A 43322-nucleotide genomic window follows, 5' to 3' on the forward strand; every position below is an offset into this window, starting at 1 on the left:
CCCGCCCCCCGGCGCGTGCACCAGCACCAACCGCTGGAGCTCCCGGGCCGCCCGGGGCGGGGCCACGTCGCTGCGGTGCGCCAGCGCGATGGTGCGCCGCAGGCCGGGCCGGGCCAGCGGGGTCCTCCGCAGGTCGTGGCCGGCCCGGTGCGCGGCCATGCTCGGCACCACCGCGATGCCGAGCCCGGCCCGTACGAAGCCGAGCACGGCGTCCATCTCGCCGCCCTCCACCGTGAACGTGGGCTCGAACCCCTCCGCGCGGCAGGCGGCGAGCGTCAGCTCCCGCAGGTTGTAGCCGTGCCGGAACATCACCAGCGGGGCCCCTGCGAGATCGGCGATCCGCACCCGGCCTCCGTGCCCGGGGGCCGGCTCCGCGGCCGACGACACCACCACCAGGTCCTCGCGCAGCAGTTCCACCGTGGTCAGCGCCGGGGAGGCGGCCGGCAGCGGCAGCACCACCAGGGCCAGGTCGAGCGCGCCCCGCGCCAACTGCCGTACGAGATCGTGCGAACCGCCCTCCTCCAGCAGCAGCCGCACCCCCGGATGCAGGTCGTGGAAGGCGCGCAGCACATCGGGCAGCAGCCCCGTACAGAGGCTCGGCGTCGCCCCGAGCCTGACCCGGCCGCTGCGCAGCTGCACCAGCTCCTGCACCTCGTGGCGCGCGGTCTCCGCGTCCGCGAGGATCCGCCGGGCCAGCGGCAGCAGCGCCTCGCCCGCGTCGGTGAGGGCGATGTTGCCCCGGGCCCGGCTGAACAGCTCGGCGCCCAGCTCGCTCTCCAGCGCCCGGATCTGCTGGGAGAGCGAGGGCTGCGACACGTGCACGGCCTCGGCCGCCCGTGTGAAGTGCAGGGTCTCGGCCACGGCCACGAAGTAGGTGAGCTGCTGGAAGTGCATGGAACAAGGCTACGGTGGTCCGATAGGTAGAGCCTATGAAGTTCAGCCGTGTCATGTGTTGGACCGATCGGCCTTTCGCCCCTACCGTCGTGTCCATGGCATTGGCAACGCGGACGGACCGACGGCCGTCGATGACGCGTACGCTCTGGGACTCGACCGTCGGCAAGAAGACGATCATGGCCGTGACCGGTCTGGTCATGCTCGGGTACCTCGTCGCCCACATGGCGGGCAACCTGAAGATCTTCTTCGGGCCCGGTGAGTTCGACGGCTACGCCCACTGGCTGCGCACCATGGGCGAACCGATCCTGCACTACGAGTGGGCGCTGTGGATCGTCCGCGTGGTGCTGCTCGCCGCCGTCGTGCTGCACGGCGTCTCCGCGTACCAGCTGAGCCGGCGCGACATCAGAGCGCGCCCGGCCAAGTACGTCCACAAGAGGCCCCGCGCCGGCTACGCCACCCGGACCATGCGCTGGGGCGGCGTCATCCTCGCGCTCTTCATCGTCTGGCACATCCTCGACCTGACGACCGGGACCGTCCACACCAGCTTCGAGGCCGGCCACCCGTACCAGAACGTCATCGACACCTTCTCGACCTGGTACGGCAACGTCATCTACATCGTCGCGATGCTCGCCCTCGGCCTGCACGTCCAGCACGGCTTCTGGAGCGCCGCGCAGACGCTCGGCGTCGGCAACGCGACCCGCGACCGCATCCTGAAGACCCTCGCCAACGTTCTCGCAGCGGTGCTGACGGTGGGCTTCATCTCCGTACCCGTCGCCGTCATGACCGGAGTGGTGAGCTGACATGCCCGACTACACGCACTACGCCACGGGCGAGCCCGTCGCCGACACCAAGGCCCCCGAGGGCCCCGTCGCCGAACGCTGGGACACCCGCCGCTTCCAGGCCAGGCTCGTGAACCCCGCCAACCGGCGCAAGCACACCGTCATCGTCGTCGGCACCGGACTGGCCGGCGGCTCGGCCGGCGCCACCCTCGCCGAACAGGGCTACCACGTCGTCCAGTTCTGCTTCCAGGACTCGCCCCGGCGCGCCCACTCGGTCGCCGCCCAGGGCGGCATCAACGCCGCCAAGAACTACCGCAACGACGGCGACTCGATCCACCGGCTCTTCTACGACACCGTCAAGGGCGGCGACTTCCGCGCCCGGGAGTCCAACGTCCACCGGCTCGCCCAGATCTCCGTCGAGATCATCGACCAGTGCGTCGCCCAGGGCGTCCCCTTCGCCCGCGAGTACGGCGGCCTGCTCGACAACCGCTCCTTCGGCGGCGTCCAGGTCTCCCGTACGTTCTACGCGCGCGGCCAGACCGGGCAGCAGCTCCTCCTCGGCGCCTACCAGGCGCTCTCCCGGCAGATCGCCACGGGCAACGTCGAACTCCACGCCCGTACCGAGATGCTGGACCTGATCGTGGTCGACGGCAAGGCGCGCGGGATCGTCGCCCGCGACCTGGTCACCGGGAAGATCGACACCTACTTCGCCGACGCGGTCGTCCTGGCCACCGGCGGCTACGGCAACGTCTTCTACCTGTCGACCAACGCCATGAACTCCAACGCCACCGCGATCTGGCGGGCCCACCGGCGCGGCGCCTACTTCGCCAACCCCTGCTTCACCCAGATCCACCCCACCTGCATCCCGCGCACCGGCGAGCACCAGTCCAAGCTCACCCTGATGAGCGAGTCGCTGCGCAACGACGGCCGCATCTGGGTCCCCAAGGCCAAGGGCGACGACCGCCCGGCCGACCGGATCCCCGAGGACGAGCGCGACTACTACCTGGAGCGCATCTACCCCTCCTTCGGCAACCTGGTGCCCCGCGACATCGCCTCCCGCGCCGCCAAGAACGTCTGCGACGAGGGGCGCGGCGTCGGCCCCGGCGGGCAGGGGGTCTACCTGGACTTCGCCGAGGCCATCGGGAGGATGGGCCGCAAGACGGTCGAGGCGAAGTACGGCAACCTCTTCGACATGTACCAGCGGATCACCGACGAGGACCCCTACACGGTCCCCATGCGGATCTACCCCGCCGTGCACTACACGATGGGCGGCCTCTGGGTCGACTACGACCTCCAGACCACCATCCCCGGCCTCTTCGCGATCGGCGAGGCGAACTTCTCCGACCACGGGGCCAACCGCCTCGGCGCCTCCGCGCTGATGCAGGGCCTCGCCGACGGCTACTTCGTCCTGCCCTCCACGATCAACGACTACCTCGCCCGCAACCCGCACACCGAGCGGGTCGACGACGGACACCCCGCCGTCGCCGAGGTGGTGGCGGAGACCGAGGACCGCATCAACCTGCTGCTCTCCGTCGACGGCGACCGCACCCCCGACTCCTTCCACCGCGAGATCGGTGAACTCATGTGGGAGCACTGCGGGATGGCCCGCACCGAGGACGGACTGCGCAAGGCGCTCGCCAAGATCCCCGAGATCCGCGAGGAGTTCTGGCGCCGCATCAAGGTCCCCGGCACCGGCGAACAGTTCAACCAGTCGCTGGAGAAGGCCAACCGCATCGTCGACTACCTGGAGCTCGCCGAGCTCATGTGCCTGGACGCCCTGCACCGCGCCGAGTCCTGCGGCGGCCACTTCCGCGCCGAGTCCCAGACCCCCGAGGGCGAGGCCGAGCGGCGCGACGAGGAGTTCTCGTACGCGGCCGCCTGGGAGTTCACCGCCACCGGCGGCGCCCCCGTCCTGCACAAGGAAGACCTCGTCTTCGAGTACGTCCACCCCACTCAGCGGAGCTACGCATGAAGCTCACCCTGCGCGTCTGGCGCCAGCGAGACGCCGAAGCGCCCGGAGCCATGGCCACCTACGAAGTCGACGGGATCTCCCAGGACATGTCGTTCCTGGAGATGCTCGACACCCTCAACGAGGAGCTCACCCTCGCCGGGGACGAGCCCGTCGCCTTCGACCACGACTGCCGCGAGGGCATCTGCGGCGCGTGCAGCCTCGTCATCAACGGCGACGCCCACGGCCCGGAGCGCACCACCACCTGCCAGCTCCACATGCGCTCCTTCGCCGACGGCGACACGATCGACATCGAGCCGTGGCGGGCCTCCGCCTTCCCGGTCATCAAGGACCTGGTCGTGGACCGCTCCTCCTTCGACCGCATCATCCAGTCCGGCGGCTACATCTCCGCCCCCACCGGCACCGCGCCCGACGCGCACGCCACCCCGGTGCCCAAGCCCAGCGCCGAACTGGCCTTCGAGAACGCCGAGTGCATCGGCTGCGGCGCCTGCGTGGCGGCCTGCCCCAACGGCTCCGCGATGCTCTTCACCGCCGCCAAGGTCGTCCACCTCAACGTCCTGCCGCAGGGCGCCCCGGAGCGGGAGACCCGGGTCCTGGACATGGTGGCCCAGATGGACGAGGAGGGCTTCGGCGGCTGCACCCTGGCCGGCGAGTGCGCGACCGCCTGCCCGAAGGGCATCCCCCTGCCCTCGATCGCGGCGATGAACAAGGAGTGGCTGCGCGCGACCCGCAAGGTCCACCGCTGACGCGGGAGCCGGCCCGCTGCGGCCCCGGAGGCGGAACCCGGGGCCGTACGCGGGCCGGCGGCGCGCAACCGTAGGGGATCAGCGCCGCAGCGCCTTCGCCAGATACGGCGCCGTACGGCTCTTGGCCGCCCGCGCCACCTCCTGCGGGGTGCCGCTCGCCACGATCCTGCCGCCTCGGTCGCCGCCCTCGGGCCCCAGGTCGATCACCTGGTCGGCCCCCGCCACCACGGCCATGTCGTGTTCCACGACCACCACCGTGTTGTGGGCGTCCACCAGAGCGTGCAACTGCCGCATCAGCACCTCCACATCGGCCGGATGCAGCCCCGTCGTCGGCTCGTCCAGCAGATACAGGGTGTGCCCGCGACGGGTGCGCTGGAGCTCGGAGGCGAGCTTGATGCGCTGCGCCTCGCCGCCGGACAGCTCCGTGGCCGGCTGCCCGAGCCGCAGATAGCCCAGCCCCACGTCCAGCAGGGTCCTCAGCGCGCGCTCGGCGGCCGGGGTCCCGGCGAAGAAGCCGGCCGCCGACTCCACCGTCAGATCCAGGACCTGGGAGACCGTCAGCCCGCGCAGCGTGACCTCCAGGGTCTCAGGGTTGTACCGCGCGCCGTGGCAGTCCGGGCAGGGCGCGTACGTACTGGGCAGGAAGAGCAGCTCCACCGAGACGAACCCCTCGCCCTGGCATCTCTCGCACCGCCCGCCGCTCACGTTGAACGAGAACCGCCCCGCCGTGTAGCCCCGCTCCCGCGCGGCCTCCGTCCCTGCGAAGAGCTTCCGTACGGTGTCGAAGAGCCCGGTGTACGTGGCCAGGTTGGACCGGGGCGTGCGCCCGATCGGCTTCTGGTCGACCTGGACGAGCCGGTCCACCGCGTCGAGCCCGCTCGCCGAAGCGCAGAACCGCTCGGCCACCCCGGCCTCCTCGCCCGTCCGCCGGTCCGCCAGCACCCCGGCGAGCACCTGCCCCACCAGGGTCGACTTGCCCGACCCCGACACGCCGGTCACCGCCGTGAACACCCCGAGCGGGAACGCCGCGTCGACGCCGCGCACATTGTGCCGCTCAACCCCGGCGAGCCGGATCCACCCGGACGGGGTGCGCGGCTCCCGTACCGGGGCCGGGCCCTCGTCTCCCGCCGGGAACAGGAACCGCCGCGTCGCCGACTCCGGCACATCGGCGAGCCCCTGGGGCGGGCCGCTGTGCAGCACCCGCCCGCCGTGCTCCCCGGCCAGTGGGCCCACGTCCACCAGCCAGTCCGCCCGCCGCACCACATCCATCTGGTGCTCCACCACGAAGACCGAGTTCCCGGCCTCCTTGAGCCGGCCGACCACCGCGAGCAGGGACTCCGTGTCGGCGGGGTGCAGCCCGGCCGACGGCTCGTCCAGGACGTAGACGACGCCGAACAGGCCGGAGCGCAACTGCGTGGCCAGCCGCAGCCGTTGCAGCTCACCCGAGGAGAGCGTCGGGGCCGTCCGGTCCAGGCTCAGATACCCGAGCCCCAGCTCGGTCACCGTCCCGATCCGGGCCAGCAGGTCACCGGTGAGCACCCGGGCCGTCTCCTCACCGCCCGCCCCGGCGCCCGCGAGCACCTCCGCCAGGGCGGAGAGCGGCAGCGCGGCCAACTCCGCGACGGTCCGCCCGGCGACGGTCACCGCCATCGCCTCCGGCCGCAGCCTGCTCCCGTCGCACACCGGACACGACACGCTCGTCAGGAAGCGCTCGGCCTTCGCCCGCAGCGTACGGCTCCTGGTCTCGGCGAAGGTGTGCAGCACATAGCGCCGGGCGCTCATGTACGTGCCCTGGTACGGGCGTTGGATGCGGCCCGCGTCCCGTACCGGATGCACCGTCACCACCGGCTGCTCGTCGGTGAACAGGATCCACTCCCGGTCCTTCGCCGCCAGCTCACGCCACGGCCGGTCGACGTCGTACCCCAGGGTGTCCAGCACGTCCCGCAGGTTCTTCCCCTGCCAGGCGCCCGGCCACGCGGCGACCGCGCCGTCCCGGATCGACAGCGAGGGGTCGGGGACGAGCAGCTCCTCGTCCGTCCGGTGGATGCGCCCCAGACCGTGGCACTCGGGGCAGGCCCCGGCCGCGGTGTTGGGGGAGAACGCGTCGGAGTCGAGCCGCTCGGCGCCCGCCGGATACTCCCCGGCCCGGGAGAACAGCATCCGCAGCGAGTTGGAGAGCGTGGTCACCGTCCCCACGGACGACCGGGCCCCGGGCGTGGAGCGTCGCTGCTCCAGGGAGACCGCGGGCGGCAACCCGGTGATCTCCCCGACGGCGGGGGCGCCCACCTGGTGGATGAGCCGGCGCGCGTAGGGGGCGACCGACTCGAAGTAGCGCCGCTGGGCCTCGGCGTAGATCGTCCCGAACGCCAGCGAGGACTTGCCCGACCCGGAGACCCCGGTGAAGACCGTGAGCGTGTCGCGCGGGATGTCGACGTTCACGTCCTGGAGGTTGTGCTCGCGCGCGCCGCGCACCCGGACGTACGGATCATGGGGGGAGGGCATGGGGCTCGGCTCCGTACGGGGGTGGGGTGGGACACCGGAAGGGACAAACGGTTCGATTCTAGGCGCGGGTGGTTGTCCGGGCCGGTCGGGGCGGGTCGCCGCCGGAGGGAACGGCGAAGAAGGCCGGCGCGGCGAGGGCCGCCGTGCCCGACGCCACCAGGAGCGCACCGGGTAGGGACCAGCCCGTCAGCGGTCCGGCCGCCGCCGCTCCCAGGGCGAACCCGGTGATCTTCGCGCTGGCGCCGGTGGTGAAGACCTGGCCGCGCAGACGGTCCGGCGCCTCCCGGTGGCGTACCGCGAACAGGGCGGTGAGTTGCGGCCCCTCACCGATGCCGACGACGACCACGGCGACGACGAGCGCCGCGGGCCGCCCCGTGGCGGCCAGGGCCAACGCGGCGGCCTGGACCAGCGGGGCGGCCCAGAGGACCGTGTCGGGGGCGAGCGCGCGCGGATACCGAGCCAGCACGGCGTTGGCCACCAGCGCGGACAGCGCCGCACACGAGAGCAGCGCAGCGCCGAAACCGGCTCCGCCGAGGACGCGTTGGCCCAGGAGCGGGAGGCAGGCGACCATCATCCCCTGAGCCGCACAGGACAGGACCGAGGTGAGGGTCGCCCGCGCCAGGGGCGGACTGCCGGCGATGGCCCGGACCCCGGCGGCTATCGCTCCGCGCAGCGGCACGGGCCGCGACGGCGCCGCCGGTCCGGCCGACGGAGGAAGGCGCCAGGCGGCGGGCGCGGCCGCCGTGATGAGCACCGCGGAGACCACCACGGCCGCCGGTGCCCCCAGCGCCTCGGCCACGCCGCCCGCGAGGGCCGGCCCCGCCAGGCCCGCCACGCCGAACGTCATCGCGTCCAGCGCGTTCGCCCTGGGCAGCCGGTCGCCCCGCACGACCCGGGGCAGCTGGGCCGTCCAGCCGCCCGACAGCGCGGGCCCCAGCAGCCCGGTGACCACCGCGACCAGGAGGGTGACGGCGATCGGCGCACGGCCGAGTCCCCCGAGGATCGTCGCCAGGCCCGTGGCGTACAGGACGAGCGCTCCGGCCAGCAGACGGCCCGGCCGGGCCGCCCGGTCGAGCAGCGCCCCCAGCACCGGGCCGCCGACCGCCGCGGAGACGGTGATGGCCGCGAGCAGCGAGGACGCCCCGGTGGCCGATCCGGTGAGGGCCAGCCCGGCCAGCAGGAGCGCCGGACCCGCCATGTCGTCCCCGGCGCGCGCTGCCAGCGCTCCGCCCAGGTAGGCGCGGAAGGAGGAGCGACGGTCTGCCATGGGCGGGAGGCTACGGAGGTAACGTAAAACTGCGCAATATGCGTTACATTGAGTCCGTGCCCTCCACCGCCGACGACTGGTCCACCCGGCACTCCGTGCTGACCACCGCCCGACGTGCCGCCGCCCTCGTCAACGCCCTCGCCGGTGAACGCCCCGACCCCGGTGACGTGGCCGAGGTGCTCCGCGCGTACGGGGAGGCCGGCACCGTCACCCTCACCCCGCAGGACATCGCGCGGATGCGTACGGCGGCCGCCCGGCTGCGCGAGGTCTTCGCCGCCCCCGACGCCGACGGGGCGGCCGCCGCGCTCAACCGGCTCCTGCGGGAGCACACCGGGCCGCTCCGGCTCACCTCCCACGGCGGCGACAGCCCCTGGCACCCCCACATCGACCGCGACGACGACGCTCCCTGGGGCGAGTGGCTCCTGGCCTCGTCCTGCATGGCGCTGGCCGTCCTCGTCTGGGACCGGCAACGCCCGCCCGGCAGGATCTGCGCCTCATCGAGCTGCCCCGACGTCTTCGTCGACCAGGGCAGCGGCCCGGACCGGCGCTACTGCTCACGCCGGTGCGCGACCCGCGAACGCGTCGCCGCCCACCGGCGTCAGCTCGCAAGGCGGGAGGACGGGCCCGGATGAGCCGTCCGCAGTGCCGTCACCCGGGGTGACGCGCCCCGCTCACCGGCCGCTCCGTACGATCCCGGCCAGCCGCCGCAGCGAGTCCACCAGGGCCTGGCGGTCGTACGTACTGGTCGTGACGAGCACCTCGTCCGCCCCGGTCTCCTTGATCGCCGTCTCCAGCTGCTCGGTGACCTGCTCCTCGGTGCCGTGGATGTGGCCGTCGAGCCCGCCCTCGTACAGCGCGCGCTCCTTCGCCGTCATCGTGCGGCTCTCGATCTCCTCGACGGGCGCCAGTGGGGGGAAGCTGCCGTGGGTGCGTGCGTACGCCATGGCCCAGGCCTCCGGGATCAGCAGGCGCCGGGCCTCCTCCTGCGTGGCGGCGACGGCGACCGTGCCGGAGACGATCACCTCGGGGCGCTCGGCGCGGGACGAGGGGCGAAAGTCCCTGCGGTACACCTCGATGGCGCGCAGCACCTTCTCCCGGCCGCGCAGGTCGCCGATGACCAGGGGGAGACCGGCGGCGGCCGCGACCGCCGCGCCCTCGCCGATCGCCAGGACGTAGGCGGGGATGCGCAGGCCCTCCGCCGGGCGGGCGTGCACCTGGGGGTGGGCCCGCTGGGTGCCGTCGATCCAGCCGAGCAGTTCGGCGAGGCGCCCGGGGAAGTCCTCCGCGTCTTCCTTGCCGTGGCCGAGCGCCCGGCGTACGCCGTCGGTGAACCCCACGGAACGGCCGAGCCCCATGTCGATCCGGCCGGGGAAGAGGGAGGCGAGCACCCCGAACTGCTCGGCCACGACGAGCGGCTGGTGGTTGGGGAGCATCACCCCGCCGGTGCCGACCCGGACGGCGGAGGTCGCGGCGGCGACGGCGGCGGCCAGGACCGTCGGCGCGGAGCCCGCGACGCCCGGCACGCTGTGGTGCTCGGAGACCCAGAAGCGGTGATAGCCGAGGGCCTCCACCTCCCGCGCCAGCGTCACGGTGTCACGCAGCGCCTGGGGGCCGTCGTGCCCCTCACGGGTGCGGGAGCGGTCCAGGAAGGAGAACCGGGTCGAGGCGATCACAGAGCTCACACCCTGTTCAACGTCCCCGCCCGGTCAGGATTCCCGCGGCTGGGCCGGTGTTTCGAGGCGCGGTCGGTGCCGAGTCCGCGGACGCGGTCGGCGCCGGAACTTCCTAAGCTGGCCGGGTGAACGACGACGCCCGGCCGCTGGCCGTATTCGATCTCGACGGGACCCTGGCCGACACCGCCCACCGGCAGCACTTCCTGGAGGGGGCCAAGCGCGACTGGTCCGGCTTCTTCGCGGCGGCCCCGGACGATCCCTCGCTGGCCGAGGGGGTGGCGCTCGTGCTCGGCAGCGCCCAGGAGTGCGAGGTGGTCTACCTGACCGGGCGGCCCGAGCGCTGCCGCCGGGACACCGTGGCGTGGCTGAGTCGTCAGGGGCTGCCCGAGGGGCAGCTGTTCATGCGGCGCAACGACGACCGGCGTCCGGCCCGCCAAACGAAGCTCGACATCCTCCGGCGGCTGGGCCGGTCGCGTGAGGTACGCATGCTCGTCGACGACGACGAGCTGGTCTGCGATGCGGCCGAGGTGGCCGGATTCCCCGTGGTGCGGGCCCGCTGGTTCGACCCGTCACAGGCGCTGAAGGATGCCCAGGAGCGTGACGGGCGTACGTGATCAGGCGTTTTCGTCGAGTCGGAAGCCGACCTTCAGTCCGACTTGATAGTGCGCGATTCGGCCATCTTCGATATGACCACGAACTTGGTTAATCTCGAACCAGTCGAGATTGTGCAACGTTTCCGCGGCTCTTGCGATGCCGTTCCGGATCGCCGCGTCTACGCCCTCCTCGGAGGTTCCTACGATTTCGGTGACCCGATAGGTGTGATTGGGCATGTTTTGTCTCCTCTCTGGTGACCACGGTGCCTCAATCTCCGGGGTTACGCGAGGGGGCGAGTGGGGCGAATCGGGGCGAGCACGCGCCTTGACCTACGCAATGGTCCATACCAAAATTCAGCCAAACACCCGTGCGAGCGTCGCCCGCAATCCCCCACACCGGGTCCTGATTTCGTCGTGCCGTTTCGCAGAAGGTGACCACGTGAAGAACCGCATACTCGTCGGAGCCGTCGCGCTCGTCTCGTCCGTCACGCTCAGTGGATGTGGCTACTTCTCCGGATCGGGTGGCGGCGACCGGACGGTGACGGTCTGGCTGATGAAGGACAGCGTCTCGCAGGGGTTCCTGGAGAAGTTCACCAGCTCGTACGAGAAGGAGAATCCCTCCGTCAAGCTGGAGTTCAAGATCCAGGAGTGGGGCGGCATCGGCCCCAAGGTCCTGGAAGCCCTGGAGAGCGATGACGCGCCGGATGTGATCGAGGTCGGAAACACGCAGGTCGCGCAGTACGCGGAGAGCGGCAACCTGCGCGACCTCACCCTCGAGTCGATGCGTGACCTGGGCAGCGAGGACTGGCTGCCCGGTCTCGCCCAGCCCGGCCAGATCAGCGGGGTGCAGTACGGCATCCCCTGGTACGCGGCCAACCGCGTGGTGATCTACAACAAGGAGATCTTCAAGGCCGCGGGTATCGACGAGGCTCCCAAGACGCGTGCCGAGTGGATCAAGGACACCGAGAAACTCAACACGCAGGACCAGCAGGGCATTTACCTGGCCGGTCAGAACTGGTACGTGCTGGCGGGATTCATCTGGGACGAGGGCGGCGAACTCGCCGAGGGCGGCGGCGGTGACTGGCGGGGCACGCTGGACACCCCCGAGGCGCTCGCCGGAATGAACTTCTACAAGGAACTCCAGGCGCTCGGTGACGGGCCCATGGACTCCGACGAGGAGAAGCCGCCGCAGAACGACGTATTCGCCGAGGGAGACGTCGCGCAGATCATCGCGCTTCCCGGAAGCGCCGCGCTGATCGAGCAGAAGAACCCCGAACTCAAGGGAAAGCTCGGCTACTTCCCCATTCCCGGCAAGACCGCCAAGGGCCCCGGCTCCGTCTTCACCGGCGGCTCCGACCTCATCGTCCCCAAGAAGGCCGACCAGCGCAGCGCCGGTATCGCCGTCGTCAAGGCGCTGGCGAGCGAGAAGTGGCAGACCGAACTCGCCCGCACCATGAGCTACGTCCCCAACAAGCCGAGCCTGGCCCATGTCGTCGAGGGCGAGGAGGGCACCGCCGCGATGGCCGAAGGCGCGACCCAGGGCCGCGCCACGCCCAACTCCTCGCAGTGGGCCAAGGTCGAGGCGGAGAACCCGATCAAGCCGTACATGACGGCGGTGCTCACGGGCGGTGACCCGGCCCGGGAGGCGAAGACGGCGTCGGAGCGCATCACGGCCATGCTCGCCGGCAGCTGACCCGGCCGCCGGACGGCCGGCGCGCCGGGCGGCGTCCCTGGGGATTCAGCCGTCGCACATCCCCGCGCTCCACAGCGGTCACGTCGAATCCAGCCGGTGACGGAAGAAGTAGGGGGCCGGGCCTTCGCACCCCGCGAAGATCCGGCAGCCGCCCCAGCCGATCCGTACCCGGAGACCGCCATGACCGTGCTGCCCGCCGCCCCGGCCGCCCCTTCGGCACCGGCCCCCGCCGCTACCCGCTCCCCAGAACCGGCCTACCGCGTCACCCTCGCCACCTGCCAGGAGGACGTACGCGCCGCCCAGCGCCTGCGCCACCAGGTGTTCGCCGGGGAGCTCGGGGCCAGGCTGGAAGGCCCCGAACCCGGCCTCGACAGCGACGCGTTCGACGCGTACTGCGACCACCTCCTGGTCCGCGAGACGGCCACGGACGAGGTGGTCGCCACCTACCGCCTGCTGCCGCCCGACCGCGCCTGGAGAGCCGGACGGCTCTACGCGGAGGGCGAGTTCGACCTCACCCGCCTCGCCCCCATCCGCGACGACCTCGTCGAGGTCGGCCGCTCCTGCGTCCACCCCGCCCACCGCGACGGCGCCGTCATCGCCCTCGTCTGGGCCGGACTCGCCCGCTACATGGTGCGCTCGGGCCACACCTGGCTCGCCGGCTGCTGCTCCCTGCCGCTGGCCGACGGCGGCACGCTCGCCGCCCGCAGCTGGAACACCGTACGCACCGCGCACCTGGCGCCCGAGGAGCACTGGGTCACCCCGCACCGCCTCTGGGACCCCTCCGCCCACCCCGACGCCGGCCCCGGCTCGAGGGCCGACCTGCCGCCCCTGCTCCGCGGCTATCTGCGGCTCGGCGCCTGGGTCTGCGGGGCCCCGGCGTACGACCCCGAGTTCAACGTCGCCGACCTGTACGTCCTGCTCTCGCTGCGTCGCACCGACCCCCGCTACCTGCGCCACTTCCTCTCGCTCGTACCGCCGGCATGAGCGCTTCACCCACCGCGTGCGTGAGCGCCTGGCTGCCCGTCGCCCCCTGCACCCCGCGGAGCTGCGCCCGGCACACCGGAACGGTCCGGGCGCCGCTGCCCGCCCTCCTGCGGCTGCTGGCCGGCTGCGTGTGGACCCTGCTGGGCGTGGCCTGCGCCCTGCCGGTCCGCCTGCTCCGGGCGGGCCCGCGCACGTGGCTGGTGCGGCGCTGGGCGCGCGGCGTACCGCGTGCCTTCGGCGTACGGGTGAGGGTCCGGGTGCATCCGTACGCCCCGGTCACCGGCGGCGAGCTCGTCGTCGCCAACCACATCTCCTGGCTCGACGTCCCGCTCGTCGCCGCCGCGCTGCCCGGCCGGATGCTGGCCAAGAGCGAGGTCGGGCGGTGGCCGCTGCTCGGACGGCTCGCCGGGCTCGGCGGCACGCTCTTCATCGACCGGGACCGGCTGCTCGCCCTGCCGGGTGCGGTGAGCACCGTCGCCGAGGCCCTGCGCTCGGGCTCCCGTGTCGTGGCGTTCCCCGAGGGCAGCACCTGGTGCGGGCGGGGGAGCGGCGGGGCGTTCCGGCCGGCCGTGTTCCAGGCGGCGATCGACGCGGAGGCCTCCGTGCGCCCCGTCCGCATCACCTACCGTCCCGCGGGCGCGGTCGCGTTCGTCGGGGACGACCCGCTGGCCGCGTCCCTGTGGCGGGTGGTGCGGGCGGCGGGGCTCACCGCCGAGGTCGACGTCCTCGCCCCGATCCCGGCGGGCGGCCACATGTCCTCCTCCGCGAGCGGTGAGCCCGGCCGCCGTGGTCTGGCCCGCGCGGCAGGAGCCGCCGTCGCCGGCACCGGCCGGACGACGACGGCTCCCCGGGCGCCGGCGGCCCGTGGGCCGGCGGACACCCCTCGGCCCACGGCGGCTCAGACCGCCGTGGCCAGTGACAGGGCGAACCTCCCCCGCGCGTCCGTCCACCACTGAGCGAGCCGGAGCCCGGCGGCGGCCAGCTCCTCGCGCACATCCTCCTGGCGGAACTTCGCCGACACCTCCGTACGCAGCTCCTCACCGGCCTCGAACGGCACCACCAGGTCCAGCTCCCGGATCTTCACGCTCAGCGCCCGGCGGGCGCGCAGCCGCATCTCGATCCACCGCTGCTCCGGGTTCCACACCGCGACGTGCTCGAAGTCCTCGAGCGGGAAGTCCGCGCCCAGCTCCCGGTTGACGACGTTCAGCACGTTCTTGTTGAAGGCGGCCGTCACGCCCGACGAGTCGTCGTACGCCGCGACCAGTGTCTCCTCGTCCTTCACCAGGTCCGTGCCGAGCAGCAGCGCGTCGCCCGGGGTGAGGAGCGAGCGCACCGAGTGCAGGAACCCGGCCCGCTCCTCGGGGAGCAGATTGCCGATCGTGCCGCCCAGGAAGGCCACCAGCCGGGGCCCCGGCGTGCCGGGCAGCGCGAGACCGCCGGTGAAGTCAGCGATCAGGGCGTGCACGGAGAGCCCGGGATGCTCGGCGAGCAGCGCCTCAGCGGCCCCCGTCAGCGCGCTCTCGCTGACGTCCACCGGTACGTAACTCTCCAGCCCGGTCAGGGCGTTCAGCAGGTGACGGGTCTTCTCCGAGGAGCCCGAGCCCAGTTCGATCACGGTCCGGGCCCCCGAGGCGGCGGCGATCTCTGCCGAGTGCTCCTCCAGGATCTCCCGCTCCGCGCGGGTCGGGTAGTACTCGGGCAGCCGGGTGATCTCCTCGAACAGCTCGCTGCCGCGCGCGTCGTAGAACCACTTGGGCGGCAGCGTCTTGGGGTGCCGGGTCAGACCGCTCAGGACGTCGGCGCGCAGCGCCGCCCCCGTCGCGTCCTCCGGCAGGGTGCGGGTCAGCAGGAATGGGCTCACGCGGCGGGCTCCTTGAGCGGTGTGGGGGTGACGTCTGCGGAGGTCGCGGCCAGCAGGGTGCGGTCGGGGACCTCGCGCCAGCGCGGATCGTCGTCGTACGGCTCCGAGGCCACCGCGGTCGAGCGGCCCGGATCATGGAGGTGCCAGAGGGAGTCGCCCCAGGCGGTGGCCACGATGGCGGCGCCGTCCGTGACCAGCAGATTGAGGCGGGAACCGGGGGCCGCCTCGGCGACCTCCCGGACGGTCTCCGCGACCGCCGTCGCCAGCTCGTCCCCCGCGGCGACGCGGTGGAGGATCAGCGCCCATACCAGCGCGGAGTCGTTACGGGCGGCCAGCGACAGCAGCTCCCGCGCGGGCAGGGCGGCGGCCGGGCCCGCGAGGGAGGCCGGCCAGCCCGGGACCGCGCCGTTGTGGCTGAACAGCAGCCGCCCGGCGGCGTACGGAGCGGCCGCGGCCTCCCCGTCCGCACCCGGCTCGGTGGCGTCCCGTACGGCGGCGAGCAGGGCCGTGGTCCGCACCACCCGGGCCAGATCGGTGAAGGTCTGGTCGTGCCAGATCGGGCCCTGGCGCCGGTAGCGGCCGGGGACCGGGTCGCCGTCCGCGTACCAGCCGACGCCGAAGCCGTCCGCGTTGACCGTGCCGTACCGCTGCCGGCGCGGCGCCCAGGACTGGCGCAGCAGGGCGTGTGGCGGGTCGGAGAGGACGGCGCCGAGGGCCACCGCATCGCCCACGTAGGCGATGTGACGGCACATCAGGCGTCCCTCGCGGTGCGGAACCCGGAGAAGATCTGCCGCCGCACCGGCAGGTCCCAGTTGCGGAACGTGCCCCGGCAGGCCACCTGGTCCACGGCGAACGAGCCGCCGCGCAGCACCTTGTGGCCCGGACCGAAGAACACCTCCGAGTACTCCCGGTAGGGGAAGGCCACGAACCCCGGGTAGGGCAGGAAGTCGCTCGACGTCCACTCCCACACATCGCCGATCAGCTGGCCCGCGCCGGACGGCGCCCGGCCCGCCGGATACGCGCCGGCCCGCGCCGGACGCAGATGGCGCTGGCCGAGGTTGGCCCGCTCGGGTGTCGGGTCCGCGTCGCCCCACGGGTAGCGCAGCGAACGCCCGGTGGCGGGATCGTGCCGGGCGGCCTTCTCCCACTCGCTCTCGGTGGGCAGCCGCCTGCCCGCCCAGCGCGCGTACGCGTCCGCCTCGTACCAGCTGACGTGCAGCACCGGCTCGTCGTCCGGCACCGGCTCGGTCACCCCGAACCGGCGGCGCAGCCACTGCCCGGCGTCCCGGTGCCAGAACAGCGGTGCGGACAGGTCGTGTTCGCGGACCATGGCCCAGCCCTCGGGGGCCCACCAGCGGGGGTCGGTGTACCCGCCGTCCTCGATGAACCGCCGGTAGGCGCCGCAGGTGACGGGGGCGGTGTCCAGGTGGAACGCGGCCACCTCCCGCCGGTGCGCGGGACGTTCGTTGTCCAGGGCCCACGGCTCGGCGGAGGTGCCCATGGTGAACGGGCCCGCCGCAACGAGGACTTCGTCGGGCAGCGCGTCGGCGTCGGTGGGTGCGGGCGGCGCGGGTGCGGTCAGTGCGACCGGGCCCGTGCGCAGCTGATGGGTGATCAGCATCGTCTCGTCGTGCTGCTGTTCGTGCTGGGCGATCATCCCGAAGGCGAACCCGGCCCGCTCCAGCGGACGCCCCCCTTCGTGCAGCGGAGCGCCCTCCAGAATGTCCAGCGCCCTGCCCCGCACGTCGGAGGCGTACGTCCGCGCCTCGGCCGGCGCCAGCAGCGGCAGCGAGGGCCGGGCGGAGCGGGGGTGCTCGAAGGCGTCGTACAGCCCGTCCATCTCGGGGCGCAGCGCCTGCCGGCCGCCCACGGCGCGGAGCAGCCACTGCTCCTCCTGGTTGCCGATGTGGGCCAGGTCCCAGACGAGCGGAGACATCAACGGGGAGTGCTGGGCGGTGAGTTCGCCGTCGTCCACACAGTCGGTCAGGGTGGCGGTGCGGGCGCGGGCGGTGAGCAGCGCGTCGAGCGCGCGCCGCCGGAGCGCCTCGGGGCCGTGGTCGCCGGGGCCCGGCGGGAAGCCGTCCGCGGCGGGGACGGAGGGGACACGGTCGTCGCTCATGCTGAGGTCACCCTTCCGGTGTGCGGCTCGGAGGCCGGCCCGGCCGCGGGGCCGTCCGCGGCGCCCGCCGGCAGGATCGCGTCATGCCGAGCGCCCGGTTCGAGCAGATCGTCGGCCGGACATCGGCCCTGGGCCACATAGCGGTCGTTGAAGGCCGCCACGGTGTCCCGTACCGCCTTACCGGCCCCCATCCGGTCCAGCGCCGTCAGCGCGGTGTCGAAGCACACGGTGGCCGCCGCCCGCAGCTCCGGATCGGCCAGGCCCTCGCGGGCGGCCGTCGTCCAGAGCGGGTTGCGCGGCGCGGCGGCGGATCCCGCCGACTCGGCAAGGGGCTTCACGGTGCGGTACACGGTCTCGGCGGCCTCCGGGTCGTCGAACAGGGCGGTGGCGACGGCGAGCGGCACCAGCCACCCGTCCGCGCCGCTCTGCGCGTCGATCATGCGCAGTTCGAGGTGCCCGCGCGGCCGGACCGGCGGGAAGAGGGTGGTGATGTGGTAGTCGAGATCGGCCCGGACCGGCGGCCGGGGCGCGCCGGTGCGGATCCACTCCCGGAAGGTGAGGCCCTCCGGCACGTCCCAGGGGCCCTCCGCGCAGCGGACGCACATCACGGTCGTGTCCAGTACGTGCGCGGCCCAGGCCTCACGCGGGGGCAGTCCGCCGCCCGGCGCCAGCGCCCGTACCGGGTCGAGATCGGTCCACAGGGCCTGCCGGGTCGACTTCCAGCCGGTCCGACGGCCCTGCTGGAACGGAGAGTTGGCGAAGGCGGCGACCAGGACGGCACCGAGCAGATGGGTGAGCTGCCAGCGCCGGCCGTAGCCCAGCGGCCCCGGCTCCTCCTCGCCCGCGTCCAGACAGACCTGGACGGAGGCGGAGGTGCACATCATCGCCCGTCCGGCCGGGCCCGTCCGGTCGAGCGCCGCCTCCATCGCGTCGTAACGCGGCTCGCGCAGCCTGCGGTGCGGTGTCTGCCACGGGTCCACGCCGAGGCCGACCGGTGCGAGCCCGGCCCGGCCGAGCGAACCGCGCACGGCGGCCAGATCCGCCGCGGTCGTCTCGACGCACTCCATCAGGGAGCCGGCCGGCTGGGAGCTGAGCTCCAGCTGCCCGCCCGGCTCGAATGTCAGCGCCGCGCTCAGGGGCAGCTCACGCAGGGCCGCTACCGCGCTGTCCAGCCGTTCCTGGGCCACCGGCACGGCGGGACGTTCCTGGTCATGGATGAGCCATTCGAGTTCGACCCCCACGGTGCGAGGGGGGCCCGTCTTGAAACAGATGCCGCGCAGTAAATCCTGTGCCGCACCCTCGTCGAGGGTGGCGCAGTCCGGGCGCGGTCCGGGGCCGCCAGGTGGGTCCGAGGACATGAGGCGCCTCCTTCTCAGTTGCGTACCTACCACCCAAACCCGTACCCCGGGATCGCACAAGAGTGCACCCGAGCCACCACGAATCGGTGGCCGCGCACCCTTCCCACGACCAGCATGCGCCGTGCGCGGCACACCGGCGAGCGGCGGTCAGCTCCAGCCGTACCGCTCCCGCAGCCGCCCGGTGACGGAATCGAACCGGTCCCGGTCCAGCGCGCACGCCTCGCGCCGCATCCCGTCCTCGTGGACCCGCAGCACCCGGTCCAGATCGGCCCAGGACTGCCGGCCGGAGCTGTCCCAGGGACCGGCCCCCAGCGCCACCCACTCGTGGTCCATGTCGTGCTGCTTGCTGGAGAGCTGGACGGCGAGCAGCGTGCCCGCGGCCTCGCGGGCGACGACGAGGACCGGCCGGTCCTTGCCGCGCCCGTCGTTCTCCTCGAACGGCACCCAGGTCCAGACGATCTCGCCCGGATCGGGGGCGCCGTCGCGGTCGGGCGCGTACGAGGTGCGGACCGGGCCCACCTCGCGCGGATCGGCCTGGACGGTGGCGGTCGGACCGCTGCTGCCGGGGGGCAGGGGCGGGCTGTCGGTGCGCTGTGCGCTGTGGTGGAACGTCATCGCAACACCGTAGAACCTGCGCGGCCCGGCCCCGGGAGCGGGTCCGCCGAACGAGGTCCGCGGCGGTGCGGTGCGCAGCGGTGCCCCCGGGGCGAGAACCGGCCCGGGGGATCTGGAAGACTGCCGCACGCCATGAGCCAGTTACCCAAGCCATCCGAAGTCTCCGTACCGACCAGCGCCGATGTCGCGCGCCTCGCCGGAGTGTCCCGGGCCACCGTGTCGTACGTCCTGAACAACAACGACACCGTCCGGATCAGCGAACCCACCCGGCACCGTGTCAGGGAGGCTGCCACGCAACTCGGTTACGTACCGCACGCGGCCGCCCGAAGCCTGCGTGCCGGACACAGCCGCCTGGTCCTGCTGCCCTCCGGCCATATACCGGCGGGCCCGCTCCACCAGCGCTTCTTCCAGGAGCTCCAGGCGGGGTTGCGCCGCCTGGACTACACCGTCGTCCAGTACGGCAGCGCCGGCCTCGACGACGACGAGGCGGTCAGGGCCTGGGCCGAACTGCGGCCCGTCGCCGTCGTCGTCCCGCCGGGCGTCACCCTCACCCCGCACGGCACGGACGTCCTCACCCGCTCCGGCGCGAAGGCGGTGATCACCCTGGGCCCGGAGCCGGTGGAGGGCGCCCACGGGCTGGTCATGGACCAACGCCGGGTCGGCGCCGGCGCGGTCGGACATCTGCTGGCGCGCGGCCGCCGCCGCATCGGCGTGGTGATGCCCCGGGAACCAGGCCTGACCCCGTTCTCCGAACCCCGCCTCGCCGGCGCCCGGCAGGCGGCGGAGCCGGCCGGAGCGTACGTCCGTCCCCTCCCGCTGTGCTACGAGGAGGAGTCGGCGGCACAGCTGGCGTACCGCTGGCCGGAGCTGGGGCTGGACGCCGTGTTCGCGTACAACGACGAGTACGCCATGCTGCTGATGCGGGCCCTCCAGGACGCGGGCGTCGAGATACCCGGCGACACGGCCGTCGTCGGAGCGGACGACCTGCTGCTCGGCAGGCTGCTGCGGCCCCGCCTCAGCACGGTCCGGATGGAGCTCGCGATGCCGGACCCGCTGGCCGAGACGATCGACCGCCTGGTCCACCACCCGGGCGCGGCCCCCGTCCACCACGACCTGCTGCGCACCAGCGCCGTGCACCGCGAGTCCAGCTGACCGCCCCCGGCGCGACGACATGCGCGCGGTGCGCCGGATGTCTAGCGTCGGGGCCATGAGCCATCCGCAGAACTACGAACTGCTCCTGATCCCCGACCACAGCAGGACGCGGACCGGAGCCCCCGGACGGCCGATCCGCTCGGCGGTCGTGGCCGCCACCGGCGAGACGGGGGCCTCGGGCTACCCCCGGTACACGGGCGAGGGCATGGAGGCGGACATCGACCCGGAGACCCGCACGGTGGAGGCGGTGCTGATCGACGGGGAGGAACTGGACCCGGGCATGTCGGTCCAGGTCGCCGGGGGGAATCGCCGCACCTCCTGACCGGGGCCGGGGCGGGTACGACGAGCCGGGGCGGTACGACGGGCCGGGCTGGGGCGGTACGACGGGCCGGGCCGGGGCGGTACGACGGGCCGGGCCGGGGTGCCGTCGGGCGTTGGCGGGGGCGCCGTCGGGCCGGGCGCGGAGGACCGGACGCGGGCCCGACCGGTCGCGGGCACGGCTGAAGGGCCCCGACCGCACGACACCGCTTCCACGGTGTCGGATCAGGGCCCCTCGGCTCGCGCGCCGTGTGCCGGAACGGCCGCTGCGGGCTACTGGGGCTCCGGCTGTCCCTGCCCGGCCTCCGCCGCCCGCTTCTGCTCCTCGACGGACTTGCGGACCTCGTCCATGTCGAGCTTCCGGGCCTGGCCGATGACGTCCTCCAGGGCCGCCTCGGGCAGGGCGCCGGGCTGCGAGAAGACCGCGACGTTGTCGCGGACGATCATCAGCGTCGGGATGGACCGGATCTCGAAGGCGGCCGCCAGCTCCTGCTGCGCCTCCGTGTCGACCTTCGCGAAGACCAGGTCGGGGTGGCGCTCGGACGCCGAGTCGTAGACCGGCGCGAACTGTCGGCAGGGGCCGCACCAGGAAGCCCAGAAGTCGATCAGCACGAAGCCGTTGTCGCTGACGACCTGATCGAAGTTTTCCTTGGTGAGCTCTACGGTGCTCATACGTCAGATACCTCTTCCTGTGCCCGTTCGGACCTGTCCGGCACAACGGTGACCGCGCTTGCGCTATTCCGCCTTCCCATGTGGCCGGTGCGCACACTCCCGACGACACTGTTTCCATGACTGATGCAGTGACTGAAGCGGTGAGCGGCCACCAGTACGACGTCGTGGTCATCGGTGCGGGCCCGGTGGGGGAGAACGTGGCCGACCGGGCCCGCGCGGCGGGGCTGAGCACGGCGGTGGTGGAGTCCGAGCTGATCGGCGGCGAGTGCTCGTACTGGGCCTGCATGCCGAGCAAGGCCCTGCTGCGCCCCGTGGCCGCCCGCGCCGACGCCCGCCGCGTCCCGGGCCTGAGCGCCGCCGTGCAGGGCCCTCTCGACGTGCCGGCCGTCCTGGCCCGGCGGGACGAGATGGCGAGCCACTGGAAGGACGACGGGCAGGTGGACTGGCTGGAGGGCATCGGAGCCGACATCCACCGCGGTACGGGACGCCTCACCGGCCCCCGCGAGGTCACCGTCACCGCCCCCGACTCCACCGAGCACCGGCTCACCGCCCGGCACGCCGTCGCCGTGTGCACCGGGACCAGGGCTGTCGTCCCCGACCTCCCCGGCATCGCCGAGGCCCGCCCCTGGACCAGCCGCGAGGCCACCAGCGTCAAGGAGGTGCCCGGCCGGCTCGTGGTCGTCGGCGGGGGAGTGGTCGGCGTGGAGATGGCGACGGCCTGGCAGGCGCTGGGCGCCGAGGTGACGATGCTGGTCCGCGGCAAGGGCCTGCTCCCGAAGATGGAGCCCTTCGCGGGCGAGCTGGTGGCCGAGGCGCTGGCCGGGGCGGGCGCCACCATCCGTACCGGGGTCTCCGCCACCGCCGTGCACCGGCCCGCACCCGAGGGCCCCGTCACCGTGGAGCTGGATGACGGCGGCCGGATCGAGGCCGACGAGATCCTCTTCGCCACGGGCCGGGCCCCGCGCACGGACGACCTGGGCCTGGAGACGGTAGGCCTGGAGCCCGGCTCCTGGCTCACGGTGGACGACAGCTGCCGCGTCGAGGGCACCGACTGGCTGTACGCGGTCGGGGACGTCAACCACCGCGCCCTCCTCACCCACCAGGGCAAGTACCAGGCCCGCGTCGCGGGCGACGTGATCGCCGCCCGCGCCCGGAAGAACCCGCCCCTCGAAACCGGCCCCTGGGGCGCCCACGCGGCCACCGCCGACCACGCGGCCGTCCCCCAGGTCGTCTTCACCGACCCCGAGGCCGCGTCCGTGGGCCTGACCCTGGCCGAGGCCGAGGACGCGGGCCACCGGGTCCGCGCCGTCGACTACGACCTCGCCTCGGTCGCCGGCGCCGCCCTGTACGCCGACGGCTACCAGGGCCGGGCCCGGATGATCGTCGACCTGGACCGCGAGATCCTGCTCGGCGTGACGTTCGTCGGCGCCGGAATCGGCGAACTCCTGCACTCAGCGACGGTCGCGGTCGTGGGCGAGGTCCCCATCGACCGGCTGTGGCACGCGGTTCCGGCGTACCCGACGATCAGCGAGGTGTGGCTGCGGCTGCTGGAGACATACAGGGGTTAGGCACCGCCGCTGAGGCCGCCTTCACCTTGTCTGCGTCACGTGAAGGCGGCGCCGGTCTCTGCCATGCGCTCGACCGCGTAGGCCGGGTCGATCAGGGCCTCGGGGGTGTGGATGCCCGGAGCGACGGCTTCGCCGCGCAGCCCGAGCAATCGCTCGACGCCCAGGGCGATGCCGGTCGCGGTCAAGGGGCGCTGCCCTGCCGGGTGGACCAGGTGGCGGCTCGTACTGATCGGTGCACCCCCTCGGCCTGCTCCTTCGAGGTCGATCCGGACCTCGAGGGAAGCGGGTTCGCCGCGGCGGCGGCCCGCGGACTCTCCGACGGCGAAGTCGAAGCGGATGTCAGGCGCGTCCGTCGCGAGGGCGAGGCTCGGTACGTCGAGGACGGCGATGCTCCGGCCGGGCAGATGGGTGCCGTCGGTACTGCGTATGTCGGCCTGTGCGTCGGGGCCGGTGACCCAGGTGAAGACGCCGTCCCGGCGTACGAGTCCCGCCGTGGTGGCAGTGGACCACCGCCGCAGATCCGCTGCTCCCGCGGGTCCGCCGGTGTCCAGTTCGTCCAGTGAGGCGCCGATCCGGATGGTGTCGACCCGGTCGAACCGCCGGGCCGAGTGCAGTGCCGCGAGGACGACGGTACCGGCGCAGTAGTGGCTCGCCACCAGGATCGGCGCGGCGTTCGCCCGCTGGGCACCCGCGACGACCTCCGGCGCGATGTCCACCAGGCCGCTGGAGATGCTGAGGTACGGCAGCCCCCGGTGCTGCGCGTAGCGCAGCCCGTGCAGGTGGTCGTCCCAGAGGGCGGCGACCACCATCGAGTAGCCGCGGTCGGCCGGGAGGCCGAGATCGCTGCGCCGCAGATCGATGGTCACGGCCGTCGCGGCGCCGAGTTCGTCGGCCACCCGCTGTGCGCGATCGATGTCACGGCCCGCGATCGTCAGCGGCAGTGCCGGATGCCATCGGCGCAGGAGGGTGGTGGCCCCCGTGCCCGCCTGGCCCGTACCGCCCAGGATCAGTACCGATTCAGCCTGTCCCACTGTGGGTTCCCCTCATGATCCATGAAGCTACATTTTGTAGCCTACGTTTTGTAGCTTAATGTGGGAGGGAGCGCAAGGGAGGGCCATGGCCACGACACCGACCCGCCTGTCCAAGCAGGCCAGGCGGGAGCAGCTGCTCGACACCGCCGTGGCGATCGTGCGCACGCGGGGCGCCGACGGCCTGACGCTGGTCACCCTCGCGGAGGAAGCCGGGGTGAGCAGACCGATCGCATACGATCACTTCGCCACGCGCCCCGGCCTGCTGCTCGCGCTCCACCGACGACTCGACGAACGCCACCGGGCCGCGATCACTCAGGCGTTGCGGGACGCCGCACCCGGCGTCGACGAGGTCGCCCGCGTCATCAGCACCGCCTACTTCGCCTGCGCCACCGACATGCCGGAGCTGAGCGCCGTCTCCGCCGCGCTGAAAGGGAACCCGGAGATGGAGGCGGTCCAGTACGAGTTGACCGACAGCTATGCGGAGCTGATGGCCACCGCGCTGCTGCCGTACTCCGGCCTCGCGCCCCAGGCCCTCCGGCTGCGGTGTGTCGGCATGCTGGGCGCGGCCGAGGCTATCGCCGCCGAGCTGAACCGGGAGCGGGCAACCGACGGCGAAGCGGTCACCACGTTGACCGCCCTGATCGTGGGCGGCCTCGACACCGGGACCGGCCGATACCGCCTCTGAACCCGACACCGGGGCCGGCCGTCACCGCGGCTGAACTCGTGGTGTCACCGGGTTGCCGCGGGCCGAGTCGGACGGAGTTCAGCCCGGCGTCCAGGCCGAGGGCGACGGTGAACGGGGCGGTCTCCCGGTTCCGAGAGTGTCGAGAGCCTGCCGCAGCACATGCGCGGAGGGTCTGAGATCGGGGTCGGTCCGCAGGCAGGCTCGGAGGATGCCGATGAACGCGGGCGTGAGCTGCCCCTCCGCCGACTCCAGTGCGTCGGCCAGGCGGCCGGCGTGGTTCTGGCCGACGGCGGCCTCCACCAGGACACACCCGAGGGCATAGATGTCGGCCTCCCGAGTCGGCGCCTGCGAACCGTCGTTCAACTCCGGGGCACGGAAGCGTGGATGCTGACGATGGATGGACCAGTGCCGGCTGACCACACCGTCCACCGACGCGGTCATCCACCCCGTGATCTGTGCGTCCCGCCCTGCGATCAGCACCCTGCCGGACGTCAGGGAGCCATGGACCAGGCCCAGCCTGTGGGCGCGGGCCAGGCCGCGCGCGAGCTGACGGGCGACGGTGAGCAGGCCCGCATGGTGCAGGAGCCCGTGCTGCTGGGTGAAGTCACGCAGATTGGGCGCGGGCTCCGCCGGCTCGTCCAGGGAACACAGGACGGCGTACCACGGTCGCTCGTGGTCGGTTTCCCAGGCCATCAGCTGTGGCGCGCAGGAGCCACCCATGCGCTGGAGCGCGAGGACCTCCGTCGCCACCAGATGGTGGGGGTCGAGTTCCCCGTCCAGTCTGCGAATGACCAGAAGACGTCCCTCCCCGTCGTGCGCGAGGAAGACGCCGCCGTTCGCGACCGGGTTGTACTCGGCGAACACCTCGTACGGCAGGGCCCACCGGCCCTCGAAGCGCTGATCGGAGACCGCCAGCCGACGCCAGTTCGTCGTGTCGAGGGCGAGCGCCGGACCGGGCGGCAGAGGCCGCAGTTCCTCGTGCGACGGCGGCGGAGGTGTCTCCCGCCCGGAGACGTCCGGCGGCGAGACACCCAGTCTGCGCATGAGGGTCTCGTCCACCCAGCCGAACGGCCGTCCTGACCCGGAGGCCACCCGGTCCACGCCATCGGGGTGCGGAAGCCAGGCCGGGAAGTCGGCCGGGGAGCCCCTGAGCTCGGAGAGCTGGGCCGTGACCGCCCTCGTGGTGCGGACCAGTTCGGCGGGCGGCACGGTGCCGAGCAGGATCCGCCGGGTCTCCTCCGCGAAGTCGAAGGTCCGTTGGTGTGGAGGCCGGTCCGTCCCGTCGGTGCCACGCATGAGCCCGCCGAGGAAGACCTCGGCCAGGTGGGAGGTGTCCACGGCCGGTGTCACCGCGTGCTGGACGAGCCGCATCACCGGTACCGGGAGCGGGGCCACGGAGGCCAGGTGCGCCGCCAGGCGATAGGCGTCCGTGGACGCGGAGTCCCGGAAGCGCATGACGGCCTCCTCCGCGCCGACGGCGTGGCCCGGGGGCGCGGCGGGGGACGGCACCGGAGCGGTGGCAGGCGGAGACGGCGGGGTGAGCAGAGGCAGCACCGTGGTGTCCCCGGGTGAGCCGATGAGCTGGGCCCAGGCGCCGACGGCGTCGCCGTCGGTGGCCAGCACCGGGACGGGTACCCCGTCGAAGGGCGCGAGTTCAGGGGGCAGGAGCGGGTCTTCGATGTGCCAGGTCCGGTTCGCCGCGCCTCTGCGCCGTGCCGTCACCCGCCACGACCGCGCGTCGATGCCCGTTCCGGCCCACAGCCGCCGGGGCAGGGCGTGAACCACCGCCGTCGGCCCGGCCGACGCGGCGCGCAGCAGCGCCTCGTGCATGGAGCCGTCCCGCCAGGCTCCGCCGACGCCGTCACTCACGACGAGCAGCAGCGTGTTGCCGGCGGGGTCGAGCACCGTGGACATGGGCAGCGTCGCCGCCGCGGCGCCGTAGGGGCGGCTGCGTAACCGGGGCCCGGCGGCGCCGCGGGTGTCCAGGCCGTGCACCCGTACGTGCCGGAAGGCGCCGCAGCGCTGCAACAGGCCCCGGAGCTCCCCGGCCAGCCCCTGCCACAGGAGCATGGAGACGCCGTCGTCGACGAGGACGGCCAGGTCGAGCCAGCGGGTCGTGGCCGGGCGGAGTACGGCATCGGGGAGCCCGGTCTCCGCCATGGACGTGACGGTCGCGTCGATGTCGAGTTCGGTGCGCAGGAAGTCGGGGCGCATGTGTTTCAGGGGGCGCAGGGCTCGCCCCAGGCGGAGTTCCGCGCTGCCGAGCGCCTTGATGCCAGGGGCTCGTACGGCCATCGCCGCCCGATCGGAGCGGGCGGGAGGCTGTGCGGCGGGTGAGGCGTGCAGGCCGGTCTCCTTCGCCGGCCGGGGGCCGGGGTCCGGCCCGGTGTCCGCCACGGTCGCGTCCCCCGCGTGCGGGCCGGGCCGCGGGGGAGCGGCCGGGGCGGGGTCGTCGGCGTCCGTGCGGGCGGGAGCCGTGGCCGACGGCTCGGCGAGGTCCGCGGCGCGCGCCAGCGCCGTGGCGGCGGCCGGCGGCAGCCGGGCGGCCAGCCACAGGACGTCGAGCAGCTCCTCGGCGTCGAGCGGCCTGTCGTTCCCGGACAGGGCCCCGCGGACCCGCCCGAACCCGGGCTCGCCGGTCACAAGGTTCGGCCGAGGCGGTGCAGTACGGCGTCCAGCAGCCCCTCGGCGTCCAGTCCGACGCCACCGCGACGCAGGAAGACGGCGTTGAGCAGCTGGTCCGTGGCCAGCTCACCGCGGGCCCTGCGCGCGAGGAAGGCGCGCATCAAGTCGTCGTACCCGTCCGTGACGCCCACCTCGCCGTCCAGGTCCAGATGGGCGGAGATGATGGCGCGCAGCCTGTCCTCGTCCGGTTCCGGGAGGTCCAGACGGACGCACCGGCGCAGGAAGGCGGGCGGGAAGTCGCGTTCGCCGTTGCTCGTGATGATGACGACGGGGAACTCCGTACAGCGGATCTGTCCCCGGACGACGTCCGTCCAGACGTCGGAGTCGGCGGTCATGACGCTCACGGACGACTGCTCCTGCGTGAGCCGTGCCAGCTCCGGGATCTCGAACTCGCCCTCCTCGAAGACGTTGAGCAGGTCGTTCGGCAGGTCGACGTCGCCCTTGTCGAGCTCGTCCACGAGGAGGACCCGGGGCGAGGCCGAGGGCACGAGCGCGGTGCCGAGAGGGCCGAGACGTACGTAGGAGCCGATGCCCGGCTCCTCCCGAGGCGAGTCGTCACGGCCGTCCGGGTCCCGCTGCATGTTCGTCTCGCGGAGGCGGCCGATCGCGTCGTAGCGGTAGAGCGCGTCCTGGAGGGTGGTGCGGCTGTTGACCGGCCAGTGCAGGACGCGGCCCAGGGACAGTTCATGGGCCAGGGCGTGCGCGAGGGAGGACTTGCCCGTCCCCGGGTGGCCGGTCACCAGCAGCGGCCTGCGCAGGAGCAGCGCGGCGTTGACGACGTCGGCCTCCTCCGGTCCGATGAGGTAGGGCCGGGTGCGCCGGGAGCGCGCTTCCTTGTCCCCGAAGCGCCGCCACGGCGGTGCCTGGGGGAAGGAGACGTCACGTGCCCGGCCGTCGCCCTTGAACAGCCGCCAGCCGGCGTCCTGCCGGCCGCCGGCCGGGTCGTGGTGCCCTTGAGGTGACTGGGCCGTCATCGTGTCTCTGCTTCCTGGTCGGGGACGTACGGGGAGGGAGCCGGCGCGCCGTCAGCGGTGGCGTGTCACAGCGGGTCCGCGAAGTGCAGGGGGCCGGGCAGCGACAGTTCGGCGTCGTGCCATACGAGGGCCGGTCTGGCTGCCGGAAGGTCCGCCCCTGTGCCGTAGACGGTGGTACGGAAGTTCTGGAGCCGCTCCGGGAGCTTGTCCAGCGGGCCGGTCGGATCGAGCTCCTCGAGCCGGGACGCGTCCTCGTGCGACACCGCCGCCCGGTCCCACAGGACGACGGGGACGCCCATCGCCAGGCACACCGGCAGCAGCCGGCTCCGCTGCTGCGGCGGGCCGTGCAGCACCACCCGGACGGTGTCGCGGTGCGCGCTGTTCAGGAGTTCGTAGAGGTGCTGGATATCGACGGAGGGATCGCCGACCACCAGTGAGTGAGGTGCGTCGGCGGCCCAGCGGCGCCGGACCTCGCCGTGGGTCCTGACGACGAGCTCGGGGCACCGGAGGGCGACCTGGTAGCGGCTGCCCAGCGCCATGCTGAGTCCGCTGACATCGGGCAGGACGTCCCGGAGCGCCGCGAGGTCGGGCAGGGCGTCCGCCAGTTCGCTGCCCGTCTCCCAGCCGTCCACGTCGATCTCGAGCTGGGCGGGGCCGACGACCACGTCGACCTGGGAGGGCGGCGGCTCGCCCGGTACGCGGCTGCCCTCCGCCGTCCGGCGTATCAGCCTGCCGATCTCCTCGGGCAGCAGGAAGTCCTTCGGGGTGGTGACGCCCACACGCGTGCCGTCCCTGTGCCAGAGCCAGATCTCGCAGCGGAAGCGGCCGGCCGGCTCGGTGCCCTCCGCGGTGAGGCGGGTGCCGATGCGGGTGACGGGGGACGGCTGGTGGGCGGCCCACGCCTCGGCGTCGGCCCGCCGCTCCGCCAGCGCCGACGGGCTGATTCCCAGCCGGCCGGCGACACGGTCGCACCAGGCGCGCAGATCCGTGCGGTTGGCGCTGTCCGCCGTGGCCGCGGCGGTGAACTCGGCCAGTCTGAGCAGCGCGGGAACCGGGATGGACTGCGTGGACGCGAGCCCCCCGTCGGGGTAGTCCTCCAGGCCCAGGACGACCGCGTCGACGTCCGCCACGGTCAGCCGGGAGGCGTGCGAGAGTACGGTCGGCAGGCTCATGAACCGAAGGGCCTCACGAGCGGCCCGCGCGATCAGACCGGGATCGGCGTCGACGCTTCTCCGCAGGGCCGCCACGAGCCGGCGGTGTTCGGCGAAGGAGAGCAGCCGGACGTGGTCCTCGATGCGGCCGAGTGCCAGCAGGTCGCTCAGGGCCCGGCGCTGGCGCGGGTCGTGCCGGACGGCCGGCGCCAGTGACTCGGACAGCGTGGCGAGCGCGCGGTCCTCCACGAGCAGGGCCGTGGCCAGCTCGTCGAGAGTGGGCGCCTGTGTTCCGCCCGCCGGCGCGTCACAGCCCAGGGCGTACAGGAGTTCGCGGCAGTGGTCGGTCCGCCTGGCCGGGTCGTCCAGCAGCGTGCGCAGCACGGGCACCATCGCCTGTACGGAGGTCTCGCAGGGGCCCGAGGTGTGGCCGCGCCGCACCACCTGGCACTCCGCGACGACGTCACCGGCTCCGGCCCGGGTCATCTCCTCCCGTACGGTCTGCCACGGCACGGCCCAGCCCCGGCGCACGGTGTCCTGGGCCCGGAGCGCCGGAGCGCCCGTCATCACCTGGGCCACGGCGAGCCCGGCGACGGTGAAGTCGGACCTGACCCACAGGGGGCCACCGCTGTACCCGGGGCCGATGGCCGCACCGGTCAGGGCTCCGTCCAGGTAGCGGCAGCCGGCGTCCTGGGGGCCGGCGACGGTGTCCGCGTAGGTGATCGCGGCTCCGCCACCGTGCCAGGCCCGCAGCTCCATGCCCTCCACCATGTCCCGCCAGACGACGGGCCTGGTCCAGTCGGGGGCCGGTTCGTCCAGCTCCAGCACAGCCAGGTCACCGCCCCACACCGGACTGCCGGACCGTTTCTGGGGCGGCAGCCACAGAGACAGCCGGGCGGTGACACCCGCGGCCGCGTCACCACCGCGGAAGGAGACGGCGAAGGCCAGATCGGTCCCCGGCTGCTCGGTGCTCAGCGGTTCGCGGCCCAGAGCGTCGTTGACGACGTGGGCGCAGGTGAGGATGCGAGCCGAGGAGAGGAGGACCGCGGCACCGGCGGCCTTGGAGTCACTCCCGCGCAGCAGCGCGGTGTGGGAGCCGGGCGCGGAGCGGCGGTTGAACCAGCCCATTCCTATGCCTCGCCGGGGCCCTTGTTCTGCCAGGTGGCACTCACGGTCATCGTCGCCTGGCCGTTCGCCCCCACGATCCCGAGCTTGAGGTCCTGGCCGATCTGGACACCGAACTCGACCGTCAGCTCCTGGGGCGGGTGCGCCGTGGAGGTGACGGCCGCGTGGACCTCCTCGAGGAGGGGGCCGAGAGGGCTGAGCGCGGACTTGAGGACGTCCTGCGCCACCTCGGCGGCGCGCCGGCCCCTGGCCACGGGTGTGGCGGTACCGAAGCCTTCGGGAAGGTCGGCGTCGTCGGTGGCGCCCACGGGGACGGGGAGCGGTGCTGGCTCCCCCACGGCAGCCAGCTCCACGCGTAACGCTGCTCCGCCGAGGTCGAGTTCAAGGTATTCCGGCATGCTCCGCATTGTGCACGATGCGACGAGCCCACCGAGGCGCATGTCACCGATCCGTTCGCCGCGAACCGGGACGACGGTCCACGACGGAGGCCTGCGTGGCCGGCTTCGGCCGGACACCGGCTCCTGACGAACCCCGCGTATCCACGGGATACCCGGGGCGACCCGCCGTCCTCGCCCACGTGCCCGGCGCACCCGCGTGCTGGAGACTGAGGGGGTCGGCAACTCAGGTCCCAGCGGTACGCGCGACAGAGGCAAGGAGCCGGAATGCGCCCGGAACAGGACGACGCGGGTCTCCCGCCTCACCACGGCGTCGACGGCCCGGAGGGCGACACGGAGGGCGACACGGAGGGTGACACGGACGGCGCGGACCATTTCGAGGTCGACGAGGAGGTCCAGCACGCCCTGGACCGGCTCACGCTGCTCATCAACGCGGCGGAGGCCCTGTCCAGCACGCTCGATGTGGACCAGGGGCTCCGCCGGCTCTGCCGCACGCTCATCCCCGGTCTGGCCGACTGGTGCGCGGTCGACCTGCTGGACGAGCAGGGGCGGCTGCACAGGCTCGTCGTCGAGCACCGGGACGCCGACTTGACCTCTCCGGGCCTGGACGAAGGGCTCCTTCCCCCGCCCGAAGGCTCGGCGGCCTCGGCCGCCCGTGCGCTGCTGGGTGTGGGACCCGTACTGCTCACGGACTTTCCCCCGTCGAAGGAGACGGACGACCCCTTGTGCGCCCGGGAGAAGGAGCTCTTCGAACGGCTCGCGGCCGACACGGCGGTGGTCGCCCCCCTGCGAGCCCGGCGCCAGGTGCTCGGCGTGCTGACGCTGGCCCGTACCCACGGCGCGGCCCGGCTGACCGAGGACACCCTCTCCCTCGTCGAGGACCTCGCTCACCGGGTGGCGCTGGCCGTCGACAACGCGCGCCTGCACGCCGAGGCGCAGCACACGGCCGAGCGGCTCCAGCGCTCCCTGCTGCCCGACCTGCCCACGGACGGGCCGCTGGAAGTGGTGGCCCGCTACCGGTCGGCGAGTGCCACGGCCCGGGTCGGTGGCGACTGGTACGACGCCTTCGTGCTGCCGGACGGCGCGATGACACTGATCATCGGCGATATCGCGGGCCATGACCTGCGGGCCGCGGTCATGATGAGCCAGACCCGCAACATGCTGCGCGGCATCGCCTGCGACCGCAAGGAACCGCCCGGCAAGATCCTCGCCCGGCTGGACGCGGCCCACCACATCCTCTACCCGGATCAGACGCTGACCTGCATTTACGCGCTGGTGGAACGGCTGGGCGCGGACGAGCCGTGGCTGTTCCACTACGCGGTCGCGGGCCATCCGGCCCCCCTGCTGGTGACGCACGACGGGGAGACCCGCTTCCTCAGCGGCGGCCGTAGCATCATGCTCGGAGTGGAACCCGAGGGCCACCGCCCCGCCGCGACCGACACTCTTCCGCCCGACTCGACCGTGCTGCTCTACACGGACGGCCTCGTCGAGCGCCGTGAGGAGGACCTGGACCGGGGCCTGGCGCGCCTGCGGCAGCACGCGGCGGCCCTGGCCCGCGAGCCGCTCACGACGTTCTGCGACGAGATCCTGGAAGGTATGGCCGGGGGCGGCGCGGACGACATCGCCCTGATCGCGGTCAGAACGGCGCCCCCGCACGCCGGTCCCGCCGTGGCCACCCCCTGAACCCGGGAGGCCGACACCGCCGGGCCGAAGAGGCCGGGCCTGCCCCGTACATGTCCAGCGGCTTCGGCCGGAACGGGGCTCCGTCTCGCCGTCGTCGTCAGGTGGGCGGCCGGTCGCCCGTCAGCGGGCCACCGGGCGGGTAGCCGCTCGCTCAGCGGGACGCTCCGTAGCCGGTGGCGAGTGCGGTGGCGCGGTCGCGCAGGGCGGTGCGCGGCCACTCCGGGGCCAGGGCCTCCGCGTCCGTGGCGAGCTTCCCCAGGGCCCATTCGGCGTGCCGCGCATCCTGGAAGGTCACCTGGATGGTCAACACCAGCCAGTAGCAGCCCTGTTGGAGCGCTGCCGGGCGACGGCCCGTGGGCGGCCGGAGTAGCGGTCGGAGTGGTGGCCGGTCAGGCGTCACGGGCCGGCCTCTCGATCGCCCCCTGCGCCCCCTGAGCCTCGTGCCCGTGCCCGTGCCCCCGGCCGGATCGACGACCCGGCCGGGGGCACCGGGAGCGGTGGATCAGCCCGCCGCCCGCAGTTCCAGCGTGCAGCACTTCACGCTGCCGCCCGCCTTGAGGAGTTCGGAGAGGTCCACGCCGACCGGGTTGAAGCCGCGGTCGCGGAGCTGGTCCGCGAGGCCGGTGGCGTTCTGGGGGAGGACCACGTTCAGCCCGTCCGACGTGGCGTTGAGGCCGAACACCTCTGCGTCCTGGGCCGAGGCGATCACGGCGTCCGGGAAGAGCCGTCGCAGGACGGCGAGGCTGCCGGGGGAGAAGGCCCCCGGGTAGTAGGCGACCGTCCTCTCGTCGAGCACGGTGAGGGCGGTGTCCAGGTGGTAGTAGTCGGGGTCCACCAGGGTCAGCCCGATCACCGGGCGGCCGAAGAACTCCTGGGCCTCGTCGTGGGAGCGGGGGTCGCTGCGGAACCCCGTCCCGGCGAGCAGGTGGTCGCCCACGAGCAGGTAGTCGCCCTCCCCTTCGTTGACGACACTCGCGGTACGCAGGTCCGGGAAGCCGTTGTCGCGTAGCCAGTCGTGGTAGGCCGGGCCCTCGGCGATGCGCTCGGCGTCGCGGAAGCGCGCCACGAGGGCGCGCCCGTCGACGACCGTGGCGCCGTTGGCGGCGAAGACCATGTCGGGCAGACCACGGACGGGCTCGATGGTGTCGACGGTGTGCCCGAGGCTCAGGTAGACCTCGCGCAGTCGCTCCCACTGGGCGATGGCCAGCGGAGTGTCGACGGGCTTCTTCGGGTCCATCCACGGGTTGATGGAGTAGACCACGTCGAAGTGGGTGGGCCGGCACATGAGGTAGTGCCGGGCACGTGCGGTACGCATGGGTGAGGGTCCCGATCGTCAGGGGCGGCCGGTGAGATAGCCGCCCATCGAGGTGAAGTGCTCGGTCGCGGGAAGTTCGCGGCCGTCCTCGGTCCGTACGCGAGTGATGGCCAGACCGTGGTTGCGGCCGGTCCGGGCGTCGGCTCCGGCGACGATCACGACGCCGTCGCCCTCGCGGTAGAAGATCCGGCCCGGGGTTCCGCCGTAGCGGCCGTCGGACACGACGGCGGAGACGACTTCGAGCCGCTGTCCCTTGTGGAAGGTGAAGGCGCTCGGGTACGGAGCGGACTGGGCGCGGACCAGACGCTCCAGGTCCTCGGCCGGCCAGCTCCAGTCGATACGGATGTCCTCCTCGGCCCGCTTGTGGAAGAAGCTGGCCCGGGACCGGTCCTGCGGGGTGAACTCGGTCTGCCCCGAGGCGATCAGGTCCAGCGCCTCGGTGGTGACCGGGGCGATGAGGTCGACCGTCCGGTGGAAGAGGTCGGTGGCCGTGTCCGCCGGTCCGACGGTGACCGACCGCTGGACGACGATGTCGCCCGCGTCCAGCTCCTCGTCCATCAGGTGGGCGGTGACGCCGACCTCCGGTTCGCCGTTGATGAGCGCCCAGATCAGCGGCGAGAAGCCCGCGTAGGCGGGCAGCAGGGAGTCGTGGATGTTCAGTGTGCCGTGGACCGGCAGGTCGTAGATCTCCGGCGGGATCCATGTCCGCCAGTTGTTGGCCACGATGATGTCCGGGGCCACCTCCTTGAGGCGGTCCAGGAGCGCGTCGTCCGGCCGGTTGCGGATGATCACGGGGATCCCGTGCTTCTCCGCCAGGTCGGCCACCGAGTCGCTCCAGATCTTCTCGTAGGCGTGCTCGCTTCGCGGGTGCGTCACGACCGTCACCACGTCGTGCTCGGAGTCCAGCAGCGCTTGCAGGGTGCGGTGCCCCCAGGTCTGGTAACCGAACATGACGACCCGCATGGAGGTGCCTCCTTGGAAGAACGATGGACCGGCGCTTAGTAAAGCAAGGCTTACCTAAGAGCACAACGTCCCATGATTCACAGCGAGGTTGACGGATCGGATCGGCCGGAATCGCGCCATGCCGTCGACAGGCGGGGGCGGGCGGGCTAGCTTGGCCCGGCCCGCTCTCCGGCCGTGCGCCGTGGGTCCGACCGCGACGGGGAGGGATCTCCCATGCTCTGTACGAGGCTGACGAACGCCCGCATCCTCACGATGGACCCGCACCACCCCGTCGCCCGTGACCTGGGCATCTGGCGGGGCCGGATCGTCGGCCTGGACGAGGCGGTGACCTCCCTGCCGGCCCGCGAGGTGGTCGACCTCGGGGGCGCCACCGTGCTGCCCGGCTTCATCGACAGCCATGTCCACCTCGCCTGGGCCGGGTTGAAGGCCCGTACGCCGAGCGTCGCCCCGTGCGAGCGGGCCGGGGACATCCTCGCCGCGGTGGACGAGGCCGCCCGGCGCCCGGCACCCCTCGGTGCCTGGCTGGATATCGCCGGGTACGACCAGCGGGCGCTGGGCCGCCATCTGACCGCCGCCGAACTGGACCGGGTCAGCCACGGCCGCAAGGTCTTCCTGATGCACGACTCCGGACACGCCTGCGTCGTCAACACCGCCGTCCTGGAGCTGCTGCCGGCCGATGTGGAGCACGAGGAGGGCTTCCTGGCCGAGAGCGCCATGACCGCGGCCCGCCGGCTGCGTCTGCCGTACTCCCAGGAGGAGCTCGCCGACGCCATCGAGCATGCCGCCCGCGCCTGCCTCGCCGAGGGGATCACCGCCTGCGCCGAGGCCGGCGTCGGCGGCGGGCTGCTGGGCCACAGCCCCGTCGAACTCGGCGCCTACCAACTCCTCCGCGACCAGGGGCGGCTGCCCGTGCGCGTTCAGCTCATGGCGTCCGGCGACACCCTGCGTACCCGGGCCGCCCACCCCGACGACGGCTTCACCCAGGCCCTCGACCTCGGGCTGCGCACCGGGTTCGGCGACGACTGGCTCTCCCTGGGCGCCCTGAAGATCTACACCGACGGCGGCATGATGGCCCGCACGGCCGCGCTCACCTCCCCGTACGAAGGGACCGACGACACGGGCCGGCTCCAGGACGACCCCGGCCGGCTCACCCGCCTCATCGTCGACGGCCACCTCGCCGGCTGGCAGCTCGCCGTCCACGCGATCGGCGACCGCGCCGCCGACCTCGCCCTGGACGCCCTGGAGCAGGCCCAGAAGCTGAAGCCCCGGCCGGACGCGCGCCACCGCATCGAGCACGCCGGTCTCATCCGCCCCGACCAGCTGCCCCGCTTCGCCGAGCTCGGTGTGAGCGCGGTGGTCCAGCCCGCCTTCCTGCGCCACTTCGGTGACGACTACGCGACGGTGATGGGGGAGCGGCGGGCCGGCTGGATGTACCGCGGCCGGGGGTTCCTGGACCACGGCGTCACCCTCGTCGGCTCCTCCGACCGGCCCGTCGCCGACGGCTCCCCGCTGCGGGCGATCCAGTTCATGGTCGAACGGGCCTCCGCGTCGGGCCGGATCATCGGCGGGGACGAGGCGATCGACGTCGGGGCGGCCGTACGGGCGTACACGGTCGCCGGCGCCCACGCCTGCCGCTGGGAGGAGACGGCGGGCACCCTCTCCCCGGGCAAGCGCGCCGACTTGGTGGTCCTCGGCGACGACCCGCACCGGGTCGACACCGCGCGGATCGGTGACATCGAGATCGTGGCGACGTTCGTGGACGGCCGGGACACCCGGGAGGCCCCGCACGCCTGAGGGCCCGTCACGCCGGATGCCTGTCACGCCCGATGTCCTGCATGCCGGACGTCTCTCATGCCCGAGGCGCCCGGACGGGGGTTTCGCCCGCCGCCGTCCTGGCCAGGAGATCAGGGAATCACCTCCTTTTTCGTGTTATTCAGGGTGAATAGGGACATTGGCCCCGTAGGTTGGGGAGAACCGCCACTCGACTGGCGTCCCATGACACCCCGACACCGCAACCGGACGAGCGCCGGGCCGCCGTGTTCCACCGGTCGCCCGGCGCCCCGCGCGCCGCTGTTCACGAACGAGGAAAGGCAGGGCAGGTGAACGTGCTTGGGATCATCGCCTCCGGTGTGGCCGCGCTGTTCATCACGGTCGTACTCGCCAAGGGCGTCCGCCGTACGGCGCTCCGTCGCGGGGCCGACCGCGAGCCGGGCGGGCACCCGGCCCGTGCCGGGGTGGTGCGCAGACTGGGTGGCGCCACGGTCGTCCTCGGCGTCGGTACGGCTGCCGCCGCCGGTTCGGCGCTCGGCGCCGCGGGCGACGGGGGACGGACCGTCACCGGACTGCTGGCCGGAGCCGGGATCGTCGCCGCCCTGGGGCTCGTCCACGATGTGCGTCCACTCGGCCTCCCCCTGCGGCTCGCCGTCCAGACGGGCGCCGCCACGCTCGCGGTGTGCCTCGCCGGTCTGTCGCCGGTGGCGGGAACCCTGGCCGTGGTCTGGATCGTCGCCCTCACCCACGCCTTCGCCCTGCTCGACACCTCCGACGGGGTCCTGGCGGCCGTCGGCGCCGTCACGGCGGCCGGGCTGCTCGTCTGCGCCGCCGTCGACGGCCGGCCGGGGCTCGCGCTGCTGCCCGCCGCCCTGCTCGCGGGGCTCATCGGCTTCCTGCTCCACAACTGGCACCCCGCGCGCATCCGCCCCGGCGCGTCCGCCTCCCTCTTCACCGGCTTCCTCCTCGCGTCCTCCGGCGCGCTGATCCACGCGGCGGCACCGCCGGAACGCGCCGCCTGGGCCGCCCTGCCCGTGCTGGCCACCGTCGTCCTCGCCGACACCGCCCTCGTGCTGGCCTCCCGCCGGCGCGCCCGCCGCCCCCTGCTCCAGGACGGCGGCGACCACATCGCGCACCGGCTGCGCCGGATCCGCGTCACCGTGCCCGGGACGGCCGTCGTCCTCGGCCTGTGGGCGGGCGCGGCGGTGGCGACCGGCACGCTGGTGTACGTCGGGCTGCTGCACCCCGCACTCGCCCTCGTACCACCTGTGGGCAGCGCGCCGGCCGTCCTCGCGCTGCTGAGGATCCCGGCGTACGTCGCCCGGCCCAGGCCCGCCGCTCGCCGCCCGGCCACCGGCGCCGCCGTTCCGCCCATGTCGCCCGCACCGATGAGCACCGCACCGGCCCGCACCGCATCCGCGAGCACCGCGCCGTCGGCCGCCGAGTCGGCCAGGACCGCCGCCGGCCGCCCCACCGTCCCCCCGCCGCCCACCGGCCGCCCCGCCGTCGGCCTCACCGCCGACCGGAGCTGACGGGCCGGTCCGGGCGGTCACCGGCCGGTGGCGGCGGCATCACCCCCGCCACCGCCCGAGCGTGGCGCGGGCCGCCGTCCGCGCGTACGGAGACACCATCAGGAACGGCGCCCACGGCCAGGTGTGGCGCAGGCAGTACACCCACCACTGGCGCGGCGGCAGCTCCCGTACGGAGGTCACCCGGCGCAGCGCCTCCCGCACCCCGATTCCCGGTTCGCCGGAGCCGGGGAGACCGGGGCCCTGAGCGCACACACCGACCGGTGAGGGGGCGACGAAGGCGGGGACCCCGGCCCGCCGGGCGCGGAACCCGTGGTCGTAGTCGCCCATCCGGTGGCGGAAGACCTTGTCGAGGTCCCCGACCAGGTCGTGCGCGGCCCGGGAGAGCAGCACCACCCGGCCGTCGTACGTGTCGCACGGCTCGGGGCGCTCCCCGCCGGGCTCCACCAGCGCGAGGTTCCGGCCGCGCCGCCCCGAGTAGACCGTGGCCCCGTCCGCGCCCCGGACCGCACCGACGACGACCGCCGCGGTCCCGACCGCGTCCGCCGCGCCCAGGAGTCCGGCGAGGGCCCGCGGGAACAGCTCCACCCCGTCGTCGAGCCACAGCTGGTGCGTCCACCGGTGGCTCGGGCCGCCCGGTCTGCCGCTGTGCGAGCCTCCGCCGCCCCCGCCGCTGCGGCTGTTGCGGCTGGCGATGCGCATCGCCTGGTTACGGGGGACGTCCGCGCCCACCGACATGACCTCCACGGACGGATGGAGCAGGCGGACGGCTTCCGGAGTACCGTCGGTGCTGCCCGCGTCCACCAGATGCACGCCCAGCGTGGCGTGGGCCGGAAGCCCGCGCTGGGACTCCAGGGCGCTCAGCGCCGACAGGGTTCTCGCGCGACGGTTGTGACTCGTCATCAGCACGGCCAGGTGGACGGAGTGCACCGCGGAGCTCCTCAATGCTCGAATCTCATCATTCATGCATAAAAGCTGATAATCCGCATAGGCTGAGTGAGTGAGCGCAGCACCGATGGAGCACCCCTTCCCCTCGGAGCCCGGCCCCCTGGCCCCGGGCCGCACCCGCCGGGCGGTGCGCGTCGTGGCGTTCGTGCTGGCCGCGCTCAGCGTGATGACGGTGGCGCTGACCTCGACCGTCCGCGCCACCGTGCTGTCGCCGGGCTTCTACCAGTCCGTCCTGGACGAGGAGTCGGCGTACGACCGTCTCTACAGCGAGGTGCTCGTCGACCCGGCCATCGCCCCCGTCACCCGCGACCTCCTCGCCCACCTGCCCGTGCCCGAGGCGCTCGTGACCTCCAACATCAGGGTCGTCCTGCCGCCGACGACGGTGCGTTCACTCACCGACCAGCAGATCCACGCGCTCACCGGCTACCTGCGCGGCGACACCGACGAACTGCGGCTGACCGTGGACATCGACCCGGTGCTGCAGAACCTGGCCGACCTCGCCCGCATCTACTTCGGCGACCTGGTCGCCAACCTCCAGAACCAGGAGGAACCGGACTTCGCCCGTTTCACCGACGAGCTCACCACCGCGCTCGAAGCCCTCAGGGAAGGCCGCGCACCCGCCCTGCCCGCCCTGCCCCTCACCGACGAACAGGCGGCCCGCGCCACCGACGCCCTGCTGAGGCTGGTGCCCGAGCGGGAACGGACGGAGCTGCGCCCCGATGTGGAGGTGGCCCTGGGACGGGGCGACGTGTCGACGGCGCTGGCGACGACCGCGGCCGCCGCACTCGCCGACGGCTCCCGGACCGCCGCCGCCGATCTGCGCACCACGCTCCAGGGAGGTACGTGGGACCTCACCGCGACCCTGGCAGCGGCGGGCAACGATCTCGACGCCCTGGAGCAGGCCCGCGAGCGGGTGCGGCGGCTGACCCAGCTCCAGATCCTGGCCACCGTCCTGGCCCTGGCCTCCCTCGCGATGCTCTGGGCCACCGGCCCCAGCGCCCCCACCCGACGGCTGATGGGGCTGGGACAGGCGGTCGCCTGCGGCGGGGTCCTCGCGGCGGCGGCCGTCCTGTCGGCCCGGCAGGCCACCGGGGGCCGCTTCCTCGCCACCCGGCCCTCCTGGCCGCCGAGCGTCACCGCCCTGGTCGAGGACCTCCAGCGCAACGCCGTGGACCAGGCGGTGGCCACCGGCCTGACCGCCGCCCTCACGGCCCTCGTCGGCGGCGTCCTCCTCACCGCCATCGGCTGGGCGTTCCTGGTGCGCCCGCGCACCCTTCCCGCACCCACCGCCGTACGGGGAGTGGCCGCGGGCGTGACCTGTGCCGCGCTGGCGGGCGCCCTGCTCGTCCCGCCCGTACTCGGCCCGTCGGCGCCCCGCCGCTGCCAGGGCAGCACCGAACTCTGCGAGCTGCGGTACGACGAGGTCGCCCACCTCACGGCCCACAACGCCATGTCCACCACCGCCGACCGGTTCATCGGCCCTCTCCAGGACCCCGACATCACCACCCAGCTCGACACCGGTGTCCGGGCCCTCATGCTGGACACGTACCACTGGGAGAGCCCGCAGGACATCGCCGCCCGGCTCGACGACCCCGAGTTCACCCCCGAGCAGCGCCGGCTGATCTCCGCCGCCATCGACAAGGCCAACCCGCCGCGCGAGGGCCTCTGGCTCTGCCACAGCGTCTGCCGGGCCGGCGCGATCGAACTGGGCCCGGCCCTGGAGGACATCGGCGCCTGGCTGCGCGCCAACCCCACCGAGATCGTGACGCTGATCGTCCAGGACGACATCGGCGCCGAGGAGACCGCGCAGGCGTTCCACCGGGCGGGCCTCGACGACCTGCTCCACACCCCCTCCGAGGACCCCGACGAGCCGTGGCCCACGCTGGAGGAGATGATCGACAGCGGCCGTCGGCTGGTGGTGTTCGCCGAGAAGGCGGACGGCCCGGAGCCCTGGTACCGCAACTTCTACCGGTACGGCATGGAGACCCCGTTCGCCTTCCGCAGCCCCGACGAGATGAGCTGCGAACCGAACCGCGGCGGCACCGGCAAGCGCCTCTTCCTGCTCAACCACTTCGTCACGAACGGCGGCGGCAGCAGGCTGGACGCGGGCCGGATCAACTCCCGTGACTGGCTGCTGGAGCGGGCCCGGAGCTGCGAGGCCGAGCGCGGCAGCCCGGTGAACTTCGTCGCCGTCGACTACACGACCGTCGGCGACGCACCGGGAGCGGTGGAGGAACTGAACAAACACCGCGCACGGGACCGCGGCTGACCCTCCCTCAGCCCGGCTCCCAGCCTTCCGGGCCAACCCGGGGGCGGGTGTCGGAGGCTCATGAGAGGCTACGTTCCCAGCGGCTCCACTCCCGCGCGGACGGAGCCGGACGACGGCCGACAGAACGGGGAACCAGCGCACATGACCGCACCGAGCGATCCCGCACCGCCCAGCGCCCCCTCAGCAGTTCCGTCCCCCGGCGGGCCCCCCGCCCAGCAGGGGACCGGACGCCTGCTGGCCGTGAGCGACCTCCACGCGGCGGTCACCGACAACCGGCCCATCGTGGAGTCCCTCCACCCCACCACCGACGCGGACTGGCTCATCGTCGCGGGCGACGTGGCGGAGCGCCCCGACGACATCCGGTGGGCGCTGGGCCTCCTCGCGGACCGCTTCGCCCAGGTGATCTGGACGCCCGGCAACCACGAGCTGTGGAGCATGGACAAGGACCCGGTCCACCTGCGCGGCCAGGCCCGGTACGAACACCTCGTCGAGCTCTGCCGCGAGCTGGGAGTGATCACCCCCGAGGACCCCTTCCCGCTGTGGCCCGGCCCCGAGGGGCCGGTGGCGATCGCGCCGCTCTTCCTGCTGTACGACTACACCTTCCGCGCCCCCGGCACGCACACCAAGGAGGAGTCGCTGGCCGTCGCGCACAAGTCCGGCATCGTCTGCAACGACGAGTTCCTGCTCGACCCCGACCCCTACGCGACCCGCGACGACTGGTGCCGGGCCAGGGTCGCGGAGACGGAGCGCAGGCTCGCCGCGCACGACCCCCACATCCCGCTGGTCCTCGCCGGGCACTGGCCACTGGTGCGCGAACCCACGTCGGTGCTGTGGTACCCGGAGTTCGCCCAGTGGTGCGGCACCGAACTGACCGCCGACTGGCACCGCCGCTTCAACGTCGCGGCCGTCGTCTACGGACACCTCCACATCCCCCGTACGACCTGGTACGACGGCGTGCGCTTCGAGGAGGTCTCCATCGGCTATCCGAGGGAGTGGCGCGAGAGGGGCCACCCGCGCGGCCTGCTGCGCCAGATCCTCCCCTACGAACCGGAGTCCGAGCCCCCGGCCCGTACCGGCACCGCCGCCCCGGGGGGCTCCTCGTGATCGAGCGGCTGCTGCCCGCGTACGTCTCCTGCGCCGCGACGCGCCAGGAGAGCGTGCCGGACGGGACGCTCTTCCCCGAGGAGGCGGAACTGGTCGCCAGGAGCGTCCCCAAGCGCAGGAACGACTTCGCGACCGCGCGGGCCTGTGCCCGGCGGGCCATGCGCCGACTCGGCCTGGAACCCGTCGCCGTACTCCACGGGAAGCGCGGGATGCCCCTGTGGCCCGAGGGGATCGTCGGCAGCCTCACGCACTGCGAGGGGTACCGGGCGGCGGCGCTGGCGCGCTCGGCGGACGTGCTGTCGCTCGGCGTCGACGCCGAGCCGCACGCCCCGCTGCCCGAAGGCGTGGGGGAGTTGGTGGTGAGCCCATCGGAGCGTGAACGGTTCACCGGGCCGCGAGCCGGGGAGGCCGGGGGGATCCACTGGGACCGGGTGCTGTTCAGCGCCAAGGAGAGCGTCTTCAAGGTCTGGTACCCGCTCACCCTGACCGAGCTGGACTTCGAGGAGGCGGATGTGGCCTTCCACCGGGACGACGACCGGGAGGGGGGCCGGGCGGCGCAAGGCACCTTCACCGCCCGGCTGCTGCGCACCGATCCGGCCCTGCCGCCGGTCCTGGACGGGCGGTGGCGGATCGAGGACGGCATCGTCGCCACGGCGGTGCTGCTACGGCCGGACCGGCCGGAGGCGGGCGGGGTTCAGGAGCCCTGAGCGGGCGGCTCCCCGGGCTCCTGAGGGGCGGCGAGCGGGCGGCCCAGCCGGACGTTCCACCGGCCAGAGCGGCCACTCAGCTCCGTGAGGACCAGGGGCGCGACGTCGAGTCGCCAGAACGCCTCGAGCGGCAGCGACAGGCCGTGCACGACGGCCGCCCGGACGACCGCGGGCTCGACGACGGCCAGGATGCTCCCGCCCCCGCCGCCGGGGGCCAGGCGGATC

General features: G+C 73.3%; 37 protein-coding genes and 2 pseudogenes. 18 read left to right on the plus strand and 21 right to left on the minus strand.

Annotated elements, in window-relative coordinates; genetic code table 11:
* The coding region (locus AB0917_RS16270; protein WP_366820190.1) for a LysR substrate-binding domain-containing protein at window positions 1–894 on the minus strand (894 nt) is incomplete at its 3' end.
* A gap of 131 nt (window positions 895–1025) precedes the next feature.
* On the opposite strand from AB0917_RS16270, the gene AB0917_RS16275 reads away from it, so the two are divergent.
* Genes AB0917_RS16275 through AB0917_RS16285 form a run of 3 tightly spaced genes read left to right on the plus strand, consistent with a single transcriptional unit; the run spans window position 1026 to window position 4388 of the window.
* Window positions 1026–1694 (plus strand): succinate dehydrogenase, encoded by a 669-nt coding sequence (locus AB0917_RS16275; RefSeq protein WP_366820223.1) that lies wholly within the window; start codon window positions 1026–1028, stop codon window positions 1692–1694.
* Window position 1695: 1 nt separating this feature from the next.
* Window positions 1696–3645, plus strand: a complete 1950-nt coding sequence (locus tag AB0917_RS16280) for a fumarate reductase/succinate dehydrogenase flavoprotein subunit (RefSeq protein ID WP_366820191.1) — start codon at window positions 1696–1698, stop codon at window positions 3643–3645.
* The gene (locus AB0917_RS16285) at window positions 3642–4388 is read left to right on the plus strand and encodes a succinate dehydrogenase/fumarate reductase iron-sulfur subunit (RefSeq protein ID WP_366820192.1); all 747 of its coding nucleotides are present in this window, start codon (window positions 3642–3644) and stop codon (window positions 4386–4388) included. The genes AB0917_RS16280 and AB0917_RS16285 overlap by 4 nt, the downstream gene beginning before the upstream one ends.
* 78 nt (window positions 4389–4466) lie before the next feature.
* On the opposite strand, the gene uvrA is transcribed toward AB0917_RS16285, so the two are convergent.
* Both uvrA and AB0917_RS16295 read right to left on the minus strand, forming a co-directional pair.
* Window positions 4467–6890 (minus strand): excinuclease ABC subunit UvrA, encoded by a 2424-nt coding sequence (gene uvrA / locus AB0917_RS16290; protein WP_366820193.1) that lies wholly within the window; start codon window positions 6888–6890, stop codon window positions 4467–4469.
* A 58-nt stretch (window positions 6891–6948) separates the two neighbouring features.
* Window positions 6949–8157, minus strand: coding sequence for an MFS transporter (locus AB0917_RS16295; protein ID WP_366820194.1), 1209 nt, complete (start codon window positions 8155–8157; stop codon window positions 6949–6951).
* Between the two features lie 38 nt (window positions 8158–8195).
* Between AB0917_RS16295 and AB0917_RS16300 the strand changes: the two genes are divergently transcribed.
* Window positions 8196–8789 (plus strand): CGNR zinc finger domain-containing protein, encoded by a 594-nt coding sequence (locus AB0917_RS16300; protein ID WP_366820195.1) that lies wholly within the window; start codon window positions 8196–8198, stop codon window positions 8787–8789.
* A 39-nt stretch (window positions 8790–8828) separates the two neighbouring features.
* Here AB0917_RS16300 and AB0917_RS16305 read toward each other — a convergent pair whose 3' ends face one another.
* The gene (locus tag AB0917_RS16305) at window positions 8829–9839 is read right to left on the minus strand and encodes an MsnO8 family LLM class oxidoreductase (protein WP_366820196.1); all 1011 of its coding nucleotides are present in this window, start codon (window positions 9837–9839) and stop codon (window positions 8829–8831) included.
* Window positions 9840–9955: 116 nt separating this feature from the next.
* Between AB0917_RS16305 and AB0917_RS16310 the strand changes: the two genes are divergently transcribed.
* A complete protein-coding gene (locus AB0917_RS16310; RefSeq protein ID WP_366820197.1) occupies window positions 9956–10444 on the plus strand; it encodes a hypothetical protein in 489 nt (162 codons plus the stop codon).
* Here AB0917_RS16310 and AB0917_RS16315 read toward each other — a convergent pair whose 3' ends face one another.
* A complete protein-coding gene (locus tag AB0917_RS16315; protein WP_366820198.1) occupies window positions 10445–10660 on the minus strand; it encodes a dodecin in 216 nt (71 codons plus the stop codon).
* Between the two features lie 202 nt (window positions 10661–10862).
* On the opposite strand from AB0917_RS16315, the gene AB0917_RS16320 reads away from it, so the two are divergent.
* From AB0917_RS16320 to AB0917_RS16330, 3 genes are all read left to right on the plus strand, one after another.
* On the plus strand, window positions 10863–12116 hold the full coding sequence (locus AB0917_RS16320; protein WP_366820199.1) for an extracellular solute-binding protein: 1254 nt from the start codon (window positions 10863–10865) through the stop codon (window positions 12114–12116).
* 180 nt (window positions 12117–12296) lie between these two features.
* Complete coding sequence (locus AB0917_RS16325; RefSeq protein WP_366820200.1) at window positions 12297–13100, plus strand: GNAT family N-acyltransferase; 804 nt, start codon at window positions 12297–12299, stop codon at window positions 13098–13100.
* Window positions 13101–13120: 20 nt separating this feature from the next.
* On the plus strand, window positions 13121–14056 hold the full coding sequence (locus AB0917_RS16330) for a lysophospholipid acyltransferase family protein (RefSeq protein WP_366820224.1): 936 nt from the start codon (window positions 13121–13123) through the stop codon (window positions 14054–14056).
* Here AB0917_RS16330 and egtD read toward each other — a convergent pair.
* The 5 genes from egtD to AB0917_RS16355 all read right to left on the minus strand — a co-directional run bounded on the left by egtD (window position 13999) and on the right by AB0917_RS16355 (window position 19053).
* Window positions 13999–14961, minus strand: coding sequence for an L-histidine N(alpha)-methyltransferase (egtD, locus tag AB0917_RS16335; protein WP_366820201.1), 963 nt, complete (start codon window positions 14959–14961; stop codon window positions 13999–14001). The two genes, AB0917_RS16330 and egtD, sit on opposite strands and share 58 nt — an antisense overlap.
* The gene (gene egtC, locus AB0917_RS16340) at window positions 14958–15713 is read right to left on the minus strand and encodes an ergothioneine biosynthesis protein EgtC (RefSeq protein ID WP_366820202.1); all 756 of its coding nucleotides are present in this window, start codon (window positions 15711–15713) and stop codon (window positions 14958–14960) included. Before egtC ends, egtD begins: the two co-directional genes overlap by 4 nt.
* A complete protein-coding gene (gene egtB, locus AB0917_RS16345; RefSeq protein WP_366820203.1) occupies window positions 15713–17080 on the minus strand; it encodes an ergothioneine biosynthesis protein EgtB in 1368 nt (455 codons plus the stop codon). The genes egtC and egtB overlap by 1 nt, the downstream gene beginning before the upstream one ends.
* The gene (gene egtA, locus AB0917_RS16350; RefSeq protein ID WP_366820204.1) at window positions 17077–18438 is read right to left on the minus strand and encodes an ergothioneine biosynthesis glutamate--cysteine ligase EgtA; all 1362 of its coding nucleotides are present in this window, start codon (window positions 18436–18438) and stop codon (window positions 17077–17079) included. The genes egtB and egtA overlap by 4 nt, the downstream gene beginning before the upstream one ends.
* Window positions 18439–18585: 147 nt before the next feature.
* Entirely contained in the window at window positions 18586–19053 is a 468-nt protein-coding gene (locus AB0917_RS16355) for a type II toxin-antitoxin system PemK/MazF family toxin (protein ID WP_366820205.1), read from the minus strand.
* A 132-nt stretch (window positions 19054–19185) separates the two neighbouring features.
* On the opposite strand from AB0917_RS16355, the gene AB0917_RS16360 reads away from it, so the two are divergent.
* Window positions 19186–20205: a LacI family DNA-binding transcriptional regulator gene (locus AB0917_RS16360; protein WP_366820206.1), complete on the plus strand. Its 1020-nt coding sequence runs from the start codon at window positions 19186–19188 to the stop codon at window positions 20203–20205.
* A gap of 55 nt (window positions 20206–20260) precedes the next feature.
* Window positions 20261–20527: a hypothetical protein gene (locus tag AB0917_RS16365; RefSeq protein WP_366820207.1), complete on the plus strand. Its 267-nt coding sequence runs from the start codon at window positions 20261–20263 to the stop codon at window positions 20525–20527.
* 269 nt (window positions 20528–20796) lie between these two features.
* Here AB0917_RS16365 and trxA read toward each other — a convergent pair whose 3' ends face one another.
* Entirely contained in the window at window positions 20797–21195 is a 399-nt protein-coding gene (trxA, locus tag AB0917_RS16370) for a thioredoxin (protein ID WP_015612920.1), read from the minus strand.
* A 116-nt stretch (window positions 21196–21311) separates the two neighbouring features.
* Between trxA and AB0917_RS16375 the strand changes: the two genes are divergently transcribed.
* Window positions 21312–22763 (plus strand): NAD(P)/FAD-dependent oxidoreductase, encoded by a 1452-nt coding sequence (locus tag AB0917_RS16375; RefSeq protein WP_366820208.1) that lies wholly within the window; start codon window positions 21312–21314, stop codon window positions 22761–22763.
* Window positions 22764–22798: 35 nt separating this feature from the next.
* On the opposite strand, the gene AB0917_RS16380 is transcribed toward AB0917_RS16375, so the two are convergent.
* Complete coding sequence (locus AB0917_RS16380; RefSeq protein ID WP_366820209.1) at window positions 22799–23794, minus strand: saccharopine dehydrogenase; 996 nt, start codon at window positions 23792–23794, stop codon at window positions 22799–22801.
* 85 nt (window positions 23795–23879) lie between these two features.
* On the opposite strand from AB0917_RS16380, the gene AB0917_RS16385 reads away from it, so the two are divergent.
* Complete coding sequence (locus AB0917_RS16385; RefSeq protein ID WP_366820210.1) at window positions 23880–24479, plus strand: TetR/AcrR family transcriptional regulator; 600 nt, start codon at window positions 23880–23882, stop codon at window positions 24477–24479.
* A 78-nt stretch (window positions 24480–24557) separates the two neighbouring features.
* Here the strand turns inward: AB0917_RS16385 and AB0917_RS16390 are convergent, their stop codons facing one another.
* The 4 genes from AB0917_RS16390 to AB0917_RS16405 all read right to left on the minus strand — a co-directional run bounded on the left by AB0917_RS16390 (window position 24558) and on the right by AB0917_RS16405 (window position 30812).
* On the minus strand, window positions 24558–27122 hold the full coding sequence (locus AB0917_RS16390) for an SAV_2336 N-terminal domain-related protein (protein WP_366820211.1): 2565 nt from the start codon (window positions 27120–27122) through the stop codon (window positions 24558–24560).
* Window positions 27119–28138, minus strand: a complete 1020-nt coding sequence (locus tag AB0917_RS16395) for an AAA family ATPase (RefSeq protein ID WP_366820212.1) — start codon at window positions 28136–28138, stop codon at window positions 27119–27121. Before AB0917_RS16395 ends, AB0917_RS16390 begins: the two co-directional genes overlap by 4 nt.
* 65 nt (window positions 28139–28203) lie before the next feature.
* Window positions 28204–30417, minus strand: coding sequence for a trypsin-like peptidase domain-containing protein (locus tag AB0917_RS16400; protein WP_366820213.1), 2214 nt, complete (start codon window positions 30415–30417; stop codon window positions 28204–28206).
* A gap of 2 nt (window positions 30418–30419) precedes the next feature.
* Entirely contained in the window at window positions 30420–30812 is a 393-nt protein-coding gene (locus AB0917_RS16405) for a CU044_2847 family protein (RefSeq protein ID WP_366820214.1), read from the minus strand.
* Window positions 30813–31076: 264 nt separating this feature from the next.
* On the opposite strand from AB0917_RS16405, the gene AB0917_RS16410 reads away from it, so the two are divergent.
* Complete coding sequence (locus tag AB0917_RS16410; RefSeq protein ID WP_366820215.1) at window positions 31077–32492, plus strand: GAF domain-containing SpoIIE family protein phosphatase; 1416 nt, start codon at window positions 31077–31079, stop codon at window positions 32490–32492.
* Between the two features lie 151 nt (window positions 32493–32643).
* On the opposite strand, the pseudogene AB0917_RS16415 reads toward AB0917_RS16410, so the two are convergent.
* The 3 genes and pseudogenes from AB0917_RS16415 to AB0917_RS16425 all read right to left on the minus strand — a co-directional run.
* Window positions 32644–32799: pseudogene (locus AB0917_RS16415) on the minus strand (DNA-binding transcriptional regulator); the annotation flags it as partial.
* A 195-nt stretch (window positions 32800–32994) separates the two neighbouring features.
* Window positions 32995–33807 (minus strand): dimethylargininase, encoded by an 813-nt coding sequence (gene ddaH / locus AB0917_RS16420; RefSeq protein WP_366820216.1) that lies wholly within the window; start codon window positions 33805–33807, stop codon window positions 32995–32997.
* 18 nt (window positions 33808–33825) lie between these two features.
* Complete coding sequence (locus tag AB0917_RS16425) at window positions 33826–34770, minus strand: methionyl-tRNA formyltransferase (RefSeq protein WP_366820217.1); 945 nt, start codon at window positions 34768–34770, stop codon at window positions 33826–33828.
* A gap of 213 nt (window positions 34771–34983) precedes the next feature.
* Between AB0917_RS16425 and AB0917_RS16430 the strand changes: the two genes are divergently transcribed.
* Both AB0917_RS16430 and AB0917_RS16435 read left to right on the plus strand, forming a co-directional pair.
* Window positions 34984–36564, plus strand: a complete 1581-nt coding sequence (locus tag AB0917_RS16430; protein WP_366820218.1) for an amidohydrolase — start codon at window positions 34984–34986, stop codon at window positions 36562–36564.
* Between the two features lie 305 nt (window positions 36565–36869).
* Window positions 36870–38072 carry an MraY family glycosyltransferase gene (locus tag AB0917_RS16435; protein WP_366820219.1) on the plus strand — a complete coding sequence of 401 codons (1203 nt, stop codon included), beginning with the start codon at window positions 36870–36872 and terminating at the stop codon, window positions 38070–38072.
* 39 nt (window positions 38073–38111) lie between these two features.
* Here the strand turns inward: AB0917_RS16435 and AB0917_RS16440 are convergent, their stop codons facing one another.
* The gene (locus AB0917_RS16440; RefSeq protein ID WP_366820220.1) at window positions 38112–38999 is read right to left on the minus strand and encodes a glycosyltransferase family 2 protein; all 888 of its coding nucleotides are present in this window, start codon (window positions 38997–38999) and stop codon (window positions 38112–38114) included.
* An 85-nt stretch (window positions 39000–39084) separates the two neighbouring features.
* On the opposite strand from AB0917_RS16440, the gene AB0917_RS16445 reads away from it, so the two are divergent.
* The 3 genes from AB0917_RS16445 to AB0917_RS16455 all read left to right on the plus strand — a co-directional run bounded on the left by AB0917_RS16445 (window position 39085) and on the right by AB0917_RS16455 (window position 43097).
* The gene (locus AB0917_RS16445) at window positions 39085–41286 is read left to right on the plus strand and encodes a PI-PLC domain-containing protein (RefSeq protein WP_366820225.1); all 2202 of its coding nucleotides are present in this window, start codon (window positions 39085–39087) and stop codon (window positions 41284–41286) included.
* 141 nt (window positions 41287–41427) lie between these two features.
* Entirely contained in the window at window positions 41428–42390 is a 963-nt protein-coding gene (locus AB0917_RS16450; RefSeq protein ID WP_366820221.1) for a metallophosphoesterase, read from the plus strand.
* Complete coding sequence (locus AB0917_RS16455; protein ID WP_366820222.1) at window positions 42387–43097, plus strand: 4'-phosphopantetheinyl transferase superfamily protein; 711 nt, start codon at window positions 42387–42389, stop codon at window positions 43095–43097. The genes AB0917_RS16450 and AB0917_RS16455 overlap by 4 nt, the downstream gene beginning before the upstream one ends.
* Here the strand turns inward: AB0917_RS16455 and AB0917_RS16460 are convergent.
* Window positions 43085–43322 (minus strand): annotated as a pseudogene (locus AB0917_RS16460) (hypothetical protein); the annotation flags it as partial. The gene AB0917_RS16455 and the pseudogene AB0917_RS16460 sit on opposite strands and share 13 nt — an antisense overlap.

Source organism: Streptomyces sp. NPDC007346 (genome assembly GCF_040703535.1).
Classification (GTDB): Bacteria; Actinomycetota; Actinomycetes; order Streptomycetales; family Streptomycetaceae; genus Streptomyces.

Coding starts and splice junctions, on each gene's coding strand:
- AB0917_RS16275 (WP_366820223.1), top strand. CDS start 1,026: ATGACGCGTACGCTCTGGGACTCGACCGTCGGCAAGAAGACGATCATG.
- AB0917_RS16280 (WP_366820191.1), top strand. CDS start 1,696: ATGCCCGACTACACGCACTACGCCACGGGCGAGCCCGTCGCCGACACC.
- AB0917_RS16285 (WP_366820192.1), top strand. CDS start 3,642: ATGAAGCTCACCCTGCGCGTCTGGCGCCAGCGAGACGCCGAAGCGCCC.
- uvrA (WP_366820193.1), bottom strand. CDS start 6,890: ATGCCCTCCCCCCATGATCCGTACGTCCGGGTGCGCGGCGCGCGCGAG.
- AB0917_RS16295 (WP_366820194.1), bottom strand. CDS start 8,157: ATGGCAGACCGTCGCTCCTCCTTCCGCGCCTACCTGGGCGGAGCGCTG.
- AB0917_RS16300 (WP_366820195.1), top strand. CDS start 8,196: ATGCGTTACATTGAGTCCGTGCCCTCCACCGCCGACGACTGGTCCACC.
- AB0917_RS16315 (WP_366820198.1), bottom strand. CDS start 10,660: ATGCCCAATCACACCTATCGGGTCACCGAAATCGTAGGAACCTCCGAG.
- AB0917_RS16325 (WP_366820200.1), top strand. CDS start 12,297: ATGACCGTGCTGCCCGCCGCCCCGGCCGCCCCTTCGGCACCGGCCCCC.
- egtC (WP_366820202.1), bottom strand. CDS start 15,713: ATGTGCCGTCACATCGCCTACGTGGGCGATGCGGTGGCCCTCGGCGCC.
- egtB (WP_366820203.1), bottom strand. CDS start 17,080: ATGAGCGACGACCGTGTCCCCTCCGTCCCCGCCGCGGACGGCTTCCCG.
- egtA (WP_366820204.1), bottom strand. CDS start 18,438: ATGTCCTCGGACCCACCTGGCGGCCCCGGACCGCGCCCGGACTGCGCC.
- AB0917_RS16355 (WP_366820205.1), bottom strand. CDS start 19,053: ATGACGTTCCACCACAGCGCACAGCGCACCGACAGCCCGCCCCTGCCC.
- AB0917_RS16360 (WP_366820206.1), top strand. CDS start 19,186: ATGAGCCAGTTACCCAAGCCATCCGAAGTCTCCGTACCGACCAGCGCC.
- AB0917_RS16365 (WP_366820207.1), top strand. CDS start 20,261: ATGAGCCATCCGCAGAACTACGAACTGCTCCTGATCCCCGACCACAGC.
- trxA (WP_015612920.1), bottom strand. CDS start 21,195: ATGAGCACCGTAGAGCTCACCAAGGAAAACTTCGATCAGGTCGTCAGC.
- AB0917_RS16375 (WP_366820208.1), top strand. CDS start 21,312: ATGACTGATGCAGTGACTGAAGCGGTGAGCGGCCACCAGTACGACGTC.
- AB0917_RS16385 (WP_366820210.1), top strand. CDS start 23,880: ATGGCCACGACACCGACCCGCCTGTCCAAGCAGGCCAGGCGGGAGCAG.
- AB0917_RS16395 (WP_366820212.1), bottom strand. CDS start 28,138: ATGACGGCCCAGTCACCTCAAGGGCACCACGACCCGGCCGGCGGCCGG.
- AB0917_RS16400 (WP_366820213.1), bottom strand. CDS start 30,417: ATGGGCTGGTTCAACCGCCGCTCCGCGCCCGGCTCCCACACCGCGCTG.
- AB0917_RS16405 (WP_366820214.1), bottom strand. CDS start 30,812: ATGCCGGAATACCTTGAACTCGACCTCGGCGGAGCAGCGTTACGCGTG.
- AB0917_RS16410 (WP_366820215.1), top strand. CDS start 31,077: ATGCGCCCGGAACAGGACGACGCGGGTCTCCCGCCTCACCACGGCGTC.
- ddaH (WP_366820216.1), bottom strand. CDS start 33,807: ATGCGTACCGCACGTGCCCGGCACTACCTCATGTGCCGGCCCACCCAC.
- AB0917_RS16425 (WP_366820217.1), bottom strand. CDS start 34,770: ATGCGGGTCGTCATGTTCGGTTACCAGACCTGGGGGCACCGCACCCTG.
- AB0917_RS16430 (WP_366820218.1), top strand. CDS start 34,984: ATGCTCTGTACGAGGCTGACGAACGCCCGCATCCTCACGATGGACCCG.
- AB0917_RS16445 (WP_366820225.1), top strand. CDS start 39,085: ATGGAGCACCCCTTCCCCTCGGAGCCCGGCCCCCTGGCCCCGGGCCGC.
- AB0917_RS16450 (WP_366820221.1), top strand. CDS start 41,428: ATGACCGCACCGAGCGATCCCGCACCGCCCAGCGCCCCCTCAGCAGTT.